Source organism: Parabacteroides sp. HGS0025, from assembly GCF_000969845.1.
GTDB lineage: Bacteria > Bacteroidota > Bacteroidia > Bacteroidales > Tannerellaceae > Parabacteroides > Parabacteroides gordonii.
Map to the genome: position 1 here is coordinate 209164 of NZ_KQ033903.1, position 57671 is coordinate 266834.

Annotated in this window: 40 protein-coding genes and 1 pseudogene (2 of these 41 only partly in view); 22 read left to right on the forward strand and 19 right to left on the reverse strand. The window is 47.8% G+C overall.

Features of this window, described 5'->3' with window-relative positions:
- A protein-coding gene (locus HMPREF1212_RS18035; protein WP_046150569.1) for a M81 family metallopeptidase crosses the window boundary here: on the forward strand, positions 1–1546 show its 3' portion. 11 nt of this gene lie to the left of the window's left edge; only the last 1546 of its 1557 coding nucleotides appear in the window; the start codon falls outside the window, past its left edge; the stop codon is at positions 1544–1546.
- Between the two features lie 107 nt (positions 1547–1653).
- Here the strand turns inward: HMPREF1212_RS18035 and HMPREF1212_RS18040 are convergent, their stop codons facing one another.
- The 3 genes from HMPREF1212_RS18040 to alaS all read right to left on the reverse strand — a co-directional run bounded on the left by HMPREF1212_RS18040 (position 1654) and on the right by alaS (position 8940).
- Positions 1654–2217, reverse strand: coding sequence for an ORF6N domain-containing protein (locus HMPREF1212_RS18040; protein WP_028727695.1), 564 nt, complete (start codon positions 2215–2217; stop codon positions 1654–1656).
- Positions 2218–2421: 204 nt separating this feature from the next.
- On the reverse strand, positions 2422–6051 hold the full coding sequence (locus HMPREF1212_RS18045; protein ID WP_046150570.1) for a glycosyl hydrolase 2 galactose-binding domain-containing protein: 3630 nt from the start codon (positions 6049–6051) through the stop codon (positions 2422–2424).
- 261 nt (positions 6052–6312) lie between these two features.
- Positions 6313–8940 (reverse strand): alanine--tRNA ligase, encoded by a 2628-nt coding sequence (gene alaS / locus HMPREF1212_RS18050; protein ID WP_046150571.1) that lies wholly within the window; start codon positions 8938–8940, stop codon positions 6313–6315.
- A gap of 96 nt (positions 8941–9036) precedes the next feature.
- Between alaS and HMPREF1212_RS18055 the strand changes: the two genes are divergently transcribed.
- From HMPREF1212_RS18055 to HMPREF1212_RS18070, 4 genes are all read left to right on the forward strand, one after another.
- Entirely contained in the window at positions 9037–10020 is a 984-nt protein-coding gene (locus HMPREF1212_RS18055; RefSeq protein ID WP_046150572.1) for a M23 family metallopeptidase, read from the forward strand.
- 14 nt (positions 10021–10034) lie between these two features.
- On the forward strand, positions 10035–10412 hold the full coding sequence (locus tag HMPREF1212_RS18060; RefSeq protein ID WP_028727691.1) for a MerR family transcriptional regulator: 378 nt from the start codon (positions 10035–10037) through the stop codon (positions 10410–10412).
- 65 nt (positions 10413–10477) lie between these two features.
- Positions 10478–10879 carry a DUF3127 domain-containing protein gene (locus tag HMPREF1212_RS18065; RefSeq protein ID WP_046150573.1) on the forward strand — a complete coding sequence of 134 codons (402 nt, stop codon included), beginning with the start codon at positions 10478–10480 and terminating at the stop codon, positions 10877–10879.
- Positions 10879–11826, forward strand: a complete 948-nt coding sequence (locus tag HMPREF1212_RS18070) for a calcium/sodium antiporter (protein ID WP_046150574.1) — start codon at positions 10879–10881, stop codon at positions 11824–11826. The genes HMPREF1212_RS18065 and HMPREF1212_RS18070 overlap by 1 nt, the downstream gene beginning before the upstream one ends.
- Before the next feature lie 31 nt (positions 11827–11857).
- Here HMPREF1212_RS18070 and HMPREF1212_RS18075 read toward each other — a convergent pair whose 3' ends face one another.
- A complete protein-coding gene (locus HMPREF1212_RS18075) occupies positions 11858–13030 on the reverse strand; it encodes a hypothetical protein (protein WP_232430156.1) in 1173 nt (390 codons plus the stop codon).
- A 219-nt stretch (positions 13031–13249) separates the two neighbouring features.
- On the opposite strand from HMPREF1212_RS18075, the gene HMPREF1212_RS18080 reads away from it, so the two are divergent.
- Together HMPREF1212_RS18080 and HMPREF1212_RS18085 are read left to right on the forward strand one after the other, a co-directional pair.
- Positions 13250–15811, forward strand: a complete 2562-nt coding sequence (locus tag HMPREF1212_RS18080; RefSeq protein WP_052725046.1) for a hypothetical protein — start codon at positions 13250–13252, stop codon at positions 15809–15811.
- A 221-nt stretch (positions 15812–16032) separates the two neighbouring features.
- A complete protein-coding gene (locus HMPREF1212_RS18085; protein WP_046151227.1) occupies positions 16033–16761 on the forward strand; it encodes a nitroreductase family protein in 729 nt (242 codons plus the stop codon).
- 136 nt (positions 16762–16897) lie between these two features.
- Here the strand turns inward: HMPREF1212_RS18085 and HMPREF1212_RS18090 are convergent, their stop codons facing one another.
- The 6 genes from HMPREF1212_RS18090 to HMPREF1212_RS27510 form a co-directional block, all read right to left on the reverse strand.
- A complete protein-coding gene (locus HMPREF1212_RS18090; RefSeq protein ID WP_046150575.1) occupies positions 16898–17368 on the reverse strand; it encodes a glucosaminidase domain-containing protein in 471 nt (156 codons plus the stop codon).
- Between the two features lie 25 nt (positions 17369–17393).
- Entirely contained in the window at positions 17394–17855 is a 462-nt protein-coding gene (locus HMPREF1212_RS18095; RefSeq protein ID WP_046150576.1) for an HU family DNA-binding protein, read from the reverse strand.
- A gap of 278 nt (positions 17856–18133) precedes the next feature.
- Positions 18134–18562 (reverse strand): transposase, encoded by a 429-nt coding sequence (locus HMPREF1212_RS18100; protein ID WP_046150577.1) that lies wholly within the window; start codon positions 18560–18562, stop codon positions 18134–18136.
- Between the two features lie 45 nt (positions 18563–18607).
- Entirely contained in the window at positions 18608–20392 is a 1785-nt protein-coding gene (locus HMPREF1212_RS18105; protein WP_232430157.1) for a VapE domain-containing protein, read from the reverse strand.
- Positions 20393–20506: 114 nt separating this feature from the next.
- Positions 20507–20893 carry a hypothetical protein gene (locus tag HMPREF1212_RS18110; RefSeq protein ID WP_225607976.1) on the reverse strand — a complete coding sequence of 129 codons (387 nt, stop codon included), beginning with the start codon at positions 20891–20893 and terminating at the stop codon, positions 20507–20509.
- Positions 20894–21166: 273 nt separating this feature from the next.
- Entirely contained in the window at positions 21167–24256 is a 3090-nt protein-coding gene (locus HMPREF1212_RS27510; RefSeq protein WP_157317060.1) for a DUF6383 domain-containing protein, read from the reverse strand.
- Between the two features lie 655 nt (positions 24257–24911).
- On the opposite strand from HMPREF1212_RS27510, the gene HMPREF1212_RS18120 reads away from it, so the two are divergent.
- The 6 genes from HMPREF1212_RS18120 to HMPREF1212_RS18145 are packed head-to-tail and all read left to right on the forward strand — an operon-like array spanning position 24912 to position 33432.
- Positions 24912–27266, forward strand: coding sequence for a TonB-dependent receptor (locus tag HMPREF1212_RS18120; protein ID WP_046150579.1), 2355 nt, complete (start codon positions 24912–24914; stop codon positions 27264–27266).
- A 48-nt stretch (positions 27267–27314) separates the two neighbouring features.
- Positions 27315–28730: a DUF4374 domain-containing protein gene (locus HMPREF1212_RS18125; protein ID WP_028727244.1), complete on the forward strand. Its 1416-nt coding sequence runs from the start codon at positions 27315–27317 to the stop codon at positions 28728–28730.
- Positions 28731–28748: 18 nt separating this feature from the next.
- Positions 28749–29579 carry an alpha/beta hydrolase gene (locus HMPREF1212_RS18130; protein WP_046150580.1) on the forward strand — a complete coding sequence of 277 codons (831 nt, stop codon included), beginning with the start codon at positions 28749–28751 and terminating at the stop codon, positions 29577–29579.
- Positions 29576–30772, forward strand: coding sequence for a PepSY-associated TM helix domain-containing protein (locus HMPREF1212_RS18135; RefSeq protein WP_046150581.1), 1197 nt, complete (start codon positions 29576–29578; stop codon positions 30770–30772). The genes HMPREF1212_RS18130 and HMPREF1212_RS18135 overlap by 4 nt, the downstream gene beginning before the upstream one ends.
- A 51-nt stretch (positions 30773–30823) precedes the next feature.
- Entirely contained in the window at positions 30824–31216 is a 393-nt protein-coding gene (locus tag HMPREF1212_RS18140) for a carboxypeptidase-like regulatory domain-containing protein (RefSeq protein ID WP_046150582.1), read from the forward strand.
- Positions 31217–31233: 17 nt separating this feature from the next.
- Entirely contained in the window at positions 31234–33432 is a 2199-nt protein-coding gene (locus HMPREF1212_RS18145) for a DUF5686 family protein (RefSeq protein WP_046150583.1), read from the forward strand.
- 5 nt (positions 33433–33437) lie between these two features.
- On the opposite strand, the gene HMPREF1212_RS18150 is transcribed toward HMPREF1212_RS18145, so the two are convergent.
- Positions 33438–34442 carry a helix-turn-helix transcriptional regulator gene (locus tag HMPREF1212_RS18150; RefSeq protein WP_046150584.1) on the reverse strand — a complete coding sequence of 335 codons (1005 nt, stop codon included), beginning with the start codon at positions 34440–34442 and terminating at the stop codon, positions 33438–33440.
- Between the two features lie 102 nt (positions 34443–34544).
- Between HMPREF1212_RS18150 and HMPREF1212_RS18155 the strand changes: the two genes are divergently transcribed.
- Genes HMPREF1212_RS18155 through HMPREF1212_RS18165 form a run of 3 tightly spaced genes read left to right on the forward strand, consistent with a single transcriptional unit; the run spans position 34545 to position 38919 of the window.
- Positions 34545–35366 carry a class I SAM-dependent methyltransferase gene (locus HMPREF1212_RS18155; protein ID WP_046150585.1) on the forward strand — a complete coding sequence of 274 codons (822 nt, stop codon included), beginning with the start codon at positions 34545–34547 and terminating at the stop codon, positions 35364–35366.
- 12 nt (positions 35367–35378) lie between these two features.
- Positions 35379–37175 (forward strand): ABC transporter ATP-binding protein, encoded by a 1797-nt coding sequence (locus tag HMPREF1212_RS18160; protein ID WP_046150586.1) that lies wholly within the window; start codon positions 35379–35381, stop codon positions 37173–37175.
- A gap of 13 nt (positions 37176–37188) precedes the next feature.
- Positions 37189–38919, forward strand: a complete 1731-nt coding sequence (locus HMPREF1212_RS18165; RefSeq protein WP_046150587.1) for an ABC transporter ATP-binding protein — start codon at positions 37189–37191, stop codon at positions 38917–38919.
- 105 nt (positions 38920–39024) lie between these two features.
- Here HMPREF1212_RS18165 and HMPREF1212_RS18170 read toward each other — a convergent pair.
- Together HMPREF1212_RS18170 and HMPREF1212_RS18175 are read right to left on the reverse strand one after the other, a co-directional pair.
- Positions 39025–40008, reverse strand: a pseudogene (locus tag HMPREF1212_RS18170) (IS4 family transposase); the annotation flags it as partial.
- Between the two features lie 15 nt (positions 40009–40023).
- Entirely contained in the window at positions 40024–40296 is a 273-nt protein-coding gene (locus HMPREF1212_RS18175) for a hypothetical protein (RefSeq protein WP_198293289.1), read from the reverse strand.
- Positions 40297–41748: 1452 nt separating this feature from the next.
- Between HMPREF1212_RS18175 and HMPREF1212_RS18180 the strand changes: the two genes are divergently transcribed.
- The gene (locus HMPREF1212_RS18180) at positions 41749–45786 is read left to right on the forward strand and encodes a DUF6383 domain-containing protein (RefSeq protein WP_046150590.1); all 4038 of its coding nucleotides are present in this window, start codon (positions 41749–41751) and stop codon (positions 45784–45786) included.
- Between the two features lie 231 nt (positions 45787–46017).
- Here HMPREF1212_RS18180 and HMPREF1212_RS18185 read toward each other — a convergent pair whose 3' ends face one another.
- Together HMPREF1212_RS18185 and HMPREF1212_RS18190 are read right to left on the reverse strand one after the other, a co-directional pair.
- On the reverse strand, positions 46018–46782 hold the full coding sequence (locus HMPREF1212_RS18185; RefSeq protein WP_046150591.1) for a DUF6599 family protein: 765 nt from the start codon (positions 46780–46782) through the stop codon (positions 46018–46020).
- Positions 46779–47933, reverse strand: coding sequence for a DUF362 domain-containing protein (locus HMPREF1212_RS18190; RefSeq protein WP_028727249.1), 1155 nt, complete (start codon positions 47931–47933; stop codon positions 46779–46781). The genes HMPREF1212_RS18185 and HMPREF1212_RS18190 overlap by 4 nt, the downstream gene beginning before the upstream one ends.
- A gap of 95 nt (positions 47934–48028) precedes the next feature.
- Here HMPREF1212_RS18190 and HMPREF1212_RS18195 point away from each other — a divergent pair, with 95 nt between their 5' ends.
- The 5 genes from HMPREF1212_RS18195 to HMPREF1212_RS18215 all read left to right on the forward strand — a co-directional run bounded on the left by HMPREF1212_RS18195 (position 48029) and on the right by HMPREF1212_RS18215 (position 53217).
- The gene (locus HMPREF1212_RS18195) at positions 48029–48406 is read left to right on the forward strand and encodes a thioesterase family protein (protein ID WP_028727250.1); all 378 of its coding nucleotides are present in this window, start codon (positions 48029–48031) and stop codon (positions 48404–48406) included.
- A 123-nt stretch (positions 48407–48529) separates the two neighbouring features.
- Positions 48530–49810, forward strand: coding sequence for a phosphopyruvate hydratase (gene eno / locus HMPREF1212_RS18200; RefSeq protein WP_028727251.1), 1281 nt, complete (start codon positions 48530–48532; stop codon positions 49808–49810).
- A 193-nt stretch (positions 49811–50003) separates the two neighbouring features.
- Positions 50004–50333 carry a DUF6686 family protein gene (locus tag HMPREF1212_RS18205; protein WP_044191867.1) on the forward strand — a complete coding sequence of 110 codons (330 nt, stop codon included), beginning with the start codon at positions 50004–50006 and terminating at the stop codon, positions 50331–50333.
- A gap of 62 nt (positions 50334–50395) precedes the next feature.
- The gene (locus HMPREF1212_RS18210; protein WP_028727253.1) at positions 50396–50746 is read left to right on the forward strand and encodes a hypothetical protein; all 351 of its coding nucleotides are present in this window, start codon (positions 50396–50398) and stop codon (positions 50744–50746) included.
- A gap of 161 nt (positions 50747–50907) precedes the next feature.
- Positions 50908–53217: a TonB-dependent receptor gene (locus tag HMPREF1212_RS18215; protein ID WP_046150592.1), complete on the forward strand. Its 2310-nt coding sequence runs from the start codon at positions 50908–50910 to the stop codon at positions 53215–53217.
- Between the two features lie 91 nt (positions 53218–53308).
- Here HMPREF1212_RS18215 and HMPREF1212_RS18220 read toward each other — a convergent pair whose 3' ends face one another.
- From HMPREF1212_RS18220 to HMPREF1212_RS18235, 4 genes are all read right to left on the reverse strand, one after another.
- Positions 53309–53674 (reverse strand): DUF2023 family protein, encoded by a 366-nt coding sequence (locus HMPREF1212_RS18220; RefSeq protein ID WP_028727255.1) that lies wholly within the window; start codon positions 53672–53674, stop codon positions 53309–53311.
- Between the two features lie 43 nt (positions 53675–53717).
- Positions 53718–54227, reverse strand: a complete 510-nt coding sequence (gene fldA, locus HMPREF1212_RS18225; RefSeq protein WP_028727256.1) for a flavodoxin FldA — start codon at positions 54225–54227, stop codon at positions 53718–53720.
- A 100-nt stretch (positions 54228–54327) separates the two neighbouring features.
- Positions 54328–56607, reverse strand: coding sequence for a RelA/SpoT family protein (locus tag HMPREF1212_RS18230; RefSeq protein ID WP_046150593.1), 2280 nt, complete (start codon positions 56605–56607; stop codon positions 54328–54330).
- Positions 56608–56699: 92 nt separating this feature from the next.
- Positions 56700–57671, reverse strand: the 3' portion of a protein-coding gene (locus HMPREF1212_RS18235) for a lytic transglycosylase domain-containing protein (RefSeq protein ID WP_046150594.1). The gene runs 555 nt beyond the window's last position; the window shows 972 of its 1527 coding nt (coding positions 556–1527); its start codon lies beyond the right edge, outside the window — the gene reads right to left on this strand; the stop codon is at positions 56700–56702.

A 57671-nucleotide genomic window follows, 5' to 3' on the forward strand; every position in this document is an offset into this window, starting at 1 on the left:
TCTATTATTGCTCGGAATCTGTCTTCTGGCCGTATCGTTCGTCGGAGAGGCCTTTGGACAGAAGAAAAAACCGCGTATCGGTATTGCCGGTATACAGATAGAAAACAGCGTGTTCGTCCCGAATAGGCAACCGCTCGTAGGACACCCCGTAAGAATGCCGGACTATATCAGCCCTGACTCGGCTATGGGGCAGGCAGCTACTTGGCTTCCCGCCCAGATTGGCTATGGCGGTGGAAGAGGCCCCGTGACAAAAGAGTCGTACGATGCGTTTGTAGAAAAATCATTGGAGATGATCAAGGCTAATATGCCATACGATGCTTTCTGGTTTTATAACCACGGAGCTTGTAGCGTGGAAGGCGTAGCCGATCCTGAAGGTGAATTTATGGAAAAGGTGCGTAGCTTGATCGGAAACGATGTTTTGGTTACTACCACGATGGATCTTCACGGAAATCCTTCTTGGTTGGTGGCTCTCAACTCTGATTTGATTACGACATATCGCCAGGCACCACATGCCGATTCCCGCGAATCGCACAGACGAGGGGTCGTTAATTTGTTGGAACGTCTTGAATCAGGGAAAGGACGTCCGGCCTACAAGGCATGGGTGGCTGTTCCTGTCTTGGTATCCGGCGAATGGTCGAGTACCCGCGTCGAACCTGCAAAATCGCTATACGCATTGGTTCCCGAAGTTGAAGCCATGCCAGGAGTGATAGATGCGGGCATATGGATCGGTTATGTTTGGGGAGACAACCCGAGGAACCAAGGAGTCGTGATGGTTTACGGTGACGATGAAGAACAGGTGAAAGCCGGGGCGAAGAAACTCGCCCAAAAATTCTGGGATGTCCGTAAGCAATTCTCACTGGAAGCTCCGGGATATTCACTCGAAGAATGTATCGATTTGGCAGTAGCAAGTAAAAAGAAGCCTTTCTTTATCAGTGACATGGGAGATAACCCTGGCGGAGGAGGCTCAGGTGAAGTCACTTGGACTTTGGCGAGACTCTTGAAGCGTCCGGAATTCCAGAGCGATAAAGGAAAGAGCGTTCTTTATTGTTCCATCCCCGGAGAAGAGGTAGTTAAGCAGGCACGTAAGGTCGGCGTAGGCGGACACGTAGAAGGCATGGTAGGTGCTATGGTAGATAATTCCTACGAAGGCCCCGTGAAATTGTCGGGTACCGTGGTTTATGTCAGCCCGGAAGATGACAAGAATGCGGAATCCTGGAGACGCAAAAGGGATATCGCTATCGTAAAAACCGGAAGTATTTATGTGGTAGTAGGTACATCGTCTCCCACTCCGAACCTGGAAGGTTCAGGAATCGATCCGAAAGAAATGGATATCGTAATGGTAAAACAAGGTTACCTTGTAAACCAATGGTACAATATACAAGCGGATTGGGTGATGGCATTTACACGAGGCGGAGTGGATCAGGACTTCAAGAAGCTTCCATATAAAAATATCGTGAGACCGATGTTCCCGATCGATCCAGACATGGCTGATCCGGAATTGAACGTGATCATGGTTCCTTCTGCACAACACTTGTACGGTAGATAAAAATTACCGTTACTAAACATGGATCGCGGAATATCACGGATAAAGATAAAAATACAACTTCTAATCCGCATATTCCGCGTTGTCCGTGTTTCAATAAATAGATATTATTACTTTGATTTCACAAATCCGACCGGGTTGCGCGGCTTATCTGACAGCTTCTTTTGCACCTGCAACTCAGCCAGTGTTTTATTAATCAATTCCAGCTGTATCCGAGTATCCTCGTTGATGTCATTGTAGTCTGTGAACGTTTCTTCTATATATTCTTTCAAATCTTTTATTTCCTGCTTAAGTTCTATAACCATATCTGCCGGGGGATTCAATATCAACTGTCTAACCGTTATGAAAGCACGGATTATTTGTATATTTATCTCTATTGCTATGTCACTATTCAATACAGAAGAAAGTTGAGCAACGCCATGTTCAGTAAATGCAAAGGGCATATAACGGGTTCCACCTCTTTTTGAGGTGCTAAAATTGCACCTCAAACTCTCTAACTCCTCTTTTGTTAGTTCAAACATAAAATCAGAAGGAAATCTTTTGATGTTATTTTTAACAGCACGCTTCAAATACTTTGTTTCAGTTCCGTACATTTCAGCTAAATCAAAATCCAGCATCACCTTTTGACCTCTTATTTCATAGATCTTGCTTTGGATTAATTGTAATTCATTCATAGTTTTAATATTATATGATTAATCTTAATGCAGTAAAGATAACGATTATTTGTTTTCAGCATATTTAAACCCTTATTTTTTATTACCTGACGGGATTTTCCCAGATAGTCGTACTTCATAACAGAAAAAGGTGAACGGCTATGGTAGCCGCTCACCTTTTTCATATGAGTTATTCACCTGCTATAACAACAGGTTTACTTTGTTTTACTCTACATTATATCCTGAAACCACTACCCTCGGTGTATTTCCTCTGGTATCTTCGTCTTTCCAATGGAAACGAACCTCTTTCTTTTCTCCGGGGAGAAGGGCGAAGTAGTTGTCGGAGTAGAACATCGGCAGGAACTGCAATCCATCCGTACCACCCACTACATTGAGGCGAACCATCAGGGCCGGAGTAGACGTTGGGTTCTCAATCACAGCCGTTGCAGTCCAGTTACCGTCTGTTTCCTTGTTGATCGTGACATCCGACTTCAGAGCCACCTTCGGAAGGTTACGCAGCTCCTGATAGTTGTTTTCTTCCAAGCTTCTGTGATAGAAGTTTTCAGAAACAACCTCGCCGTTCTCCGTCAATACCATCTTGATGAAATGAACCTTCGACAGGTTTTCCGGGAATTCCAGCTTGATGCACTTGTTAGTTGTATCTTCATTGCTGTCGATAGCCACTTCCTTTTCCCAGGCCACGGAAGCATCCATATTCAGCACCTGCGCTTTTGCAGTCAGGCCCTTACGGTTGCCACCGCTGTAATTCACCACTTCCACCTCGTCGGTTACCGGGTTCCACTGGATATGCAGCGGTTCGGACGCCTTCTTGATAGCGAAGTAAGCAGCCGTCGGCTCGAAATAATAATCGTACGTCTGCCATACCATAGAAGGCCAGCAAGAATGACTCATCCACATCAGCAAGCCTTTACGGTTCTGGCTACGGGATTCGAACAAACTGCGGTGACCATCATAATTCACCCACTGCGCCAGTTCGGAGAACTCTTTGGCACTGCGCGGCTCGCCATATCCTTTTGCAATGATCTCGTTGAAAGAAGTAGCCCCCTGAGCCCCTTCACGGGTATAGTCGTGCATCCCCCACTGGTTGCCCTGCGGCCAGAGTCCTTCCGGCGAGAAGGTACGGAGCATACTTTCATAAGTCAGCACATTCGGCATACCGCGTTCGCTATGGAACTTATCGTTACCGGTCTTCAGCGTGAAATATTCCTTTGCCGGAAGCATACGGTACGGGCCATGTCCGCTCACTACGTCGTCCGCCGAGCTGGATATATAATGAATACCGGAATGCTCGTCTTTCACGATCCGGCGAAGCTCCTTGTCGATCTGTTCGGGCGGGAAACCTTCGTTACGTCCGCAATAGATACCGATAGATGCATGGCTGCGGATACGTCTCACGTAATCTTCCGCATTGGCGATAAACATTTCGGGATAGTAAGGATCGGGGCCGTCGGACGGATTAGCCAGCCAGAAGTCCTGCCAAACCATAATACCATGACGGTCGCAGGCTTCGTAGAGTTCCTCATCGCCAATCATACCTACCCAGTTACGGATGATCGTAAAGTTCATATCGGCATGATAAGCCACGGCGATATCATATTCGCGGGCACGATAATTCAAGTTCGATTCGCTGAAGCCCCAGTTACCGCCACGACCGATAAAACGGCGGCCGTTAACGAACAGGCTCAGGATCTGGTTATCTTCATTGAAGGTCATCTGACGGATACCCACTTTAAAGTCTTTGGTATCTGACACCTTATCGTCTATCTTGAAAGTAAAGTTGGCATCATACAAGTTAGGTTCGCCATACCCTTTAGGCCACCACAGACGCGGGTTCTGTACATTCAGCTGCGGAAAGTCCTTAGCGTCGAAAACAACCGCTTTCTCCTCACCTGCCGCCAGTTCCACCGGCTGCTGGAAAGTGATATCACCGATCTTACCTTCGAGGGTACCTTTTACCGCACTCGCGTCATGGTTCTTCACGATCACTTCCGCCGTCAGTTTAGCCGAAGTCGTATCGGGCAACGGCAATACAGACTGTACCAGCGGATCGGCCACCGTTACTTTACCGGTAGTCGTCAGGAACACATCGTTCCAGATTCCTATATTACGTCCGCGCATCGTCGGGATCCAGTCCCAGCCGATCGTGGCATGGAAAGTCGGGTTATCAGCCCCCAGGATGCCCCCGTTGAAGTCCGTGCTCTGTACATTCTTCTCTTTGATGGCACCGATATGCTGGTTCTTGATGATCTCCACGGCAACCACATTCTTACCTGGCACGATCAAGTCCGTCACATCGAACTTACCACGGATAAAGGCACCTTCGATACGGCCTGCCTGCTTACCGTTCACATATACATTCGCTTTCCAGTTGATACCGTCGAAATTCAGGAATACACGATCCTGTGTAAAGTCGGACGGCACATCGAACTCGTCGCGATACCAGAAATCGGAATTGAAGAACGACTCGGAGATCTGCAACTGGTTATCCGCATAATTCGGATCGGCAATAGCCCCGATATTCTTGTAGCTGCTCAATACGGTACCCGGAACGGTAGCCATAATCCAGTTCTCCGGCTTGAAGTCCGGGGTAGAGATCTGTTCGCCTGTGGCATTCACTTCCGAAGCCCGTTGAAGCCGCCAGTTTCCTCCCGACAAATAAATCTCACCATCCGAAACAGCAGGTGCAGCGGCACATTGAGGAACCAGTCCCCCTTTACCCATCACCTCCAGTTCGCTCAGGATATAACGGCTGTCGTTAGCCGGCTCCTGCATCAGGATACGCACGTAGCGGGCTTTCTTGCCGCCACCCAGCGTAATTTCATCCGTCAGGCCGTCACCGCCCGGCAGGTCGGCAACATCCGTCCACTGTGTGGCATCGTCAGACACCTGCACCTTACCTTTTACGGCTTTGTTGATCCAGTGAAGGATCACTTTATCGAATTCAGACCGGCTTCCCAGATCCACGTACAACCATTCTTCACCCGTAGTGGCACTCATCCAGGCACTCGTAAAGAATTGCGACGGTTTCATTTCCACCAGTCCGTCTTTATTATAGAAGTTGACATCCGTAAATACCCAGCTGTGGGCACCGGTCATTTTCAACAATACGCGGTAATTGGAGAAAGCCTCTTCCGTATTGAAAGTGATCGTTTCGTCCAGTTTGCGAACCGGCATGGAAATCTGTTCGGTCTGCTTGTTCGGGTCGGTCACGGGAACACGGCGGCGCATCGCTTCGCCCGGCATTCCGTTACCGCTCAGCTTGCCTATTTCCGTCCAGTTCTGTCCGTCGTTCGAACCCTGGCAAACGATCTCGAAACCGCCTTTTGCCAACTGGTCATTATAAATCAGATTACCTATCAGATGTACTTTTTCGACAGATTTACTATACTCATTCAAAGTGAACTGAAACCAGGTATCCTCCCCTTCGATCGTATTCCTCGAATAAGGTCCCTCGTCGATCATCCATTCGCGTTCGCGTCGGGGAGCATCTCCGGCAGGAGTTGAAAGGTTCAGATACTGCGGTTGCTTATCCGTCACGATACCGTCGGTAGCCAACTGCGCCGTCAGGTTATAATCGTGGCTGGACGAATTGAAAGCGGAACGCAACAAAGCTATATTCCGATAATTCGCCTGATCCGGAACCAGGGAAGGAGAGAAATCCTCCTTCGGACTACCGGGATACTGCCCGATACCACGGGTATAATAATCCGATCGTTCGAATGATTTGTCCGTTGCACCTGCTCCGCTACATCCCCAGAGAAACAATGAGGCTACCATTGCGCCACAAAGAGTAAGGGTACGGGAAACTGCTTGCTGTTCATTACATTTTCTCATTTGATGAAAGTCTACTTGATTTGTATTTTTTGCATGATTATTCCTTTCTAAAAGAAAGCCAGGCAAATATACAGCAAAAACTCCAAATCTTTTACCTCTATGTTATTAAGTTAAGTGAATAGAGGACGTTTAGAAAATAATAAGTTACTAAAAGTAGTCTCTAAACAAAGTAAAGCCTGTAGTATAGAGAATACCGAAAAAAAGGGTGATTCCCTTCAGAAAGGAACCACCCCGAGTCGGATATTTTCTATATATATCTTCTTACTGTAAGTCAGCCGCTGCAAGGATCTGGTCGACAGCCTGGATCAGGCCATCCGGATTCTTACCACCGGCAGTTGCGAAGTGAGCCTGGCCACCGCCACCGCCCTGGATCAGCTTGGCTGCGTCTTTAACCAACTTACTGGCATCCATACCGTCGGCAACCAACGGTTCGCTCAACATCACCATAAGAGCACATTTGGCACCGTCTTTTATTCCGGCAACGAAGAACACTTTCTCATCCGTACAGCTTTCACCCTTGATCTGGAATGCCAGGTCTTTGATGGCATCCACACTGGCTTCACCCCGGAAGACAACCACTTTAACACCGTGGCGTACCACCGCCTTAGCGATCAGGTCTTTCTTCATCGACGCCACTTTTTCCTTGATATAATCGCCTACCTGCTTTTTCAATTCGGCATTCTCCTCTATGGATTTGCGGATGGTCTGAGCCAGGTTCGGCACATTATTGAACATGGCACGCAGTTCGCGGAAAGAGTCCTGCAAATGGTAGGTATATTCTTCAGCACTTTCGGCCGTCACCGCTTCGATACGGCGCACACCGGCTGCAATAGAGCTTTCGGCCACCACACGCAGCGAACCGATCATACCGGTTGCCGGGATATGCGTACCACCGCACAGCTCGATGGAAGAACCGTATTTAACCACGCGTACTTCATCGCCATACTTTTCACCGAACAGCGCCATAGCACCCAGGGCCTGTGCCTGTGCGATCGGCATATTGCGGTGTTCTTCCAGCGGGAAGTTGGCACGGATCTTTTCGCTTACCAGCTTTTCTACCCGGCGGATCTCCTCGTCGGTCACTTTCTGGAAGTGGGAGAAGTCGAAACGAAGGGCTTCCGGAGAGACGAAAGAACCTTTCTGCTCAACGTGTGTTCCCAATACTTCGCGCAACGCTTCGTGCAGCAAGTGGGTAGCCGAGTGGTTGCATTCGCACTGGATACGTTTCTTTTCGTTGATCTTGGCTGTGAAAGTAGCCGTTACGTCTTTCGGCAAACGGGCCACGAAATGAACCGGCAGGTTGTTTTCGCGCTTTGTATCTATCACATCCAGTTTTTCATCGTCGGCAATCAACCATCCGGTATCACCAACCTGTCCACCCATTTCTGCGTAGAACGGAGTCTGGTCGAGCACCACCTGGAACAGTTCTTTATTCTTCTGTTTGATCTTACGGTAACGCAGGATTTCGGCTTCGCATTCGAAAAGGTCGTAACCTACGAATTTGGCTTCGCCCTCTTTCAGGACTACCCAGTCGCCTGTTTCGATAGCGGCGGCGTTGCGGGCACGTTCCTTCTGTTTCTGCATTTCAGCGTTGAACTCCTCGATATTCACTTCCATGCCGTTTTCACGCAGGATCAGTTCGGTCAAGTCCAACGGGAATCCGTATGTATCATATAAGGTAAAGGCATCTACCCCGCTGATAACGGTTTTGCCTGCTCCTTTTGTTTCTTCAATCTTCTTATCCAGCAAACGGATACCAGTTTCCAGCGTGCGCAGGAAAGACTCTTCTTCTTCCTTGATCACCTTTTCGATCAATGTCTTCTGGGCAACCAGTTCGGGATAAGCATCCCCCATCGTTTCGATCAGCACGGGAAGCAAGCCGTACATGAATGCTTCGCGGCGTCCGAGGAAGGTATAGCCGTAACGAACGGCACGGCGCAGGATACGGCGGATCACATAACCGGCTTTGGCATTCGACGGCAGCTGACCGTCTGTGATAGAGAATGCAATCGTACGGATATGGTCGGCAATCACACGCATGGCGATGTCCTGCTGTTTGTTTTCGCCGTATTTGGTTCCAGTAGTGGAAGCGATCACCTGGATGATCGGCTGGAATACGTCGGTATCGTAGTTGGAAGTCTTACCCTGCAAGGACATACAAAGACGTTCGAAGCCCATACCTGTATCGATCACCTTGGCGGGCAGCGGTTCGAGCGAACCGTCAGCCTTCCGGTTGAACTGCATGAACACCAGGTTCCAGATCTCGATCACCTGCGGATGGTCTTTGTTCACCATTTCGGCACCGCTTACAGCAGCGCGTTCTTCGTCGGGGCGAAGGTCGATATGGATTTCCGAACAAGGGCCGCAAGGGCCTGTATCGCCCATTTCCCAGAAGTTATCATGTTTATTACCGTTGATGATATGGTCTTTCGGAAGATACTGTTCCCAGTAGCCGGCCGCTTCGTCGTCGCGCGACAAACCTTCGGCAGGGCTTCCTTCGAATACGGTAGCGTATAAACGTTTCGGGTCTAGCTTCAGGACATCTACCAGATATTCCCATGCCCAATTGATGGCTTCTTTCTTGAAATAATCACCGAACGACCAGTTACCCAACATCTCGAACATGGTGTGGTGGTAGGTATCATGTCCTACTTCTTCCAGGTCGTTATGCTTGCCGCTTACACGGAGACATTTCTGTGAGTCCGCGACACGTGAATATTTAATAGGTACATTTCCCAGGATAATGTCTTTAAACTGGTTCATACCCGCATTGGTAAACATCAATGTAGGGTCTCCCTTCACTACCATCGGAGCAGACGGCACTATCTGGTGCTGCTTGGAAGCGAAGAACTCTTTAAACGATTCACGGATTTCTTTTGCTGTCAACATAATCTACTATATAGTTCTCGTTAATATTCTGAAAAACAATTTGCAAAAGTACAGCAAATTATTATTTTTGCACGTATCCAAGCTATAAAATATTCAATGAAACTGTTTAAAACAAGAAAAACATATTACTTATATAACCCAAACACACTCAATTACGAGCGTGTTTACCCTTCCGCCAAAGATCGTTTCTTTATTGTACTCCGTCATTTGAGTATCGGAGTGGCCATAGGGATCGGTGCCTTTTTCATTATGATGTATACGATAGATTCGCCGGTAGAGTCGCTGATGAAGAAGGAAAACAAGCTGTTGCAGACTCAGTATGAAGTACTTTCGCTCCGCCTGAGCAATGCGCTCGAAGTGTTGGACGACATCCAGCAAAGGGACGAAAACCTGTACCGTGCCATTTTCCAGGCAGAGTCTATCCCCGAGTCGGTACGTAAATCGGGTTTCGGAGGAACCAACCGCTACGAGCACCTCCTGAACCTGCCTAACCCGGAGCTGGTCGTTTCGACCACCCAAAAGATGGATATGCTTGCCAAGCAACTTTATATACAAAGCAACTCATTGGAGGAACTGATCAAACTGGGTAAGAACCAGGAAGAACGGAGCCGTTGCATCCCGGCTATCCAGCCTATTTCCAATAAAGACCTGCGGCGTACGGCATCCGGCTACGGGGTACGTATCGACCCGATCTACCGAACTCCCCGCTTCCACTCCGGCATGGACTTCTCCGCCAAGGTTGGAACGGAGATCTATGCAACCGGCGATGGTGTAGTGACCTTTGCCGCCTGGAAACAGGGATACGGGAATTGCCTGATGATCGATCACGGCTACGGATTCCAGACTTTATACGGCCACATGAGCAAATTCAAAAAGCGCGTAGGACAGAAAGTGACACGCGGCGAAGTCATTGGCGAAGTGGGTAATACGGGTAAATCTACCGGGCCTCACCTGCATTACGAAGTGATCGTCCGGGGTAAACACGACAATCCGTCCAGATACTATTACATGGATCTCACACCTGAAGAATACGACCGTATGATCCAGATCGCAGAGAACCACGGACAGGTAATGGATTAAGCTTCTTTAAGACGATGGCATTAAATAAAGATAAAAACCTGAAGTTATATTTCTCCATCAGCGAGGTGGCGCAGATGTTCGACGTCAATGAATCGACCTTGCGCTTCTGGGAGAAGGAATTCGATATTATCCGCCCGCGTAAAACGGCCAAAGGTACCCGTTTCTACAAGCAGGAGGATATCGATGCCGTGCGCCTGATCTTCCATCTGGTGAAGGAACGGGGCATGACGCTGGCCGGCGCCCGCCAGAAACTAAAAGACAACAGGGAGACTACTATCCGGCAGGAAGAGATCGTGAACAAACTGAAACAAATCAAGGAAGAACTGCTTTCCATGAAAGCGGCTTTCGATGCGCTCGACCCTTCCGAATTACCCCAGGAAGACAAAATCTAAGTCAAACAATTAGCAGGTTACGCGAGAAAAACGTATCTTCGCCGACAATTTAAGAAAACATAAATATGGAAATTACGGGAAAGATTATTGCCGTACTACCTGAACAGGGCGGCACAAGTAAAAGCGGAAACGAGTGGAAAAAACAGGAGTACGTATTAGAGATGAACGATCAATCACAATATCCTAAAAAAGTATGCTTCCAGATCTTCGGTGCCGACCGCATCGCACAGGCAGCTATTCAACCCGGAGAAACTTTGACCGTATCGATCGATATAGACAGCCGCGAATATCAGGGACGTTGGTTCACTAACATCAGTGCCTGGAAGGTAGAACGTCCGATGGCCGGCGCACCGTTATCTGCACCGGGAGCCATGACTCCGGATAATTTTGCACCGGCATCTGCCCCGACAGCACCCGCCGCTCCCGATTTCGGCCCGGCTAACCCGATTGACGACCTGCCATTCTAATGGATATCGTTGCCCTGATCGGCGGACTACTCCTCATCCTGGTCGGCGCCAATGCACTGACCGATGGGGCTGCTTCGGTAGCCAAACGCTTTAACATCTCCAGCCTTGTTATCGGATTAACGATCGTCGCTTTCGGTACATCCGCCCCGGAACTGACCGTCAGCATTATATCGGCACTGAAAGGTAGTGCGGATATGGCTATCGGGAATGTTGTCGGAAGTAATATATTCAATACCCTTATGATCGTAGGCTGTACGGCGGCCATTGTCCCTATCGGGATGAACAAAGGGACGCTCAGCAAAGAGATTCCGTTGTGCATCCTCGCTTCGGTCGTGCTGTTCATCTGCGGAAACGATGTGCTGATAAACGGTGCTGCACAAAACACCATCAGCAGCAGCGACGGTATGCTGTTGCTATGTTTCTTCGCGATTTTCCTCGGTTACACGTTTGCCATTGCCCGCGATGGGAACAGCGAAGGCGAAGCAGAGATAAAGCTGATGCCTGTCTGGAAATCGAGCCTGTTCATTCTGGGCGGACTGGTCGGGCTGATCTATGGCGGCCAGTTCTTCGTGAACGGTGCGTCGGGCATCGCACGCAGCCTGGGTGTCAGCGAGTCGATCATCGGCCTGACGCTGGTAGCCGGTGGTACTTCCCTGCCGGAGCTGGCCACCTCGGTAGTCGCCGCACTGAAGAAGAACCCGGAGATGGCGATAGGGAATGTGATCGGTTCCAACCTCTTCAATATCTTCTTCGTACTGGGATGCAGCGCAACGATCAGTCCGCTGAACATGCAAGGAATCACGAACATCGACCTCGGCGTCCTGATCGGTTCCTGTGTGTTACTGTACCTGTTCGGCCTGTTTATCAGGAAACGGACGATCACCCGTATCGAAGGAATCGTCATGGTGCTTTGCTATATCGCCTATACGGCCTACCTGATTGCGTAAGGTGTAATACCGATCGCCTGCCGGCAACTACTTAAAAATAATATCCCAGGCTGATATTGAACCGTGCATGCCAGGAGTTACTGCCCGTCCCTGCCCCGAAAGCATTCCAGTCGGGGCCGAGCCAGGGCTGATGCAATCCTTGTGCATAATCGATGTAGGCCAGAACCGGCCCGGCAGTGACCAGACAGCCGGTGACATTCTGGAAACTGTCGTTAAACTGCTTATCCCGTTTCTGCATCCACCCGAAATCATTATAGAACTTAATACTGTCGACGATCCCTTTCTTAAAAGGTATTGTGTAACCGGCACTGACAGAATAGATATTCGCTTTTGCAGCCATTTCATAAGGCGCATTAAAGGCCGTCATGGTCACAATATTCCGGTCTTCACCCGGAGCATTCTTCGGATGCATGGCGAAGGTGGATATCTGCGTCATCAGGCTCAGACCCTGCCAGTAAAGTTCGTGATGCAGGGCAAAGGCATAGTGCGTGCCATTCTTCTCGGTGTCGAGGTTATAGAGCATTCCGAATTCGGCGGAAGCACCCAGTTTCTGTTTGACTTCATTCCCCCATTTATAGAAAACCTGGCCATTGAACTGGTTCACTTCTTTGTTGCGGCCGGCCACATCATAGCTGTAACGGTCGCCTGCCGTTTCCGTATCGGAGCCGAACAGTTCTTCTTCCGAGTTCTTGAAAAAGGCCAGGGAGTAATCCCATTTGTCTCCGGTGTACATATATTTCACGCCCATATCCGAATCGTCTTCAAGGCCTAAGTAATAAGCGATCTGAAAGAAATAGTTATGTGCCCCGTAAGGCTGTATGCCGAAAGGTACGCGGGTCAGCCCCACCTGTATCTGCTGCTTCTCGTTAAACTGATAACCGATCCACCCGGATTTAAGCATGGCACCTCCCGATGCCTTGGCGTAAAAGCGGAAATCCACATCCAGCAGGATCTTTTTGTAGGAACCTTCCACCCCCAGCTTAAACAGGTCATAGCCCAGGTCGCCCCAACGCTTCCGGGAACCTTCTTTCCAATCGGAATAGTTATAGTTAAAACGCAGGAACCCATTAAACTTCAGGCGGGGTATCTCCTTTTTGACAGCTACGGGCGCAGCATCTGCCCCGGAAGTTTCTCCATGTGCGGCGGTTAACGAAAGGAACAGGCAAGCCAATAATACTAATGTCGTTTGTTTCATGTCTATCATTAAGTTTGGGAATTAATATCCGTTGTTGCATTTCACCCTTTTTTATATAACTTATCAATCTGCAAAAAGTTTACCGAAAAGGAGCCGAATCAGCCAAAGACTGCAAATTATAGCCTGCACGAATAAATATACCGGAAAACCACAAACCTTTCCGAATCCCGTTTTGTTATTATTAAATAATCGAAATAACATTGTTTAATCATTTTATCTGTGCGTACCATGGGGAGAAACACTTTCTGCAAAAAACTGACGGATGCAGTACTAACATGCGTTATGGCGGCTACTGCCCTTTTCATTATCAACTATTATCTGAACATATGGAATGTCTCCACCGCAGTAGCAGCGACTCCTGCCAGGGGAAGCGTACCGGATAAAGCCTTGCTGCCCCCCTCTACCCTCGGCGAGCCATTCCCGGCGGAGAACCAATACTGCCTGACCTGCCACCAGGGGATCGAACCCACCCGTCCGCTCCAATCGGGCATGATGGAAGGTATCATGAAGCAAGGCGCAGCCTTAGGCGATCCGAACGGTTGCGTAGTCTGCCACGGTGGTAATCCGAACGAAACGGTGAATAAGGTGAAAGCCCATTCCGGAAAGCCTGCGGGAAGCAAATTGTCCGGATTCACTCCTGTCCCCGGCGCCTTACAGGTAAATGAGAATACCTGCGGCCAGTGCCACGGCGACCATACATACAATGTGCACCTCTCCAATATGAATACCGATGCCGGCAAAATGAAAGCCATCCTCTGGAGCTGGGGGATCGGCACAGAGAACCACGACCACATCTATGCCGACCATCACACCAAAGATACGGACGGCCCGACACCTCGCTTCGGCTCCGATACCTATAAAGCTTATATGCAGGAAATGGCAAAGAATTATCCGGGACAGTTCCCCGACGAACTGAAACAGGTGCCGGAAATAACCCTGAGCAAACTGGATAGTATGCCCGAACAGGCTGCCTACACTTATCTGAGGAATTGCAACGCCTGCCACCTGAGCAACAAGGGTATGCAGGACAGGGGACATTTTCGTGGCATGGGCTGTGCCGCCTGTCATACCCTCTACGGCAATGAGGGATATTACGAAGGAAAAGACCCGTCGATCAGCAAGACAGAAAAAGGGCACCTGATGGTTCACGCTATGCAGGGTTCCAGAAAATCGGCCATTACGGTAAACGGTAAACAATTCTCCGGCATCCAGGTATCTACCTGTGCCGCCTGCCACTCGGCCGGACGGCGGATCGGACATGCCTACCAGGGATTGATGGCGCTCGACCACAGCGACAACCGGGGGCCGTTCGACGAGCAGGGACTGCCACAGGAAACCAACGGGGGGTACGTCTTCAAATATATCCGCAACGATGCGCATCATAAAATAGACAAGGACGGCAAAACCGTTACCGGATTGCTATGCCAGGACTGCCATACCACCAACTCCATGCATGGAAACGGGAATATCGGGACAACCACGCTCGCTACCGTCGAAATAGAATGTGCCGACTGCCATGGTACCCCCGACAAATTCCCCTGGGAGTTGCCGATCGGTTACGGTGACGAATTCGAGAAAACACTCGACATGGACAAGGCACGGGGGCTGGCGGACAAGCCGATGGATGTCACCCTCCGGTTTGCTACCGTTTATCCAAAAGAGGATGGTTACCTGATGTCCGCCCGCGGGAACGCACTGGGGAATGTGGTAAAGAAGGATAACAAAGTTATCGTCCATTCCGAAACCGGGCTCGACTTTGAAGTCCCCGTACTCAAACAGATGGCCGAAGACGGGAGCTGGTCGGATCCGGTAAAAGCGAAGACTGCAATGGTAGCCGTTAAATCGCATATGGATAAGCTGGAATGTTATACCTGCCATTCTACTTGGGCGGCACAGTATTACGGATACAAATACGTGATCGATTACAGCAAAAACTCGATCGACTGGCTTGGTTCCGCCGAGAAAGTAAATCCGGACGGTACATCCGCCGACCGGAACGGCGGTTATGTAATGCAACCCGGTGCCCCTACTTATGGCGATTACAGTCATATGCGCTGGGAAAATCCGCCGCTGGGCGTAAATGGCGAAGGACGTGTAACGCCGTTGGTAGGCGTTATACAAACCGTCGGTACGGTGATCGGCCCCGATGGGAAAACGATCGTCTGGAACCGTGTGGCAAAAACGCCCGAAGGATATGACGCAATGGAACTGGCTCCCTTAAATCCGCATACCACCTCCAGGACTTCGCGCGATTGTTCCGACTGCCACGGCAGCCAGGTGGCTATGGGATACGGTATGGACGGCGGCGTATACGACTCCGAACCGCAAACCACCCGCTATGCCGATGTCATAACAGCCGACCGGGAAAACGTCAGCCGCTTTACCAAAGCTCAGATCAGTGCTATCAAAGACCTGCACGGTGACTTTATGCAACTGCTGGATGCGGAAGGCAAACAGGTACAGACCATCGACACCCACTGGCCTACCTCCATGCCGCTGACCGTTGCCCAACGCGACCGTCTCGCCCGTGCCGGAACCTGCATGGCCTGCCACCAGGATATCCCCGACGGCTCCATCCCGATGGAGATGCTGGGAAAGGTAGCCAAAGTAGCCAACCTGAGCTTCGCACCGGCCGACGATCACGCCCACCTGCTCCGGGAGAACAATATCCTGATCGCCTGGATAAAGATGATCGCTATCTTTGCAGGCATACTGGCTATCCCGGTTATCGGTATCTGCTATGCAAAAAGGAAAGCGATACAGGCTTGGATACATAAGGTTACAGCATAGCAACCGGATCATGCCCCTCGGCAGCATTCAATATACGTCGATGGCTCATTCTTTTACGGCTTTTGCGGTTACTAATGTGGTTTGCGCTGCGATCAGCTTACGCATAAAGAAAGAAGCCGGATGACGTAAATCATGTTAAAAGCCCTTCCGGTAGAAAGACAATCGACTGAAAATTTTGTTTTAATTTAATACGAGTATCAAACTATATACATTTATATATGATGAATTTAGAAGATGTTTTGAATTACCGCCGTTCCGTGCGGGTATTTGACAAAGAGAAACATATAGATCCCGAAAAGGTAAAGCACTGCCTGGAATTGGCAACTCTGGCACCCAACAGTTCAAACATGCAATTGTGGGAGTTTTACCATATAACGCAGCCCGATTTACTGGCAAGCATATCAAAAGCCTGTTTCAATCAAACGGCTACTTCCACAGCGTCCGAGGTCGTTGTCTTCGTTACACGACAGGATCTGTATAAGGAGCGGGCGAAGTTCGTCCTCGATTTTGAAAAAGAGAACATTAAACGGTACAGCCCCAAAGAACGCCAGGAGAAACGCATCAAAGACAGGGAACTGTACTATGGGAAAATAATGCCGTTTATCTATGCCCGGTTTTACGGGATCTTAGGGTTTGCAAGATTTATATTATCCAGGGCTATCGGCCTTTTCCGTCCTATGATGCGTCAGGTATCCGAAAGTGATATGCGTGTCGTTGTCCATAAATCCTGTGCGCTTGCCGCCCAAACCTTTATGATCGCGATGGCAAATGAGGGGTATGATACCTGTCCGTTGGAAGGTTTCGACAGCAAACTAATCAAAAAGCTCCTGAAACTGCCTCATGGCGCTGAAATAAATATGGTCATTGCCTGCGGAACGCGGGATGGCAACAAAGGGATCTGGGGAGAACGAGGAAGAGTGGCTTTTGATAAAGTATATCACCGAATTTAATAACCTCACATACAGGAGTAACCGGGGGATATGCATCCCCCGGCACTAAATCACCCCTGTTTCTTTCTTCCTAACAGGAACCCCAACAATTCCATGATAAACTGAAGGATCGTCCTCACCTTGTTTCCTTTCTCACTCATACGCTTTCATTATTTAGATTATACACCAGGGGTACCAGCGACTGTGCAATGCTTTCCAGCATCCTGCAATACGTCTCACGGTTATCCCCGTTCACTTCACTGATATACCGGCTGTAAGCGATCTCACGGGCATACGCCCGGGGGTAATGGCTCACGGCGGCCGCCTGTTTGTAGACAGTAGAAATCAGGCGGGCGAAATCGAGAAAACTGTTTTCAGGCCGGTCGTAACGGCGGAACAACAGGCCGTCCGGATTATCCGGATCCGTCTTGCCGCCATGCCAGTAAGCATTGGTAACGCCATAGCCCGTCAGCCCGAAAAAGTTATTGTAGCGGGTAGCCAGGGTGCTCTCACCCCAGCCGGTTTCGATAGCAGACTGAGCCAGGATCACTACCGGGTTCAGTCCGTACAACTCACCCGCCAAACGTGCGGCGGGGAGGTACTTCGAGGTAAATGATTGCTTATCCATACGTTGCGACCGGTTCTATGGATAACTACTCGATCACGGGACGATCGTCTTCACCGCTGCCGCTACCGCCACCTTCCGACGGCTTCGACTCTTCGAGCTTGAAACGTTCGCTCTTGGCCGTCAGGATCAGCTCACGCAACTTCGGCCCGGGACGGAAACGAAGGCGGGCGCGGTACAACATACTGGAAGAGAATTCCTCCACAGTAACACTTCCCGAACTGGTCTGCACCAGCTGAAACGTACCCAGCTCGCCGCATTGCACCACCTCTCCGCGAGCCAGAAACAAGAGAAGGAATTTGATCAGGCGGTCTATCACCACCTTCACATCACCACTCGAAGCGGTGGAGCTATCAGCAACGATACTGCACAACTCCTCGAAGGTACATGTCCCCGTTGCCCGGGTCTGCGCATAGTGGAGTTTCTCTTTCCCCGCTTCCACATTTTTACTCAGGTTCTTTCTGAGAACCAAATGAAATTGTAATGGCATAACTTAATTGTTTTTAGTTGATTATTAATTACATATCAAAGATACGACACCCACCTCCCCACCTTGTAGACAGAGGTGACAGGGTGTGACGAAGCGACATTTTATTTCCGATAAATTTCTAATTGCCATTAGTGGTAAAAAAAGGAGACTCAATGAGGGAAAGAGAAGTCTCTTTGGACATAAACAATCTATCCATAAATAAGGCTGGCTTGGTTACAGGTTTATTTGCCGTCTGCTTCAGCTGACGGTTTAAAGTGATACCCTTGTTTTGACTTTAGTCACATTTCTTTTTGGAATTTGTATACACGCATAAACTCCTCATATTCTTCCTGAAAGCTTTTATGACGATGATGTTCTTCCTGATTCAGTATATAATTCCTAACGGCTATAAGCTGGCTTTCACCAATGGAGACTGAAAAATAATCGTCCTGCCATTCTAGCCGTTGTGCATATTGTTTATTAAACCAATGGGAAGCTTCACCTTTGATAAGTTGTAAGACTTTAGAGAGATTTTGATCTTTTCCCAGATAGAGAATAAGATGTAGATGATCGACATGACCACCTACCAAACCAACCCATATACCTTTTTCTTTAGCATTGACGCAAATATGGGCAAAAAGGGTCTCACGTTGACTACGATCTGAAAGTAAAGGTAGACGGTTTTTAGTGCTCCAGACACAGTGTAGGATAATTTTTACATAGCTCATATTATAACTTTGTTAAGGGGGATTTCCCCGGTTAAATCTGTTTTGTTACACGGGACTCGACTGCTGAAAAGGCTCGTTGTTCTCGTTTATCTCCGTTATATCCTTGTCGGCAAACCAGTAGCGGAAACCTTGCTTATAAAGCCCCAATGCCTGGGCATAGATGGCGGCATGATCTATCCCGGAAGTATAATCGATCCGGAGTGTCTCAAAACAAAGGAAACGGCGCGAACCGGTACGGTCGGTCAGTATCTGGCTGTCGTTTACCGTGGCGGCAAAGGAAGCACGGCGCACGAACGTCTCCGCATTACGGGCATACGGGCGGCGTTCGAGGATGGAGTCTTTCGTGATCAGGGCCTTCAGCTGGTTCAACTCCACACGGCTCTGTCCCGACAACTCGTCGAGGATGATCAGGAAGCAATCGCTCATCAGGAGCGACGAGTCTTTGGCCGTAGGATCGAGATTGCCGGAATAGACATAGTTTCTAAGCACGGGTGGTACGAGGTTACGCAGCCAGGTAGTCTTACCCAACCCCTGTGCCCCACTCAGCAACAAGACCGTATGATTTGCCTTCCGCTCGTTAATGGCACAGGCCACGACAGCCACCAGCCATTTCTTCAGGCATTTCACCCAATATTCGGGGCAAGTGGTATCGACGGTAGCCGCCAGCTGTCCGATAGGATCTGTCTCCCCGTCCCAGGCAGGCAGGTTTTCAAAGTAAGACAGGAAAGGGTTGTATTCGGGGCTGAAATCGGATTGGATCACCGCCCGCAGGTCAGACACACGGCAAAACACACCTGCTTTCTGCAAGGCACACCAGACGGAGTTTTCCCAATAGTCGGTCACCTGCTGGAAAGCATCATGCTTCGTCAGGCTCCGGTACTCCACTATACGCCGGACGATATTGCGGCGAAGCTTGAAGTTTGCGGCCAGAAACTCTTGTATCTGAACCACAAAACCATCCCCGCGGGACGAACGGGGCGTCCTTTTCACAGTATCATGCTCCTCTGTATGCGTATAAGCACTACCGACCGCTTGCAAGCATTCTTCAGCCGGCAAGTCGGCGAAGTTTTTGCAGGCATACTTCAGTACTTCTTCTTTCACTACCCCCAGCCGGTTGCAGTTGGCGGCAAAGAGATGTACGAAATTGTTGCGGTTACCCTCGGTATAGGCAAACTTGCGGGTAGTCCGTTTACGGGCGGAAGAGATCAGCTGCATCACATCTTTCCCGGTAATGGCTTTTATCGGCGGCAGATCGTCGGGCAAAGCGCCCTCCCCTTTCAGCCAGGGCTCGAAGCGGGGAGAGAGGTAAAGCTGCGGATCGTACGAAACAAGGCAGAGCCGCCCGACATCGCTACCCGAAGTATCGGCTTCGACCCCCAGCAGGCGCCCGTACCAGTCTTTCACCAGATTATACACAGCCAAATGGTTCTGGGGAGTCAGGTCAAGCCCGACAGCCGGATAGACAATGACTTTGAGGCCATGACCACGCGGACTGACCCAGCAGGCCACCGTATAGGCAGCCTCGCGCACCAACCCGAGCAGACGGGGCAGATCGGCCTTCTTCTGCTTGTCGAAATCGAGGATAATCAACGGATTGTAGGCCGTCATACACTCTGCCAGGCGTTTTCCGCGGTAGGTGGCAGAGATGGTTACGGCCGGCAGTCCTTTCTTCAACTGGTCGGCAGCTTCGGAATTCTCTTTGTCCATATAGACGCGGATACGGTTAACAGACGCGGCATACTTGCCATTACGGATATCGGAAAGGATGTCGATCAGATCGACGTCGCCCATACAGGTTCTAAACCGGGCAAACACAGTAACTTTTATCATAACAGATAGTTTTAAATTGAGGAAATCATTATTGCTTTCAAGGTAGATATAATAAGCAAAGGAGCCTATGCTTTTACTTTTTATTATGAGAAACATAGGCTCCGGCAAAAAAACTTATTCAGACTGGTTAGTCTTGTCGTAAATGTCGAGATAGTTTTGCACTGCATTCGTCAACGCTCCCAATGTCAGAAAGTCTTTCTCCGGATCGTAGCATATACGAAAGATCGAGTAGAGCGAACGAAGAAAAGGTTTTACTTCATGTCTATCGTTCACTTTCCATTTACGGCTCATCACCAGCGGGCCGATCAGTTCCACGAAATCGGCGGTCAGTCCGTTGAAGACGATAGTTTCTTCCACTATCATATCGTCTTCCCAGACAGCATGCTCCAGCATATGTGCCAGTTTGTTACATTGTTTTTTCACTTCCCGAAGTTCTCCTTCGAGCTGCTCGCAGTGGAGTCTCAACTCCTGTGCCGTCTCTGTCAGCAGAACGGCGTCCAATTTTTTTTCATTGGGTTCATTTTTATTGTTAATAATTGGCCGATGGCCGTTAATTTAACCTTCTCTATAAAAACGAAGCCCCGGAGAACGAATCCCCCGGGGCTTGTTTTTGTCTGTTTTTGCTCTTCACAGAGGTTGAACAGAAGAACTTTATTTCATTACTTTAGTATTAATATCGACCGCTTGTTCGCCCTCACGGGATACTTGGTTCTTCTTTAAATATTTGTAGAGAAAACAACCGCGCAGTCAAATTTATTGATTATAAATAGTTTCTTATTTTACGATTGCTTTTACAGCGGCTTCACCTTCGATAGCAACTACTACTACACCGGCAGGTGCAGAGATTGTAGCGTTATCAGAAGAAAGAACTGTGTTAGCGATTGTCTGACCAAGAACGTTGCTGATAGTAACAGTCTTGCCTTGTGCACCGTTGATGATAACTGCACCTTCTTTAGTAATTACGCTGATAGAAGAAGTTGTGATATCTTCGTTAGCAACCGGAGATTGACCTGCTGTTACGTCCATCACCAAAGCATCGTCTTTTGATGTAGTGAAACCTAACTTACCGTTCAGGTTATACAGATACTTACCGTCACCCAAGCTTCTGATTACATAACCGTTAGCAACTTCTTCATCTTTCTGAACGATCTGGTATTTGAAGTTGTTCAAACCTTTCAATACCTTACCGTCTTTTGATGCTTCCGCTGAGATAGTAACGTCTTTGCCATTAACTGTTGTAGTCATTGTGTCTACAGCAGCTAAAGTAGCCTGACGGAAAATTGCTTTTACATTATTCTGTGTTGCATCCATGTAGTATTCCTTATTTGTAACTACAGCAGCTTCGTTCGGATCGTAGTAACTTGCAGAGTCTTTCGTGTTATACAGGAACATACGAGGACTTACAGCTTTTGTTTCAGCAGGAACACCTTTTGAGATAAAGAAAGAAGGAGTCAATGCGTCTACATCGGCAGTATCCAACCAGAATGTTACATCTTCTTCTGTGAAAGAAGCAGATTTCAATACAGAGGTAAGAATAGCATCACGGTTTGAAGCCATAGCAACATAACCACCAATTGTTGATTCGAATGCTGCATGACGAGCTTCTGATTTCAAGCTAGGTGTTGCAGCATCTTTTACGATTACGACATCGGTATAAGCATCTGAACCGTAAAGTCCTTTAGTGTTTGTATCAAATGCTTCAGAACTTGCTGCGATGTTACCACATACTTTCTTAACACTTGCAGTCACTGCGCTTCTGAAACCTAAGCCCGGAGTTGAAGCTACCGGAACCATTGCATAAGTATTGTTTGCATTTTCCTTGAAGATGAAACGCTGAGCTTTGGCAGCTTCAGTTTGTTGTTTCTTTTCTAGGAAATTACCAATATTAACATTCAAATAATTATCTGTTCCATACAGATTCAAAGCATAAGCCACAACAGCAACAGTATCTTTACCGTCAGTTTTCACGACAGTCTTATCGTCTTTATCTTTTGTCAGGTAAGCATACGTATTTACTGCATACAGTGTATCAGCAACCAACTTCGTTTCCGCTTTGCTACGGTCGAATTTAACCAGGCTCCAAATAACATCTGCTGATTCTTTTGAAGGAACATATTTAGTTGCAACACTAGCACTATAATCCATATACAAATCTGTCGGATTGAAGCCTGTTGCATCTGCGTCTCTGAACTTCAACTGAACAACGTTTGTCAAATCTTCATCAGAGAAGTTTGCATAGCCGGCCATCGGGGTAGATACTGCATCGACAAAACGGATGGTTTTAGCTGCTAAAGCATCTGTATTAGGAGTAGCTAAAGTTGCAAAGGCTCCACTACCGGTACCAGTTACCGAAACAATAGTATACTCACCTGCATTTTCTGTAGGATACAAAGATATTTCAACACGAACACCTGAAGTTCCTGCTCCAGCTTCTCTATTTACGAAAGTAAATTTCTTAGTCGCTGCATCATAACCGGCTACAATCCACTGAGCATCCGGAGATGTTGTTTTTACATAATTCGGAGCTTTAGCTTCCAATCGGAAAGCAGATCCTGTAGAACCTAATACCAGGTATTTACCATATTCAGAATCTGAGCCACCCGGAGTTCCGCTAGTAAACATGATATTTACAACAGATTTTGCATCATTCTTCAATAAAGCAGCTCTTACGTCAGCACCTTCGCCAAACTTACAAGGAGCAACGGCTGTACTGGTTGAAATAACATAAGTTGCAGCAGATGTCGGAGCATAAGCATTCACATATAAGTTGCTTACAGACGACTGAGCATCAGTATCCTTATAATCAGCTTTCTTCTGAAGATAAACAGAAGCCAATTTTACCTGGAATTTACCACCGGCATTCTTTGCATCCGGTTCAGTAACGGCAAACTGTGCATTGTCTACAGAAATCTTATTACCTTTCAGAGCACTAGAAGACAATACCAGGTCAGAACCTTTCACCTTTACAAACTTGAAGCCATTACCTGTAGCTCTGTCTAAGTTCGCAGCAGTTTCTGTTGAAGACATAGCGATGAAAGTGGCATTGTTGAAACAGGCAGCAAGAATAGCCAACTTTTCTGGGGAACTGCTACTTGCCTCATCTGCTTCTGCAGCTGCCAGTTCTTTTCCACCTTCCAACACAAAATAAGTAGCAGCCGGATAAGTTTTGCCATCATGAGTACGAGCACTAGCAATCGTCACCGCCAGAATATTACCTCCAAAGATATTATCAGCCACTTCCGGCTTAGCATCCGGGAAAGTGAATGAGAAACCTGAACCTGAACGGTTGTCGTTCAAAGTTTCAGCATCCCATGTGGTGGCTCCGGGAAGGTAGATCTTAGCATCAGATCCAGAAGCGTTATAAATCAGAGCACCAGATGAAATTTGGAATCTATTAGCAGGAGTTGTTGCACCCTGTAATTTAAGAGCTGTTATATCTGCGGTTCCTTTATCTACAACGAAAGTTGTGAGATCGTTACCTCCACCAGCAGGTTCACCAGAACCAGTCGCAGGAGCAACATTAAACTTAAGTACACTTCCATCTTTATCCTTCAATTGGAAAGTAAAAGAAGCTGCAGTACCTTCATTTACTTTCTGAAAATTAAAAATAGTAAATAAGTTATCATCAGTAACAGTACTAGTCGCTTGACCAGCCCCTAAATCAAATGTTTTTACCCCATTTTTTGTTGTCACTTTAGCAAAGTTAGTACCATCACCGATATACACCTTTAACCCATTAGCAAGCTCAGTAGCAGAAGTACCTGCAACAGGGACTGCTGTTGTTGTCGCTGCATTCACATTACTAAACAACGCGCCCACCATCAGCAGACCCATTGTCATCAACGTAGAAAACTTTTTGTTCATAAATTTAAATTTTAATATTAATAATAGTGTTCCTAAAAGTTCTTTTCAATAGAATGTTTTAGTCTTGTCAATTGTTAAATGACTAGCCAAAACGTTCCTTTTTTCTAGTCATTTTTTTGAGGAGCGATTGCTTTCGTGTAAAAAAGAAGGATTTTCATACTAACTTTGCTATCCGGTTGATAAGAAAGCAGATAGATTAGACAAAATAATTCTTAAAAGGATTGCAGATTCAAAATTTAGCAATAACTTTGCATGACTAGAAAAAAGGAACGATTTATCTAGTCAGTTATTTCTTGGCATCTATCCTTTATTATTCAACAGATAATACCTATATTAAAACTATCCTTATTTATATGAATATGTACGCGCGTGCGTTTCCTAATACACTGTGTATCAACACCCGTTTTTTCAGATTTTCACGAACAATTGTTAAACGGGGATATTTTACCGGTAAATCGCGCCATTTGTGCTCCCGAAAAGGCCATCGAATTACTATTTAAACGACAATACCTATATATTGCTATTTTCCCTTTCTTTTCCTCTCTGTTTTTTACCTACAATCGGTGATTGATGCGCTTTTCTTTTCAGCCGACCTTTGCAACAATTAATAAATGGTAAAAAGATTAAGACATTGAAAGCGATATTTAACACACTTATGTTTGCATTACTCCTTGTATTTCTTCCGGTCGCGGCAAAAGCACAAAGCGGTACGATGATCTCAGGGAAAATAGTATCTACGGAAAAAGAGATCGTCGATTTTGCAACGGTCTATCTGAAAGGTACAAATTATGGGGGAACGACTAACGAAGAAGGTATCTATCATCTGAAAGCTCCTGCAGGAAATTATACACTAGTCGTATCCGCCATCGGTTACAAGACAGTAGAAAAACAGGTCAAACTGATCGACGGGCAACGTGTAAAACAAAATATCACCATCACCCCACAAGCGGAAGAACTCGACGAAGTGGTAGTTGTCTCCAACGGAGTCAGCCGCCTGAAACGCTCGGCATTCAACGCCATCGCGGTAGATACGAAGGAACTGCAAAACTCCACCAAGAACCTGAGCGATGCACTGGGGAAAGCTCCGGGGATGAAGCTCCGTGAGTCGGGTGGCGTAGGATCAGACATGCAGCTGATGCTAGACGGTTTCAGCGGAAAGCATGTGAAGGTGTTTATCGACGGGGTACCGCAGGAAGGGGTGGGAAGTTCTTTCGCACTGAACAATATCCCCGTCAACTTTGCCGACCGTATCGAAGTGTATAAAGGGGTAGTCCCCGTAGGCTTCGGGACAGATGCGATCGGCGGGGTCGTTAATATCGTGACCAACAAGAAACGCCGCAACTGGTTCCTGGATGCTTCCTATTCATACGGATCTTTCAATACACATAAATCGTATGTGAATTTCGGACAGACCTTCAACAATGGTTTTGCTTACGAGATCAATGCTTTCCAGAACTATTCGGACAACGACTATTACGTAGATGCCCCGGTGAAGGATTTCGAAACCGGTAGCCTGGATACAGAGAACAAAGAACGTGTGAAACGTTTCAACGATACTTATCACAACGAGGCCGTAGTCGGTAAACTGGGTCTGGTGGATAAGAAATGGGCAGACCGCCTGATGTTCGGCTTCACTTACTCGAATATGTATCAGGAGATACAGACAGGGGTACGCCAGAAAACCGTATACGGCCAGAAGCACCGCAAAGGCCATTCGCTGATGCCGTCGCTCGAATACAACAAACGCAACCTGTTCGATAGCGGAGTAGACGTGGCGCTGACCGTCAACTACAACAAGAACCAGACAACGAACGTGGACACTTCCGCCTACGAATATAACTGGCGCGGCGAAAAGCACCTGATGAATTCGCGCGGCGAACAATCCTACCAGCATACCCGTTCGGACAACAATAACTGGAACGGTACGCTGACGGCCAATTACCGGATCGGCAAAGCGCATATGTTCACCTTCAACCATGTGTTGAACACCTTCAGCCGCTCCAATACCTCGCTGCTGACCAACGAGGAAATGACGGATGCCATCAACAAGGAGACACGGAAGAATATCTCCGGCCTCTCCTACCGCCTGATGCCGTCGGAACACTGGAACCTCTCCGTGTTCGGTAAATACTACAACCAGTTTGTAGCAGGCCCGATGGCGACCAGTTCCACTCAGGACGAGTATGTGCGTACCACCCGCAGCGTCAACTCGATGGGATACGGGGCAGCAGGTACGTATTTCGTTCTGCCCGGCTTACAGGCCAAGCTGTCTTACGAGAAAGCATACCGCCTGCCTACGATCGAAGAAATGTTCGGTAATGAAGACCTCGAAATGGGCGACCTCAGCATCAAACCGGAGAATAGCGACAACATCAACCTGAATATCAGTTACAACCGGACATTCGGTAAACATACTATCTATACGGAAGGCGGCGTGATCTATCGCAATACACGCGACTATATCCAACGTAATATTACCGACCTGAGTGGCGGTAAAGAAGCTGCGACTTATATCAACTACGGTAAAGTACTGACGAAAGGGTATAACATCTCCGCCCGTTACGGTTTCGGCAACTGGCTAAGTATCGGCGGTAACTTTACGCAGATGAACGTACGCGACAACCAAAAGACGGCCATCGGTAGCGGAGCGAACAACATCGCCTACAAACAGCGTATGCCGAACCTGCCCTACCGCTTTGCCGACTCGGACGTAACGTTCTACTGGCGCAACCTGTTTGAGAAAGGCAATACACTGACCGTATCGTACGACAACCAGTATCTGCATGAGTTCACTTATTATTCATCCATCATCGGATCGAATAAAGGGGAATACCTCGTGCCGAGCCAGTTCTCACACAACCTGTCTCTGTCTTACACCCTGAAGAACGGACGTTACAACATCTCTTTCGAGTGCCGTAACTTCACGGATGAGAAGCTGTATGACAACTTCAGCCTGCAACGAGCAGGACGGGCTTTCTACGGAAAGGTTCGTGTCTACTTAGGAAATTAATCCCAATATAATAAATAGTAATAAATTCAATATTAAAACAAAAGCAAGATGAAGAAGAACTTCTTTTTAACCGGTCTTTTCGCTACAGCGATAGCCGCACTGACATTTACTGCCTGTGATGACGATCCTACCAACGGTGGTGGAGACGATGGTGGAGACGATGACAAGAATGCCGAATATGTAATCGCAGCTTCGGTTACTGCTTCCGGAAACACGACCAACGTACTGGTAAATGCAGAGACACTGGACGAAGGTACCATTTCGACCATCAACAACGGTGTTGTGAACGATGGTGCCAGCTATTGGGTATTCTATAAGAATCAATATCTATATGCGTTGACTTACAACCAGGGAGAAGCGGGTGGTACTCGTTCGTATATCATGGATGCAAGCGGTGAAGTTAAGAAACGCTCTAAAGAGTTTGCGGTAAAAAGATTTACCACTTATGGCATCTACGACAAATATATCATGACATCCTCTACCGGTGACGGCCCTACGGACTGGAACGACGAGAACGGTTACACACCGAAAGTGTTCCTGATCTCTTATCTCGATGTAGCAGCTGAAACATTTACCACGAATGACACGAACGATAAAGCGTATCTGTCTGAAAACTTCCTGGGTAACGGCGAATACGTAACCCTGGCCGGTTTGCTGGAACATAACAATAAGATTTACACGGCTGCCGTTCCGATGGGTCTCAGCCAGTTCGGTACGAAAGACCAGAACGGCAAATGGATTAAGGCAGGTAACGAAGACCTGGTGAAGAAAGAGTCGGGCGGTTCAAACAGTAGCGCATACAAGAAAGATGAGTTGCAATGGACACAGTACCCGAATGAATGCCATGTTGCCATCTTCGACAATGCCGATATGACCAGCAAAAAGATCATCAAGACAGATAAGATCAGCTATGCAGCCGGACGTAACAAGTCGCAGTACTACCAGATGATCTGGGCGGCCGACAACGGGGATGTATATGTATTCTCTCCGAGCTTCGCCAAGACAATGAGCGATCCGCGCCAGCAGACTACTTTACCTGCCGGTGTGGTACGTATCCCTTCGGGAAGCACCGACTTCGACGATTACTACTGCAACCTGGAAGAAAAGACCGGCGGAAAGTCTTTCGTTCGCAGCTGGCATATCACCGGCGACTATTTCATGTTGCTGATGTACGACAGACCACTCACCGAAACAGGTTATGTAGCGAACCAACTGGCTATCTTCAAAGCCGGCGACAAGTCGCTGACGTATGTAACAGGTCTTCCTTCTGCCGATCAGATCTCCGGTTTCGGTAACGAACCGTTTGTTGAAAACGGCAAGGCTTATGTAACCGTAAGCTACACGGAAGGTGGCGGCAACCCGGCAATCTACAAGATCGACCCGACAACTGCTGCTGCAACAAAAGGTCTTACAATCGAAGCGACTCAGGTTAGTGGCGTTGGTAAGCTGACTGCTGCAAACTAAGCCGCAAACGACTGAAAAATGAATTGGATCAAGATCCTTCTTATATTCCTCCTGCTCCCGCTAATCCTGCGGAGCCAGGAGGATATTTGTATAGGTAAGAAACAGTCCCTTTACTCTACCGCCTTGCAGGAGAACAGAAACTACTGGATACATCTGCCCGAGAACTACGGACAGGATACAACGCAATCCTATCCGGTGATTTATCTGCTCGACGGTGACTCGTTCTTTCATTCGTTAGTGGGTATCAGCAAGACATTCTCCACCGTGAGAGGGAAGTTCCTCCCGCAAAGTATCATCATCGGTGTGCTGAATGTAGACCGTACACGCGACCTGACGCCTACCGCCTCAGCCGCCGGACGTGACGGAAAGATCGCTCCCGGTGCCATCCCGCAAGGGGGTGGAAGCGAAACGTTCAGTCGCTTCCTGACCGGAGAGCTTCGCGCCGTTATCGACAGCACCTACCGTACCAACGGGAAGAATATGCTGATCGGACATTCCTATGCCGGATTGTTCACGCTCAACACCTTCCTACGCCATACGGAACGGTTCGATACCTATCTGGCCGTCGACCCGAGCCTGTGGTGGGATCAGGGCAAACTGGCGGAAGAAGCGGATGCATTGATCGAAGGGAAAGACTTCGCAGGGAAAAGCCTGTATATCGGTGTCGCCTCTAAAAAGCGTACCGACCGGGTGGATATCCACCTCAACAAAGTAAACCATCTCCTCACGGAGGTACTGCCGCAGGCGGAGAACCTGCGCTTCTTTAGTAAATCATTCCCCGAAGAGAACCACGGAACAGTCGCTATTCCGGGAATATACAACGGGATCAAACAATTATTCGGAAAATGAGAAAATTATTTGCTCAACTGCATTTATGGTTATCCATACCTTTCGGTATCATCATTGCGATCGTCTGCCTAACGGGAGCCATACTGGTATTTGAATCGGAGATACAGGAACTTTGCCATCCTTCCCACTACTTCGTCAAGGAAGTAAAAGGGGAACCGCTGCCCCCTGCCGCCCTGATCAAAGCGGGACGTCAGCAACTGCCCGACTCGATCAAGATAAACGGTATCCGTGTCTCCTCCGACCCGAAACGTACCTGGCAACTGGTATTGCCAGGCAAGAAAGCAGCCGCTTTCATCAACCCTTATACCGCCGAAGTAACCGGGATAGCCGACGGACAGGGCTTCTTCATGCAGATGATGCGCCTGCACCGCTGGTTGCTCGACTCTTACAAACGCGACGGTAGCTTCTCGCTGGGTAAGGCCGTTGTTGGATATGCTACACTGGCTCTCGCCATCATCCTGATAAGCGGGCTGGTGATCTGGTATCCCCGTAACAGGAAAGTACTGAAAAACCGCCTGAAGATAAAAACGAAAGCCGGCTGGTATCGTTTCTTCTATGACCTGCATGTATCAGGTGGGTTCTATGCGACATTGCTTCTGTTAGTCCTGACACTAACCGGGCTTACCTGGTCGTTCGGCTGGTACCGTGACGCTTTCTATACTGTATTCGGTGTCGAAACGACCCAAACGCAGGCACATGCACCGGCTGCCACTCCCGCTCCTTCCGCACAGGAAGCTCCCTCCCGCGAAAGAGGGTCGGGCAACCGGGAAGGAAATCGGGAAGGTAACAGGGAAAGAGGTTCCGGTGAAGGAAGGGAGCGTTCGCAAAAGCGGACGGATTACAGGCAATGGGCAGAAGTATTGTCTACCCTGCAAAGCCAGTATAAAGAATATAACTCGATCACTATCCAGGATGGCTCGGCAACCGTTTCTACCGCCAGGTACGGAAATACGAGGGGTAGCGACCGCTACACTTTCAACCCGGCAACCGGAGAGATCACAGAAGTCCAGTTATATAAAGACCTTCCGAAGTCCAGCAAGATACGGGGTTGGATCTATTCTGTACATGCCGGAACCTGGGGGGGTATGACGACCAAGATATTAAGTTGTCTGGTTTCCTTCCTCGGCGCCGTATTTGCTATCACAGGATATTATTTCTGGATCAAAAAGAAACTGAGAAAAAGAAAGAAATAACGGTAGTCTGGCTTTTAAATGATATATTTGCTTTCATAAAGCATTAATCAGATGAAAACGAGCCTGTTGATCTTTCTATATATATTATTTACGCTGCCTCTGTCCGGCCAGACCCTGACAGGACGGATCGCAGATAAATCAGGAGAACCGATACCCAATGCAACGCTCTATATCCGTGAGATTGCATTGGGTATCACTGCTGATGAGAACGGCGAATTCCGTACCACCCTCCAGAAAGGTTCCTATACCTGCGATTTCAGTTCCCTGGGATATGAAAGAAAAACAGTTCCGGTGCGCATCCCCGAAGATACCCATCTTGTCGTGGAAATGGAGAAGAAGGTATACACCCTCCAGGAAGTGATCATTTCCGCCAACCGGGAAGACCCGGCCTATGCCATCATGCGGAGAGCGATCGCAATGGCGCCTTTCTATCCCACCAGATAAAAAGCTATGAGTCGACAATGTACGTGAAAGGGACGGTCAAGATCGACAAAATACCCCGCCTGATGACATTGGGCGCGGATGGTAAGAAGCTGAAGAACCTGGCAAACAAACTATTCCTGATCGAGTCACAGAACGAGATCACTTTTACAGCCCCCAATAAGTATGAGCAGAAAGTCCTGGCCTTCTCCTCCACGGTTCCGGTCGACCTCGATGCCAGCCAGGCTATGACCGTTATGACGGCCAATATCTATGATCCGGATGCTTTCGGAAGGATCTCCCCGCTTGCTCCGGGAGCTTTCACCTACTACAAATTCTCACTCGAAGGTGTATCGATGGATGGAGACCATATGGTCAATAAGATACGGGTACGGCCGAAAAAGAAAAACCCTAAGCTGGTGACTGGCTGGCTCTATATCATCGAGAACAGCTGGAATGTACAAAGTGCCGACCTGAGCGCCACAGAGCTAGGCGTAACAGTCCGTTTCACGGCTACTTATAATGAAGTCAAGCCGTACGCTTACCTTCCTACCTCCTATGATATCGACATGGATATAGATGCGATGGGCGCAAAGGCGACCGGTAAGTATTACTCATCCATCCAGTATAAAACGGTCGAACTCAACGAAGCCCAGGGCGTTATCCGTCCGAAGGAAAAGCAGTCCCCTACCCAACCTGCCCGGCAAGCGGTCTCTCCCAAACAGGAGAAGGCCAGGAAGCAACTGGATGCATTGATCTCCAAAGAAGAACTAAGCAACCGGGAAGCCTACAAAATGGCTCGTTTAGTGAAAGAGGCAACCGAACCGGAAGAGAAAAAGAAAGAACGGGAGTCGCTGGAAATCACTCCGGGCAATGCCAATGTACGGGTAACGGTAGATACGTTGGCTACTACCCGCGACACCTCATACTGGCAGACTATCCGCAATCTGCCCTTGCAAAAAGATGAAGTTGTAAGCTACCAGATCAGAGATAGTATCAAGCATACGATCGACTCGCTGCGCAGCAAAGACTCCCTCCAGAACCGGACATCCGGCTACTGGATCGGGAAATTGATCAGCGGCGAAGAGATCGCCTTAAGCAAAAAGATCAAGGTAGGTTACAGTGGATTACTCAGGGCCTGCCCGCAATACGACTTTGTAAACGGTTTCTGGCTGGGGCAACAATTCTCGTTCCGCACCGACTTTACCCAAACGAGGTCGTTGCTTATCTCGCCTTCCGTTTATTACACAACAGCGCGTAAAGCAATAAACTGGCAGGTCGACGGCAGTTACAGTTATGCACCGGAGAAAAACGGGAAACTGTCTCTCGCCGGGGGAGAAACGACTGTTGACTATAACAACGAAACAGGCACGATGTTACTGATTAACTCCCTGTCGTCCTTATTCTTCGGCAAGAACCCGGTAAAGTTCTATCAAAGGAAATTCATCGATCTTTCCCATTCGATCGAACTGGCCAACGGGCTGCCTTTAAAGACCGGTCTCAGCTATGAAAAGCGCCATGCGCTGGAAAACAGCCAGTCGTACAACTTCGCCGGAAATACCCCGTCTTCCAACCTGCCGCATGGAAGGGCGGGATATATGCCTGACAACACAGCCTTAAAAGCGGGTATACAGATTTCGTACACACCCCGGTATCATTACTGGAAACATCGTGGAAAGAAGATATACGCCTACTCCCATTACCCGACCTTCTCGCTGGAATATGAAGCCGGGATACCGACAGGCTCTTCCACCTCCGCCTCATTCAGCCGGCTGGAAGGGAGCATTCATCAAACGATAAAGATAAACGAGTTCGACAAGATCGGTTACTATATCAACGGCGGTAAGTTTCTATCTTCCCGGCGTGTGTTTTTCCCGGACTTCAAGCATTTCGAGACAAACGAATTATTCCTGACGGGAAGTTCGCTGAATAACAGCTTCAGCCTGATAGACAACTATGCCTGTTCGACTGACAGGCAATGGTTGCAGATTCACCTCAACTATACATCCGACTATCTTCTGTTCAAACGGCTGCCGTTCCTGCAAAGTACGCTCTTTAATGAGGCGCTTCATGCCCGTAACGTATGGATACCCGGCAGGAACTATGCCGAGTTCGGGTACTCCGCCGGCTTCAGCGACATTGCAAGGGTAGGTGTTTTCGTCGGCCTGTCCGGGGGACGATATGATGCGGTAGGCTTCACGATCAGCCTGCCGGTGCTTAAATCGATGAGGTTCAAATAAAAGACTCAGGCTTTCAATCGGTATTCCGAAGGGGATAGATTGAACTTTCGCTTGAAAGCCGTACAGAAATGCCCCTGGTAATCGTAGCCAACCAAACCGGCTACCTCGGCGATGGTCTTATCGGTATCCAGCAGGTAATGAACCGCCATATTCATCCGGTAGTCGTACAGGTAATTGAATATCGTTGTACGAAACGCCCGCTTAAACCCGGCTTTCAACGTACATTCGTTCGTTCCGACCCGCCGCGCCAGCGTATGCAATGAAGGGGGATCCAGGTACTCGGCACAAATAATATCCCGCGCCTGATAGATCTTATCGCGGTCGGAGACGGAAAGAGCCCGTTCCCGTTTCACGTCCTGGTCGGTAGCTTCACGGATAAAGACGGAAAGGCATTCCACCACCTTCGCTTCCAGATACATCCGGGAAGCATTCCCCATATTCCGGCAATGTTGTATATCGCCTAAGGCAGTAGTCAGCAACGTAGACACCGGTATGTTTTCGGGTGCCAGGAAGAAGGTATCTCCCTGTGCCAAACGCTCATACGGTTTCTCGAAAAACTCCGGGTAACGTTCCGTCAGGTAACGAAAGAACTCCGGCGAGATCAATACGCTTGTCATTCCGAATGTCTCCCCGGCACGGAAATGGTTTAGTTCTTCCTTGTATCCGGAACAGACCATGATATTCGAATATCCTTCCGACCATATCCTCCTGTCGCGCCCCGAGGAAAGAAAGCATTCCGCCCTCCCCTGCTGAACCGAAGAAAGCCCCAGGAAAGCGCAATCCATATTCTGCGACCGCAGGCAGCAATCCTGTTCGCAACAGATACTGTTCCGTATAATATTGAAGTCTTTGCATTTGAACTCGGAGTAGTCGCACTGAAAGAAGTCCTGCCGTACCGACCAGGACAGCTCTTCCAGTTGCCCGGTAGCCGATAGCGGGAAATAGGTGATCTCCGGCACTTCCAGTCTGATGTTTCGCCTGCCGGACGACGAGAGTTCCATGTTCATCATCTTTTCCGTTAGATTAAAATGGTATTCCTTTTCGCGTAAATGATTCGTAGACAAAGGTTGCACATTTGCACCGGAAAAACAATCCCCAAAAATAGGTATATTATGAACAAAATTAAACCAGGGATTAAGGACAACGTGGCAGAAACCTTATTCATTCCCCTACTTTCACGCGCATACGAGAGCCGCCGTAAAGATGCTATATTAAAAGACCCGATGGCCTGCGAGCTGGTCGGGAAAATAGATTACGACTTCGCCAAATTCGGCAAGATTTCCATGAGCACAGCCGGCACGGCTATCCGTCTCCGCCGTTACGACCGGTTGGTAAGCTGGTTCATCGACCGTACAGACGCCGAAGATCCGGTGATCGTACTGATCGGCTGCGGACTGGACACCCGCTACCAACGTGTCCCCAACCGCGAAAAGGCAACTTTCTACGAGCTCGACCTTCCCGAAGTGATCGAGCTACGCGAAAAGCTGTTCCCCATCTCCAAAAACGATATTAACATCAAAGGCTCCATGCTCGAAACAGACTGGATGGAAATGCTGAAGCAGAAGCACCCGCACAGCCGTTTCCTCTTCCTGGCAGAAGGCGTGATGATGTACTTCACCGAAGAACAGGTCAGATCGGTTGTCGGGAACCTGGCTACCCATTTCCCCGGTTGCGAGATCTATTTCGATTTCGTCAGCAAATGGGCGGCACGTAACTCCGACAAACATGAGTCGGTGAAAAAGACGAAAGCCCGTTTCAAGTTCGGACTGAACGACCCGCATACGGTCGAGCAATGGGTACCGGGACTGAAACTGATCGAACGTTTTTATTTCGTCTCCGAAGAGAAAAAACGCTGGGGTTTGCCCGGCCTGATCATGTGGTTGATCCCCGCTTTGCATAAATCATTCGGGATCGTAGGCTATAAAGCCCAATAAAAAACAAACAAGATGAAAGAACAAAAGAAAAAAGGGTTATCGCGCCTGTTCGAAATTGCAGGCGAAAAGAAAGGATTGCTTATAGTGGCCGGCTTGCTGTCGGCATTGAGTGCCTGCTGTATGCTGATCCCCTATCTGTCGGTGTACCAGGTGTTGAATGAGTTGTTGCGGAATGCAGGGAATATCCCTGCGGCCGACAGTGCCTATATGGTGCACTGGGGATGGATCGCCTTTATTGGACTGGCAGCCGCTTTGCTGTTACTCTATGGCGGACTGATGGCGTCGCACATGGCAGCTTTCCGCATCCTCTACGGTTTGCGTGTCAGGCTGTCGGAACATATCGGACGGCTACCGCTGGGCTACCTGAACGGGACATCGACCGGCGCCATCAAAAAAGCACTGGAACAGAACGTGGAAAAGATCGAGAACTTTGTGGCGCACACCATCCCCGACCTGGTGAATGCGGCCATCACCGTGATCGTGATGTTCGTTATCTTCTTCAGCCTGAACGGTTGGATGGCGGCGGTCTGCCTGCTGACGATCCTTGTCGGCATCTCCGTACAGTTCTCCATGATGTTCGGCAAGAAAGCGCAGGAGTTCTTCAAGATGTATTTCGACACGTCGGAGCAGATGAGCGCATCGGCCGTGCAATACGTAAGAGGAATGCCGGTCGTAAAGATCTTCGGGCAGACGGTGCAATCCTTCCGCCAATTTAGTCAATCGATCTACCGGTTCAAGGAATACGCGCTGAATGTCTGCGATGCCTATGAGCCGGGAATGGTCGTCTTTATCGTGCTGCTCAACTCGCTCGTCACCTTCATTATCCCGGTCGGCCTGCTGTTGCTGGACGGGCAACCGGGGAATATCGCACTGGCAGCCGTCTACCTTTTCTTTATCATATTGGGGCCGGGTGTCGCTTCGCCTTTCTACCGGCTCACTTTCCTGGCATCGAACACGCGGGAGATCGACGAAGGGGTCAGCCGTATCGATGCGATCTTCGCAGAGAAGCAAGTGCCCGAACCTACCGTTCCCCAGCAACCGCAAGGACACGACATCTGCTTCGAGAACGTCAGTTTCTTTTATGAGAACACGAAAGAAAAGACACGTACCGAAGCCCTGAAACAAATCAGCTTCATCGCCCGGGCAGGCGAGATAACCGCCCTGGTCGGCCCTTCGGGTTCCGGCAAATCGACCATCGCCAACCTGATTCCCCGCTTCTGGGATGTGAACGAAGGTACGATCCGGATCGGGGGTGCGGATATCCGCAATATTCCTTCCGAAACCCTGATGGATCAGGTGTCCTTTGTCTTCCAGGACACTTTCCTTTTCTTCGATACGCTATACGAAAACATCCGTGTCGGCAAAGCGGATGCTACCGAAGAACAGGTAATAGCAGCCGCCCGGGCCGCCCAATGCGACGATTTCATCCGCCGCCTGCCGCAAGGATACCAGACGTTGATCGGGGAAGGCGGCGTCTACCTCTCCGGCGGGGAAGCGCAACGGGTAGCCGTGGCACGCGCCATCCTGAAGAATTCACCGATCCTGGTACTGGATGAAGCGACGGCTTTCGCCGATCCCGAGAATGAATACAAGATGCAGCTGGCCATCCAGGAACTGATCAAAGAAAAGACCGTTATCATCATCGCCCACCGCCTTTCTTCGATCATTTCCGCCAACCAGATCATCGTACTGAAAGAGGGAGAGATCGCCCAGCAGGGCGTCCACCCCGAATTATCCACCACCGAAGGACTATACAAGCACATGTGGGATGCCTACACCGATGCTTTCCAATGGACATTAAAGAAATAAGGAGACAACAAGAATGAATGCACTTCAAAACATAACGATCGGCCACACGGAACGACTCAGGAAACCGGTCGGCTTCACCATCCTCGCCAACCTGGTCAATATCGTACCTTTCATGCTTTCGATAGAAGCAGTGAACATCATCTTCAAAGCCTTCGACGGCAGCGGCAGCGGACTCGACACGACCCGCCTTTGGGTCATCTTCGGCATCCTGGTAGCCTATATGCTCGTGATGGCCGTTGCCGAACGGCTATCGTACCGGCACAACTTTCGCGGCGCTTACGAAATGAGTGCCGACGGCCGGATACGCCTTGCCGAACATCTGCGCCGCCTGCCCCTGGGCTCCCTTTTCCGGCACGATCCGGGCGACCTTGCCAGTATGATGATCAGCGACTTTACGCTGGCTGAAACGGGTATCTCCCACCACCTTCCGCAGCTGATGGGCGCATTGGCGATGCCCGTGCTTGCTTTCTTCGGCCTGCTGTGGATCGACTGGCGCATGTCGGTAGCCATGTTCATCGCACTTCCGCTGGCTATCCTGGTGCTGACGGGTAGTACCCGGATACAGTACAGCCTGAGCCGGAAGCAGATCGAAGCCAAAGTAAATGCGGGCAGCCGCCTGGAAGAATACCTGCAAGGGATCCGCGTTATCAAAGCCTATAACCTGCTGGGCGGTAAGTTCGAGCGTCTGCGGAAAGCCTTTGCCGACCTTCGCCGGGCAAGCATGCGGCTGGAAGCACTGATGGGGCCGTTCATCCTGCTGTCTATCACGCTGGTACGTGCCGGGCTGACGCTGATGATCCTTTGCGGCGCGTATCTGTTGGTCGGCGGGGAGCTGACGTTGCTGACCTTCGTCATGTTCCTGATCGTCGGTTCCCGTGTGTTCGATCCGCTGACATCGGCACTGACTAATTTCGCGGAATTCCGCTACTTTTCCATTGCCGGGGGGCGTATCCTCAGCCTGATGAAAGAGCCGGAAATGACAGGCCGGAAAACGAGTCCCACGCATGGGGATATCACGTTCGAAGAGGTCTCGTTCGGGTACGGAAAGAAGGAGATATTGCATAGCGTGTCCCTCACGATGAAGAGAGGATCGCTGACTGCGTTGGTCGGCCCTTCCGGGAGCGGGAAAAGTACGTTGATGAAGCTGTGCGCCCGTTTCTATGATCCGCAGCACGGGAAAGTGATGCTGAACGGGCAGGATATGAAAGAGTTGGAACCGGAGTCGCTGATGCGCTATATCTCGATGGTATTCCAGGATGTGTATTTGTTTCAGGACACGATAAAGAACAATATCCGCTTCGGCAAATCGGATGCGACGGATGAGGAGATAGAAGCAGCCGCCCGCAAAGCGTGTTGCCACGATTTCATCACGCGCCTGCCGAACGGGTACGACACGATGGTGGGTGAAGGTGGTTGCACCTTGTCCGGTGGCGAGAAGCAGCGTATCTCGATTGCCCGTGCCATCCTGAAAGAAGCCCCGATCGTATTGCTCGATGAAGCGACTGCTTCGCTCGATCCGGAAAATGAGGTGGAAGTGCAGAAAGCCATCAACACCCTGATAGCCGGACGAACGGTCATCGTTATAGCCCACCGTTTAAAAACAATCAAAAACGCAGACAACATCATCGTCATGGAAGACGGAAACATCGCAGAACAGGGCACCCACGATGAACTGCTAGCCAAAAATGGATTGTACCATAAGTTATGGAGCATCCAGGAAAAAACGGTGGGGTGGAAAGTATAGAAAGATTTGAGTCAATCTGTCCATAGGCTATCTGTTATCAATAAGGCAAGCCTAGTTACAGTTTTTTTTGCCGTCTGCTTCAGCTCAATGTCATTAAGTTAAGCCCTAGACCGCTCTTTTATAATTAGTAAGGGTCACGTACTTGCCTAGAAGTTTAATTGATTTCCTTGTTCGTAGATATTTTCTGCCTGGCCTGACAGGTTCCAAATACCTTTCGAACAAGGAAGTCAATTCCTCCAACAAGCGACAAGCTTGTTCAGCATGGAGAAATAAATCGATGACCCTCCCTTTCATCAGGGCCCAGCATACGTTTTTGTTGATCTTATACTTAATTGTTCTTTGCCGGTTAACGGCTTGCAGATATTCCTCACAACCCTTTTCTATAACCGCTTGAAGGTTGAACACAAATATATTAGCATAGAAATCCTGCTCTATGCTAATAGGGTTGATCCCGCTGAAACACTCTATCTGTAGCTCATTTTTGAGATAGCCATAGGTGGTCTCCACTGGCCAACGCAAGAAATAGAGCTCCTTCAGTATCGGAAGTGTATATGCTTTTGTCTCATAGAGATTCGTTATCAATATCTCGTCCTGGCCATCATCCAGCCGTATCCTGACCAGGCGAACCTTGATCTCTGTCTCCGGTGGAATTTCCACGCCTTGATTCCTTAAACCCTTGATCGCCTTATAAGTGGCTCGGAGGGTGACTATTTCATCTTTCTTACCAGAGGAGCGGAACTCGTCAACTACTTTGCTGAAGTTTGCCTGGGCACGCATCACGAAGTGACAGTCCTGCTTGTTTATCAGCAAATAGAACAACATGAAGGATGGATATCCGCGGTCCAGTAGTAACAAGTCTTCCTTATCCAAGAAAGAGATCAGGTCGCACGCAGTGGTACGCTCGGCCTCTTTGAGTGGGCATAACTTACTTTTAACCACCAGCTTGTTCAATACGTCATAGAGAACTGAGGCACGGGCCGTGGCCGATTTTGTCCCATATTGGTTGGTGCTGTATCCAAAATGCTGCCTCAAGGCCGGCGTATTTGGTAATGACAGTTTTGTTCCATCAATGGCGAATACCCTAAACCCTCGCCACCTCCTCTCTTACCCCTGGGCATTCCGATAATAGGAGGATGTCAGTGCGTCATTCCAGCCACAGAAAAAGACAGGCTTCAACTTCCTTCGCTGTTGGCAAAAGGCTGACTTGGTCACGGTCGAGGAGCCGATATGGGAGAAGAAGCTCTCTAGTTCTACGCTTAAACTCCTTTTTAATAGATTGATATGCAACGTGACCATATTCGAAAAAGATAAACTACGTTTACGCGTGAAATCGGTCACCTTGTTTACGTATTGCATTTTTGTCTCTTTATCACTCATTGTCTTTTGAAAAAACTCATTCAAATCGTTTATTATTTCTATATTTGCGGAAACCATTGGCTTGTTTTTTGATTCAACTATAAAAAAACGGTTTTTCCGTTTTCAATCCAATGGTTTTTCCGTTTTTTTCTTCCCGAAAAAAATTATTATCCATTCAACTTTATTGAACTTCCACTTCCTTATAAAGCTTATCATCATTATCATGAAACACAAGGCTATAAGGGACTTATCGTTTAACTTAATGACATTGAGCTGAAGCAGACGGCAAATAAACCTGTAATAGCCAAGTCACTTTGATATGGGATAGTTCAAAACTGGCAAATAGTGAAGCAAAATGCAATATCCAAACAGCTCTTTGCGTTTTTACAAAAAGATTTATAATAGCGCAATAATGCTTCAAAATGATGCATGAATAAGCTTTTATGCAACGTGTATATCCTGCAAAAGTTGTCTTCCGGAGGAATACATATTACAATAATTAACAATATTCTTTCTTCCAATGCCATTCTCAGTTCAGCTACAAGCAAATTTCATCTCGTTTTAAACGAGTTTATTATTCGTTTAAAACGAGATGGTGGTTTGTTTTAACTGAAATTAGTGTAAATATAAGTTAATGCAGTATTTCCAGGCGGCTCTTTTTACTCAGAATCTTATGTTTTTTAGCAGTTTATTTTTCCAGAACAATCCCAAAACAACACATAATTGAAATATCATTATTTTCAACCATTCTCTTTTATTTCAGAAAAAAACTTCCAATATATCATTCGATCCCTCTATTATGACATAATATTATGGCTATTGAGATTAATCTGATATTACCGAACCCTTCGACGTTTGTATAAAAAGCGACCGCTCTGTCATAATATCATACAGCACCTTCTACGACCACTTGATATATCATTTTGATATTCTGTCTCATCCTGATTTTGGTTTGACTGTAAGTAGGTGGTGTTTATTCGCCAAACCGGGTAATACGTTGCATAAATCGTGTTGTTTCGTCCGATAATACTCCTATTTCGGAAAATTATGGGTGTTTTCCCTTGTTGATTCGGAAAACCTCTTTACCTTTGCAACGATTCCGTAGCGGGCAGCGGCTCGCGATACACGGTTTCAATTACATATTATTGTAAGTATTTTACGAAGATTATTCCTATCATAAAAATCTGGAAAATTTTTAGCACAACGGAATAATGGACAGTAAATGCTTGCGCTGATTACGTATAAGTTCATCTACCATTTTTATGGGAGGATTGTTATTATATCGTATAGGCGCGGGCTGTTGTTCTATTATTGTTGTGCGGGCTTTTCCAGATGCCTTATGATAAATAATAGACAACATGCTCGCGTTTTTTTATGCCCGTTCATAATCATTCGCGGGGGTGTTCTCACCCTTCGTAAAATTAGTTGTTGGATTTTTAATCCCTATTTATAAACAATTAATTTTTTAAGATTATGAACAAAAAGTTTTCTACACTTGTGGCTGTCTTTCTGGCAGCCGGTGCTTGGACGACACTGGATGCAAAGGTGGTTGAGGTAACCAAGCCTGTAATCGGAGGGTCGTATGTTATTGGAAGTGCTTTGGGAGATGGAAGTGCTATTTTATTGTTAGCCGGTAATGCAAATATGGCTAATAATCAGACTGTGGAATCTTCTACTGCCACTTGGGTTATGGAGAGCGCAGATGCTGAATATTCAGGTAAAAGTGCTTTTTATTTGAAAGGGGCAAGTGAAAAGTATATCACAGCGGCCGCTTCTGGGGCAACATTGACATTTGAGACTGCAGAGACTGCGACTTCTAACACTCGCACAAAAGTTCCATTTATTATTAATGTAGATGGTGATATTGCTGTTTTAGGAGATTATGCGAATACTGATCTGCAAAACAAAGAGTTAAAGCTTGATGCAACATCAGCGCTTGTTACTGCTGTTGACAATGGTTCCTATGCTGCTAAATTCGCCGTTTACAGTGAAGATGCTTACCAGGGCCTTCCCGGTTTGGATAACGTAGCTTTTGATGAAAACGGTGCTGTTACTTCTATCACAGCAACAACAGTTGGTGCTCCTTTCTACTTTAATGATGGAACCAACTATCTTTCAGTAACAACTAATGATGATGGTGATTATGTATTGGTTACAAAGGCTGAAGATCAGATTTCATCAGTTCCTAATGCATCACAATCATTAAGTGCTTCTTGGAAGTTGGTTAATGGTAAATTGATTTCTGTAGCCTCAGAGCTGGCTGGTAAAACAGTTGCATTGACAGAAAGTAGTTTTAGAGCTTCAACTCCGAGTTATACGGTAGCTCCGGTAGCTAATGCTGCCACTTTTACTCTTACTGGTGGTGTTGCTACATTGACAAAAGGTACTTCTGTTGTATTAACCGGTGCATCACTGTCTGTGTCTTCTACAGTAACTTCTCTTGCAGAGAATGTAACAATTGGAACAAAAAATGTAGCTGATGGCGTTATCATTGGCGGTACTTATGATTTGCTTACATCAATTCCTTCTGATTATTGTCTGATCAGAGTTGCTCAAAGTGATGGTTCTGTTAAGTTCCTGAAAGCTGGTTCTGCTAGTGGAGCTGCTTCTGTAGCCGCTTTTTCTGCTGCTGATTATGAAAGTTTCTTGTGGAAAGTAAGCGAACAGAACGATAATGATAGAATTTATCGTTATACATTTACTAGCCTGGCAACTGATGCAAGTCAAAAAGCTATTAAATGGTTAGGTGTTGCTAACGGTACAGCTCAGTTTGTTGCCGATGCCAAATATGCAGGTGCATTCACATTGACTCACGAAGGTACAGCTGTTAGTGCAAATGGAACAGTTACCGGTTCTGCAAAAGCAGCTATCTCTTTCTACAAAGCTCCTGTAGCTGCTCAGACTAAAAAGCAGTTGAACGATATTCTTAATCCTGGCTTCGAAGTAACTTTAAAGAAGACCAAAGATGGTAAAGAAACTATCGAAGGTGCAGATATGTTCAATGGACATAAGATGTATGCGGTAGCTACTAATGCAACCGATGTAACAGTTCAGTTGTGGGATAAAGCAACTCCGGATGATAAATCTAATATCTTGGTATTGGATACAAAAGCTGTTGTGGGTGAAAACGATAAATCCGGTGTAAACGGTACTTTCAAATGGGTTACAAAGAAAGCATTTGAAAAAGATCAAGCTGGTGATAAGGACTATAAATCATATTTCCAATTCACTTATAGCCTGAACGATCCGTCAACTGATATGGTTGGAGAACTGAAGGTTATGAATAATGGTTCTTCTGTTTATGGTTCAGTTTATGTTTTGCGTGTAGACGATGAATATATCCTGACTACTATATCAACAGTAACATCTGATACAAAGTTGCCATACATCAAACTTGCTGCAAGCAACGTATATCCTGTAAAAGAATTGGTAGGTCAGTTCCTGAGCTTCACTTATGCAGATACAAAAGCGAATGCAAAAGATAACAATGAAGAATATAAATTTGGTGGTATCCTGGCTGTAGTTCGTAATAGTGCAACAGCTGCACCTGTAGGAGAAGCCGATTACACAACTGTAACAAGCACAGAATTACCTGAAGCACAGTGGGCTATTGTAGATGCTGATTTAGATCAAAACACATTTACATTAAAGAACCGTGAAAATGGCATTCAGCTCGCCAATGTTCAATTGCGTCAGATTGCAGGTGATAAGTTTGAAATGACTGCAGCTGCTAGTACAAATATCAACAGAACGAATGATCCTTCTGATATTGTTATCCTGACTAAGACTGCATTGAAAGATGTCGATATGTTCGACGGTTATATGCAGACAACAGAAAACGCTCTGAGAAATGAGAAGTTCTATCTGGGTCAGTATCATGGTGTAGCCGGAAACAGTACTGCTTACTATGTAGAAAATCATACTGACAAGGCAAGTCACCAGATCGGTATGACTGCTGAAAAAGAAAGCGCCCAGAAATGGAACCTGCGTTTCGCAATGAAAGAAGATGACAATAGCAAGTACACTGAAGTCGATACAGTATTTGTAGAAACAGTATTCTTGACATTGGATTCTGACGGTAAGAAAGTAACGGATGCTAAGAAAAAGACAAAATCTAAATTAGCAATCCTTCCGTACACATTCCAGAATGCCTCAAACAGCGAATTCGTTTATTTCAACGATGGAACTAAGTTGGAATTCTATGCTTGCGATCCGGAAAACAAGGATAATAGCGAAAATGACTATGCAGATGCTACTCGTTTTGCCTTGAAGATGAAACCGAACAATACTTACAATTTCGTAACTATTGCGATGGAAGATGCAACAGACCCGGATAATGTTGTTCCTACTAAGTTGGAAGACAACAAACTTTATGTAGCAAACAGTGCAGATAAGGGTTCTTTGAAGAAAATGAAAGCTTATGCAGAGGACAACAACTCTCTGATGGTAGTTGAAAAAGCTGAATCTCCTGAATACCACAAGATCGCCGTAGAATGGGGTGATACAATCAGCCTGTATCGTGAAGAAAACAATGCTCAGGTATTGCATGAAAAACGTGATGCTAAGTCTATTGTAGATAAAGATACTTTGAGTTTCCTAAACATCGATAATATCAATCAGTTCAGTGTAAACCCGGCTATCTTTGCCGATACTGCTTATATCAACCGTACAATCGATGGCGAAGCAAACACTTGCTACCAGTACTTGTTGGCTGTAAACGTGGATAAAGAAAAATCTTTCTTCTGTCCTTACAATCCGGAACACAATACTGACGAATGGCGTGCAGAAAACGGTGGCCCTTGTGCTGACGCAAAAGAACACAGAGCTGTTTACGGTCGTTTCCTGATCAACCTGATCGATACTGCTAATGTTTACGGTGTAACTCACCTGCACAACAATCCGTATATCAACGAGATCGAAGCTGGTGAAGATCGTGCAAAACTGTCATTCGTAGAAGGTTTCCATGCAGACGATACATTGTATGTGACTCGTAAAGGTGGTGAAGTAGCCAAGATCGCTATGGATTCTCCTGAATTCAATGTGGCTAAGTTTGCCTTCCGTTATGTAGATAACGATGCTAAGACATTCAAGATCCAGACTCAGTACAAAGAATATCTGGGCGACTCTGACATCGATCCGAAAGATATGGCTGATTACTATGCAGATAATGCAGGTCTTGTAACTAACGAAGGTTACCTGAAATGGATCAACGGTACAGTAGTAGTAACTTCAGGTTATGAAAATGGTGATGTATTCGGTATCTCAGAAAATGTACATCGTGATCCGGTTGCTAACGAAGATATCACAACTTCTTCTATCAGCGTAATTGCTCAGGAAGGAAAAGTTATCATCAATGGTGCTCAAGGTAAGAAAGTTACTATCAGCAACGTTCTTGGCCAGACAGTTGCCAGCACAGTAATCTCTTCTGATAAGGCTGAAATTACTGTACCTGCCGGTGTAGTTGTAGTAGCCGTAGAAGGCGAAGCTGCTGTAAAGGCAATCGTAAAATAATAGAAACTATTTATAATCAATAAATTTAAATTTGACTGCGCGGTGATATCGGACAAGAATCAACCAACTACCCCGTGAGGGCGAACAAGCGGTCAGTATTAATACTAAAGTAATGAAATAAAGTTCTTCTGTTCAACCTCTGTGAAGAGCAAAAACAGACAAAAACAAGCCCCGGTGGATTCGTCCGTCGGGGCTTCGTTGTAGGAAAAAGTGAACTATTTGCTATATCTGTTAAAATCCGAACCCACCATGATCGTCCTCCTCAGCTTCCTTTTCTTTCCCTGTGAGATAGACAAAATCGTCGCCACTTTGAATAATATCGGTGGCAGGAATTTTCTTTTTTAAGGCTTCCGTATCGCCCTTTTCCCGTAGACAGACCAGGGCACGGTAACTTTTCGAAGGTTTATCGGCGATGAACCAGACACCCGTATAGGAGATACCTTCCAGATAATGCATCAACGAAGTGCTCACACCGGATATACCTATCGGGCCACGCAGGAATTTCAGCTTACCGGAATAAGGGGAAAGAGCAGCCAATAGCTCCGGTATCTGCGGGTTATCGTTCCCATCCATCGGCAGATAGTGGCGGATCAGCTCGTCCACCCGGCTCCGGACGGCAGCCGAACCGGAAGGGAAGACCACCGACACATACTTATTTCCGGCCACAGCCTGCAACTGGTAGGGCGACAGGCAATCGATGCATCCCAGGGTATCCGCCCGCTGACAGCGGAACACGTGAAGGGAATAGATACCGAACGCGTCTTCGGGCGTGGGCATATCGTAGATTTCGATGGTATATTCCTGCCCTTCGTAGACGACATCGCGGGCAACCAACCGGCTGACACCGTATTCGAGGAACTGCTCCGCTCCCCCATTCATAAAACCGTAGAGGCCGGAACCGGTAAACGTGCGTTCGCGCTTTACTTCCACTTCCTGCGCCGTCAGCAGAGCCGGGACAAGGAGCAGGAAGATGAGCCATTGTGTGATGTGTTTCATGCCTGCGGGTCTATTTCGATTAGTTCGATACGGTCTTTGTCGGCGATGCCGAGTTGGAACTCCTGCGCCATATCCATGAAGGTGCGTGCGCCGGCTTTCTCTTCTTCCTGCACGCCTTCTTCGATGCGTTTGGCGATCACCATGTCATAGCCGATACGGTCGACGGCCACCGGGTCGGTACCGACAAGGAGCGTATTATAATGGCAGATGAACTGCGGGTTGGCAGCGGGGCCACCGTCGAAACAGCCGATCATGCCGTCGGTGATATTCAGTACCACCTTGTCGCGCAAGGGTGGGAAGGCGCAAACGGAAGCACAGGTGTCGTGCCACATCGGGCCGTGCAGTCGGGCGGTATTGGTGATGGAACCGAAAGCGAGGTTCTTCATGCAGGAAGTGATGGTCGTCCCGGCATTTTTCAGGATGGGGACGTTGATGATCTTGGTGACCATTTCGGTGCATATCCGGGTGAAGTAGGAATGTTTGCCGCCGTTGATCATAAAGGGCATGGTGTAGGCGTCATATTCGCCTTCGAGGTCAACGAAGAAGAATTGGTCTTTGTCGATGCGTTCTTCGCCGTAGAAGCGGCCTTCGGCGTTGATGTAGCTGCCGTTCTCGTCCTGATACTCAGTGCCGATGATCCGGATTCCGGGATAGTTTTCGGGGGTGAAGCCCGATTCTTTGAGGTCGGCTTCGCGGCGATCCCAGATGATGATATGGTCGCGTGAAATGCCGGCTTCCTCAAGCTGGTTGATGATGGATTGCGTGAGGGCGTGTGAAGTGGACAGCAGTTTACCGGCAATGGGGTTGACTTTCAGTCCGATCACATCGTCGGGGGTGACGAATTGCAGCCAGGCTTCCCGCAGGTTATCCTGTCCGGTGAGCTGCTGCATACATTTCTTCAGCATCCCGTAAGTGATTTCTTCGGATGGCTGGCCGTCGACGATGCAGCCGGGATGGGTCGCACGGGCTACTTTGCCGGGGTAACGACCGGGCATGGAGTGCTGGTTACGGGGGATGGCGAGGGCATCCTTTACGTTGGTTGCGGGCTTCTCCTTGGCGGTATGTGCCAGAGGTGCGGCCTTGACGATGGGGGAAAGAGCTGCGCTCACTCCACCGAGGGCTATCGAACGGAAAAAGTTTCTTCTTTGCATGGTATTGAGTTATTAAGTTATTTGGATGCTAAGGTATTGATTTCAATTTATAAAACCTTTACTTTTGCCCTATCATAAATATAACCCAACACAAAATGTTAGAAAAAGGATTACAATTCATCAGTCATGAAACAGTACGGACTGAAAACTATGCAAAGACAATGGGATCGGGCGATCTGGAAGTTTTTGCAACTCCGTCGATGGTTGCACTGATGGAAAATGCCGCCATGTATGCCGTTGCCAACGAGCTGCCTGCCGGATCGACTACCGTCGGTGCCCTCATCAACGTGACGCACACCAAACCATCCGCCCCGGGCGAAACAATCACCGCCTGTGCCACCCTGCAGGAAGTGGACGGTAGAAAGCTTACTTTCTCCGTTACAGCCAGTGATAGCCAGGGGGTGATCGGCGAAGGTACTCACGTCCGTTATATCGTCGACCGGGAGAAGTTCCTGGCGAAGCTGAAGCGGTAAGCTCCTCTCCCCCCGCCTGTACCCGAAAATAGGTATTTTGCCGGGTTAAAATGCCCATTTATAGTGATTTCACATGCTGTTAAATCTCTCTACATTTGCCTTCGTCTTAAAAACGAACAAACAATGAAAATAGAAAAGATTACAGGACGTGAAATCCTCGACTCAAGAGGTAACCCTACCGTAGAAGTAGACATTTTATTGGAATCAGGTGTAATGGGACGGGCTTCCGTTCCTTCCGGCGCATCGACCGGCGAACATGAAGCGCTTGAATTGCGCGACGGTGACAAGAAACGTTATTGCGGTAAAGGGGTACAGAAAGCTGTTGATAATGTTAATAAAATAATCGCTCCGGCTCTTGTCGGCATGTCGGCACTCGACCAGGTCGGTATCGACCAGGCTATGCTGAAGCTGGACGGTACAAAGACCAAATCAAACCTCGGAGCCAATGCCATCCTCGGCGTTTCGCTGGCTGTTGCTAAAGCGGCTGCCAACTATCTGGATATTCCTTTATACAGATATATCGGTGGAACAAACACGTATGTGATGCCTGTCCCGATGATGAATATCATCAATGGCGGTTCACATAGCGATGCACCGATCGCTTTCCAGGAGTTTATGATCCGTCCGGTGGGCGCTTCTTCTTTCAAGGAAGGTTTGCGCATGGGTGCCGAAGTATTCCACGCACTGAAAAAGGTATTGCACGATCGCGGCCTGAGTACGGCTGTCGGTGACGAAGGTGGTTTCGCCCCTGCACTGGAAGGTACCGAAGATGCGCTCAACTCGATCCTCGCCGCTATCAAGGCTGCCGGATACGAACCGGGCAAGGACATCATGATCGGCATGGACTGTGCTGCTTCCGAGTTCTACAAAGACGGTATCTACGACTATACTAAGTTCGAAGGGGACAAAGGCGTTAAACGTACTTCCGACGAACAGGTGGATTACCTGGAAAAACTGATCGACGCTTATCCGATCGACTCTATCGAAGACGGTATGAACGAAAACGACTGGGATGGCTGGAAGAAGCTGACCGATCGTATCGGCGACCGTTGCCAGTTGGTGGGTGACGACTTGTTCGTAACCAACGTCGACTTCCTTTCCAAAGGTATCCAGGAAGGCTGTGCCAACTCTATCCTGATCAAGGTAAACCAGATCGGTTCGCTGACAGAAACACTGAATGCTATCGAAATGGCGCACCGTCACGGCTACACTACCGTAACATCCCACCGTTCAGGTGAAACGGAAGATGCTACCATCGCCGACATCGCTGTTGCCACCAACAGCGGACAGATCAAGACAGGTTCATTGAGCCGTTCCGACCGTATGGCTAAATACAACCAGCTGCTTCGTATTGAAGAGGAACTGGGCGAACGTGCGGTATATGGTTACAACAGATTGAAATAATTAAACAAATATCATAATCGCTAATTTGCAAGCTAAAGCTAATTTTTAGATAAAAGCTTCTCCGTGAGGAGAGGCTTTTACCTTTTTATAGGTAATGGGAACAGGTGATTTTACCTTCTTATGGCGATTGTGCATTTCCCGGAGAATGAAGACCTTTGGAGATAGAATAAACAGTATATCCCAACTATTCATTATGACAATTATAAATAAGACATTCAACGGCCAGCTTACCTTCTGCAAATGTTGCAATACGTATAGCCTGGAATTCGGTAACTTCTTCTTTTGCTTCACGGAAGCGGGCTTCCACAGCTTCAGGAATTACGTGAACAGTATCGATGGCGACTTGTCCGAACAGCGTAACCAGCATTTCGCTTCCAACCGGAAGATCTGTATAAAGGTACAATCCGAAAGCATCTATTTCTGCCTTAACAAGATGGAACTGGCGGAACTGAAAGAACTTCTCTCTGCCAAACGAAACGGGAAGAAAAGCCCTTATCTGGCACAGAACTATTCCTTGAATTAATGGGTCTTAACAACCTTCCATATTGCCCCTTTCAATAATATACCTATCTTTGCAACAAGGTGATGGAGAAGTATAGGAAATATTTGCGGATTGCACTCCCGGCGTTGTTTATCGCATACCTGGGATGTTTGATAGCTTTTACCCACGTTCATATCGTCAACGGGGTAACGATTGTCCATTCGCACCCCTATCATAAAACCGACGACGGACGCCCCGACCATGAACATGGTTATGCGGAATTCCAGTTGCTTCACCAACTATCGACTATCCAAATTAGCGGAGCTGCCTTTGTAGCCTTACTACTGGCAGCTTTCCTGACAGCATTATTCAAAGTATCCTGCCATCCGGTCTATCCGGATTATCTGGTTCCCATACAAGGGAAACCGTCTCTTCGTGCTCCGCCTGTAGCCTGATAAATAAAGACTTTTATTACAAGGATGCCTATCGACTAATAGGAACATCCCTTATTTTTATATTTTTGACCTGGGTCGGAAATATAGAACATCGGGTACTTTATATTTGAAAGTACCTGACCATCAGTCATTATATTACCTATTTATCAGAACAAATCAATATGAATAAGATTATAACACTTATACTATGCCTATGCTGTGCCGTTACGACTACATGGGCCACAGAAGAAGAGAAAATGAACGCATCGGATGCTAACGTATTCGGGCATGTATTGGACAAGGAAACCGGTGAACATCTCCCCTTTATTACCGTTATGCTGAAAGGGACAACCATCGGAACGACTACCGACAACTCCGGCCATTATTTTCTGAAGAACCTGCCGGAAGGCAAGTTCACCCTCAAGTTCAAGTACCTGGGATACAAGACAGTCACCCGGGAAGTCAAACTGGAGAAAGGAAAAACGCAGGAGATCAATGTCGAGATGGAAGAAGACCGCATCGCACTGGACGGGGTGGTCGTTTCGGCCAACCGGAGTGAGACGTCGCGCCGCCTGGCTCCTACACTGGTGAATGTCATCGACTCCAAAGTATTTAATACGACCAGTTCGGTTAATCTGGCGCAGGGTCTGAACTTCCAGCCCGGTGTGCGGGTGGAGACAAACTGCCAGAATTGCGGTTTCCAGCAAGTGCGTATCAATGGGCTCGACGGGCCTTATACGCAGATACTGATCGACTCGCGCCCTATCTTCAGTGCACTGTCGGGCGTGTACGGACTGGAACAGATCCCTGCCAACATGATTGAGCGGGTGGAAGTGATGCGTGGTGGCGGTTCGGCCTTGTTCGGTTCTTCCGCCATTGCCGGGACAATCAATATTATCACAAAAGAACCACTCCGTAACTCAGGTGAACTGACACACACGCTTTCTTCGATCGGGGGAAGCGATGCTTTCGACAATAATACGACACTGAATGCTTCACTGGTTACGGAAAACGGGAAGGCCGGAATGTATATCTTCGGCCAGAACCGCCACCGCTCCGGTTACGATCATGATGGGGACGGTTATACGGAATTACCGAAACTGAAGAACCAGACAGTCGGCTTCCGTTCTTATGTCAAGACCGGCACATACAGCAAACTGACTTTCGAATATCACCACATGAACGAATACCGCCGTGGCGGAAACATGCTCGACCGTCCGCCCCATGAAGCGGATATTGCCGAACAACTGGAACACTCCATCGATGGTGGCGGCCTGAAATTCGACCTTTTCTCAACCGACTACAAACACCGCCTCAGCGTATTCACCTCCGCCCAGAATACCGACCGCGACAGCTATTATGGCACAGGTAAAGACCCGAACGCCTATGGCAAGACAACCGACCTGACCTGGATGACCGGAACCCAATATGCCTACAGCTTCGATAAGTTCCTTTTCATGCCGTCAGACCTGACCGCCGGCCTGGAATATAACTTCGACCATCTGAAAGATGAAATGGTAGGTTACAACCGTTTCACCAACCAGAAGGTACATATCGAAAGTGCTTTCCTGCAAAATGAATGGAAGAATGCCCGGTGGAGCTTCCTGATCGGCGGCCGCCTGGATAAACATAATATGATCGATCATGTGATATTCAGTCCGCGTGCCAACGTACGGTTCAACCCGACGGAGAATATCAATATACGCGCCAGTTATTCGAGCGGTTTCCGTGCCCCGCAAGCGTTCGATGAAGACATGCATATCTCCGCCGTAGGTGGTGAGGTTGCCATGATACAACGGGCGAAGGACCTTTCGGAAGAAAAGTCGCAGAGTTACAGCACATCCGTCGACTTCTATCACCGTTTCAAAAACGGCATCCAGGTAAACTTCCTGGCCGAAGGTTTCTACACTAACCTGAGCGATGTATTCGTGTTGGAAGATATAGGGAAAGACGAACAGGAAAACCTGATCAAAGAACGGCGCAACGGCTCGGGAGCCAAAGTGATGGGACTGACCTTTGAAGGGAAAGCAGTGCTCACCTCTTGGCTATCCCTGCAGGCCGGAGTCACATTGCAACGAAGCCATTATAAGGAAGCGGAGAAATGGAGCCAGGATGAAAACATCCCTGCCGAAAAGAAAATGTTCCGTACGCCTAATACCTACGGATATTTCACCTCCACAGTAACGCCGGTCAAACGTTTCACGGCCTCCCTGTCAGGAACCTATACCGGCAGTATGCTCGTACAGCATTTAGCAGGATATATTCCGGCAGACAAGGCCTTCAAAACACCCGATTTCTTTGATATGAACATAAAGCTGGCTTACGAAATCCCCCTGTACAAAGAAATGAAGCTGGAAGTAAATGCCGGCGTGCAGAATATCTTCGAAGCTTACCAGTCCGACTTCGACCAGGGGCCGAACCGTGATTCCTCTTATATCTACGGCCCGGCTACACCCAGAAGTTACTTCGCCGGGATCAAGATCAGTTACTAAATAAAAAGAGAGAGAAACCGGAAGTCCTTACAGGATCTTTAGTTTCTCTCTCAATAAACAATTTTAGGGAAAACTTAAAACAACCATATCATCAGGCAGATGTCAACCGCTGCTTTTTCCTTGTACAGAAACGTTCGCATTGCATGCAAATATCATATCCAAGTAAGGCTCCCAGAATGAAATCCTCCTCCGGGGTAAGCAAATTCAACGGACGGGTCACCAATAAGCGGATGGCTTCTATGCATTCAGGTCTTCCGAAATAAATATTGACACTTCTCTCTCCTGCGTCCTGTTTTACATAACAAATCTGTTGACTTTCCAAACGGTCGGTAACAACTTGCTCATACGATTTATTGATTGTACACAACACCATGCTCCGTATGCCTTTCTTATATTCATAGATATGATTAAGAAAAACTTTCACCTCTCCGGGTACTCTGTTTCTGGCTGTTACCATCTTGCCTGCTGATATTATCTTAAAAACTACAATTCGGGGATAATTATTCCAACCCTTCTTTCTTTAAAGAGTCGATCCACTGGTCGAGACGCGCGTTGGTCTGATCGTCTTCATTCAGTTCATCCAAAGGAAGTCCGACGAACTGGCCATCGATAACGGCTGTAGAGTCATCGTAGGTGTAGCCGTCTGTCGGCACGGATCCGATAAAGCGGCATCCTGTTCCCTGAAGGTCTGTATAGATTATACCGATCGCGTCACAGAATGTGTCGGCGAAAGAGGAAGAATCGCCGCAACCGAAAATAGCGACTGTCTTACCTGTCAGATCCAGTTTCTTGATCTTTGCCAGGAAATCGTACCAGTCGTCCTGCAAGTCGCCTGCTCCCCAGGTAGAGCTACCCAGTATCAGCACTTCATAAGAAGCCATATCCGCAGGGGAAGCCTTGGCCACATCATACAGATGAGCGTCTTCCACACCTAGTTTCTGAGCGATACGTTTTGCTACACTTTCAGTTGTGCCGGTTGAAGAACCGTAAAAGATACCTATTGTCTTCATTTCTTTTTTTATTTAAATTGATGAAGACAAAGGTCTGATATCCCGGCTACAAAGGCAATACCTATATATATGTATTTTGCAGGCTGAAAATACCTACTGACTAATCGGCTACACGTCCTACCGACTTAATATTCTTGTTTTTAGAAAGCGTCACGCACATCTTCTGAATGTCTTCCACATCATGTACTTTCATCTTGATCTTCCCTTCGAACACTCCGTCTTTGGCTTCGATAAGGAGACGCATAATGTTGACATTGAATTCGTCGGCAATCGTCTTGGTGATCGTGGTCAGTACACCGATCGAGTCGATACCTTTCACCTCGAGGGTTGCTTCGAAAGAAGCATTTTTATGGCTGCTCCATTCCGTATTCAGGATACGCTCGCCGAAGCTGCTCTTCAGACGCATGGCGATCGGGCAGGAACGTTTATGCACAACGACATTGCCGTCGTCGTTGATAAAGCCCAACGCATCGTCACCCGGAATAGGCTTGCAGCATTCGGCAATCACATAGTTACGCTCGAAAGCCTCTTCACGCAGGATATACGGTTTCGACTTATCATATTTGACTTTACCTTTTTCCTCCGGCTTTTCTTCTTCCTGCTTCTTGGAACCGACGCCCAATGCCTGTTTTACATATTTGAAAAGGACGTTATCGGTCTTTTCCTTCAGCAGCTTCTTAATGTTTTCAGGCAGAATGACATCCCCTTTCTCCACAGCATAATAGAACTCTTCCCGTTTGGAAAAGCCGAAATAGATACACAATTTATCCAGGTTGGAAGTACTAGCTTCCATATCCGACCGCTTGAAAGCAGCGATCACCTTCTCCTCTCCCAGCTTGGCCGCATCCTTACGGGCACGCTTCAACACAGCATCGATCTTGGCCCGTGCCTTTGCTGTCGTAACAAAGTTAAGCCATTCCGGTTGCGGTTCCTGCGAGCGGGAAGTCAGTATCTCAACCTGGTCGCCACTTGCCAGCGGATGACTAAGCGGTACCAGACGGTGGTTGACTTTCGCTCCGATACATTTATTTCCTATATTGGTATGCAGGGCATAGGCAAAGTCGAGTGCTGTCGCGCCCTGCGGAAGTGTCTTGATATCCCCTTTTGGTGTAAAGACGAAGATTTCCGAAGTAAACAGATTCAATTTGATCGTATCAAGGAAGTCCAGAGCATTCGGATCAGGGCTTTCGAGGATTTCCGTAATAGTCTGAAGCCATTTATCCAGTTCGGTATCTTCTTCTACGCTATGTTCCTTGTATTTCCAATGAGCGGCAAAACCTTTCTCGGCTATATCGTCCATACGGCGGCTGCGAATCTGTATTTCCACCCATTGCCCGTCAGGCCCCATGACAGTAAGATGCAATGCCTGATAACCATTGGCTTTCGGACGGCTTACCCAGTCGCGGATACGATCCGGACGGATACGGTAAATATCCGTTATGGCTGAATAGATATCCCAACACATATTCTTCTCATCCACACCCGGCAGCGGGTCGAAGATGATACGGACAGCATATAGGTCATAGATGTCTTCGAAAGTAATCCCTTTACTTTCCATCTTGTTCCAGATAGAGTAAGCAGACTTTACACGGGCCTTCATTTCATAATGCAAGCCCATTTCCTTCAGCTTCTTATCAACGGGGACAGCAAAATGGTCGAACAACTTGTTGCGGTTTTCTTCCGTTGCCTGCAACTTTTGCTCGATAAATTCGTATTCATGGGGATGTTCATATTTGAAGCTCAGGTCTTCCAGTTCCGTCTTGATCGTGAAAAGACCCAGACGATGTGCCAGCGGGGCATAAAGATAGAGAGTTTCACCGGCAATCTTGAACTGCTTGGCTGGAAGCATGGAGCCTAAAGTACGCATATTATGCAGACGGTCGGCAATCTTGATCAGGATCACCCGGATATCATCACTCATGGTGAGCAATAACTTACGGAAGTTTTCTGCCTGTGCAGAAGCCTGTTCCCCGAATATTCCTCCGGAAATCTTGGTAAGCCCGTCTACGATCTGAGCGATCTTCGGGCCGAACATATCGCTGATATCCTGTACGGTATATTCGGTATCTTCCACTACGTCATGAAGGAGTGCGGAACAGATAGAGGTCGACCCCAGTCCCATTTCACGGCAAACGATCCGTGCCACTGCAATAGGATGCATGATATAGGGTTCGCCGGAACGGCGTTTTACTCCCGCATGAGCCTGGTTGGCGAAGTTGAACGCTTTGGTGATACGCTCGATCTTTCGTCGATGGTTTGAATTCAGGTAATCCTGCAACAGTTCATTAAACCCATCCTGGATCATCTTCTCGTCTGCCGACATGGCCGGTAACATGTCACCGGCTTCCTTTGTGTCTTTTGTGTCTATCGTATCGTTCATGGTTACAACCTCTTCTTTTTATACAACGTCTGTAACCACAAATATACAAATATTCGTCAAAAATCAACAAGGAAGCCAGGAAAATAGCAAGTTTATCCTACAGGAATCTTTAAAACCTGTCCGGGACGGATATTTGCGTTAGGCAATCCATTCGCCTTCTGGATCAATGTGGCCGTCACTCCCGGATACTTTTTGGATATGGTATACAGGGAATCTCCCGACTTCACGCGATAAGAGATAAAGCCATTGCTCTGCTTTTCAACGATTTCGGATGAAGAAGTTGTCTTTGCAACCGTTTTCGATTTTGTAGCGGAAGCAAAAGTAACCCCGCCGTTATCCACATACAGGGTCAACCGTCGTCCACTGGCCAGTTTATTTGATCTCAGACCGTTCCAGGAACGAACTTCTTTCGGTGTCACTCCATAGCGGTCGGAAATGGTATAGATATTCTCACCCGAAGCTACACGATGCGTAATCTTTTCACGGTTGGAAGAACTTCCTTTATCCGTATCAGTCGTATTATACGCCAGACAACCGGCCAGAAGGTCTTCAGCACGATGGGTATATATCGTATCTTCCTTGTCTATGAAAGCATACGTCTGATTAACCGGAAGTTTTAATACGGAAGGTTCCGCATTTCCGGGAATGATATCGCGTTTGTATTGCGGGTTCAGGGCGCGTACCTGTTCAATATCCATTTGAAGCACTTCAGCCACTTGCTCCAGATGCAATGCTTTTGTTACCACCACCGTATCCGTAGCCAACGGCATGCTGGTTTGCATCGGGCAGATATTATGATCGCAATAATAATTCATAATGTAATTGGCTGCGATAAAAAGAGGCACATACGAACGGGTTTCCTTCGGGAGATAAGGGAAGATATCCCAGAAATCGGTTTTTCCACCCGAACGGCGTATCGCTTTATTCACATTACCCGGGCCACAATTGTAGGAAGCCAGCACCAGGTTCCAGTCGCCATAAATGGCATACATATCTTTAAAGTAACGGCAGGCGGCATGGGTCGCCTTCACCGGATCACGGCGTTCGTCGACCAGGCTGTTGAT

What these genes read in the sequence shown, in the direction of transcription:
- HMPREF1212_RS18065 (WP_046150573.1), top strand. Translation starts at nt 10,478, where the DNA reads ATGGAAATTACGGGAAAGATTATTGCCGTACTACCTGAACAGGGCGGC.
- HMPREF1212_RS18075 (WP_232430156.1), bottom strand. Translation starts at nt 13,030, where the DNA reads ATGATAGACATGAAACAAACGACATTAGTATTATTGGCTTGCCTGTTC.
- HMPREF1212_RS18185 (WP_046150591.1), bottom strand. Translation starts at nt 46,782, where the DNA reads ATGAAACACATCACACAATGGCTCATCTTCCTGCTCCTTGTCCCGGCT.
- HMPREF1212_RS18175 (WP_198293289.1), bottom strand. Translation starts at nt 40,296, where the DNA reads ATGAGTGATAAAGAGACAAAAATGCAATACGTAAACAAGGTGACCGAT.
- HMPREF1212_RS18040 (WP_028727695.1), bottom strand. Translation starts at nt 2,217, where the DNA reads ATGAATGAATTACAATTAATCCAAAGCAAGATCTATGAAATAAGAGGT.
- HMPREF1212_RS18055 (WP_046150572.1), top strand. Translation starts at nt 9,037, where the DNA reads ATGAAACTGTTTAAAACAAGAAAAACATATTACTTATATAACCCAAAC.
- HMPREF1212_RS18125 (WP_028727244.1), top strand. Translation starts at nt 27,315, where the DNA reads ATGAAGAAGAACTTCTTTTTAACCGGTCTTTTCGCTACAGCGATAGCC.
- HMPREF1212_RS18215 (WP_046150592.1), top strand. Translation starts at nt 50,908, where the DNA reads ATGAATAAGATTATAACACTTATACTATGCCTATGCTGTGCCGTTACG.
- HMPREF1212_RS18135 (WP_046150581.1), top strand. Translation starts at nt 29,576, where the DNA reads ATGAGAAAATTATTTGCTCAACTGCATTTATGGTTATCCATACCTTTC.
- HMPREF1212_RS18080 (WP_052725046.1), top strand. Translation starts at nt 13,250, where the DNA reads ATGGGGAGAAACACTTTCTGCAAAAAACTGACGGATGCAGTACTAACA.
- HMPREF1212_RS18105 (WP_232430157.1), bottom strand. Translation starts at nt 20,392, where the DNA reads ATGATAAAAGTTACTGTGTTTGCCCGGTTTAGAACCTGTATGGGCGAC.
- HMPREF1212_RS27510 (WP_157317060.1), bottom strand. Translation starts at nt 24,256, where the DNA reads ATGAACAAAAAGTTTTCTACGTTGATGACAATGGGTCTGCTGATGGTG.
- HMPREF1212_RS18130 (WP_046150580.1), top strand. Translation starts at nt 28,749, where the DNA reads ATGAATTGGATCAAGATCCTTCTTATATTCCTCCTGCTCCCGCTAATC.
- HMPREF1212_RS18190 (WP_028727249.1), bottom strand. Translation starts at nt 47,933, where the DNA reads ATGCAAAGAAGAAACTTTTTCCGTTCGATAGCCCTCGGTGGAGTGAGC.
- HMPREF1212_RS18045 (WP_046150570.1), bottom strand. Translation starts at nt 6,051, where the DNA reads ATGAGAAAATGTAATGAACAGCAAGCAGTTTCCCGTACCCTTACTCTT.
- HMPREF1212_RS18210 (WP_028727253.1), top strand. Translation starts at nt 50,396, where the DNA reads ATGGAGAAGTATAGGAAATATTTGCGGATTGCACTCCCGGCGTTGTTT.
- HMPREF1212_RS18060 (WP_028727691.1), top strand. Translation starts at nt 10,035, where the DNA reads ATGGCATTAAATAAAGATAAAAACCTGAAGTTATATTTCTCCATCAGC.
- HMPREF1212_RS18220 (WP_028727255.1), bottom strand. Translation starts at nt 53,674, where the DNA reads ATGGTAACAGCCAGAAACAGAGTACCCGGAGAGGTGAAAGTTTTTCTT.
- HMPREF1212_RS18150 (WP_046150584.1), bottom strand. Translation starts at nt 34,442, where the DNA reads ATGATGAACATGGAACTCTCGTCGTCCGGCAGGCGAAACATCAGACTG.
- HMPREF1212_RS18090 (WP_046150575.1), bottom strand. Translation starts at nt 17,368, where the DNA reads ATGGATAAGCAATCATTTACCTCGAAGTACCTCCCCGCCGCACGTTTG.
- fldA (WP_028727256.1), bottom strand. Translation starts at nt 54,227, where the DNA reads ATGAAGACAATAGGTATCTTTTACGGTTCTTCAACCGGCACAACTGAA.
- HMPREF1212_RS18085 (WP_046151227.1), top strand. Translation starts at nt 16,033, where the DNA reads ATGAATTTAGAAGATGTTTTGAATTACCGCCGTTCCGTGCGGGTATTT.
- HMPREF1212_RS18145 (WP_046150583.1), top strand. Translation starts at nt 31,234, where the DNA reads ATGTACGTGAAAGGGACGGTCAAGATCGACAAAATACCCCGCCTGATG.
- HMPREF1212_RS18195 (WP_028727250.1), top strand. Translation starts at nt 48,029, where the DNA reads ATGTTAGAAAAAGGATTACAATTCATCAGTCATGAAACAGTACGGACT.
- HMPREF1212_RS18095 (WP_046150576.1), bottom strand. Translation starts at nt 17,855, where the DNA reads ATGCCATTACAATTTCATTTGGTTCTCAGAAAGAACCTGAGTAAAAAT.
- HMPREF1212_RS18165 (WP_046150587.1), top strand. Translation starts at nt 37,189, where the DNA reads ATGAATGCACTTCAAAACATAACGATCGGCCACACGGAACGACTCAGG.
- HMPREF1212_RS18205 (WP_044191867.1), top strand. Translation starts at nt 50,004, where the DNA reads ATGACAATTATAAATAAGACATTCAACGGCCAGCTTACCTTCTGCAAA.
- HMPREF1212_RS18160 (WP_046150586.1), top strand. Translation starts at nt 35,379, where the DNA reads ATGAAAGAACAAAAGAAAAAAGGGTTATCGCGCCTGTTCGAAATTGCA.
- HMPREF1212_RS18070 (WP_046150574.1), top strand. Translation starts at nt 10,879, where the DNA reads ATGGATATCGTTGCCCTGATCGGCGGACTACTCCTCATCCTGGTCGGC.
- HMPREF1212_RS18140 (WP_046150582.1), top strand. Translation starts at nt 30,824, where the DNA reads ATGAAAACGAGCCTGTTGATCTTTCTATATATATTATTTACGCTGCCT.
- alaS (WP_046150571.1), bottom strand. Translation starts at nt 8,940, where the DNA reads ATGTTGACAGCAAAAGAAATCCGTGAATCGTTTAAAGAGTTCTTCGCT.
- HMPREF1212_RS18120 (WP_046150579.1), top strand. Translation starts at nt 24,912, where the DNA reads ATGTTTGCATTACTCCTTGTATTTCTTCCGGTCGCGGCAAAAGCACAA.
- HMPREF1212_RS18180 (WP_046150590.1), top strand. Translation starts at nt 41,749, where the DNA reads ATGAACAAAAAGTTTTCTACACTTGTGGCTGTCTTTCTGGCAGCCGGT.
- HMPREF1212_RS18100 (WP_046150577.1), bottom strand. Translation starts at nt 18,562, where the DNA reads ATGAGCTATGTAAAAATTATCCTACACTGTGTCTGGAGCACTAAAAAC.
- eno (WP_028727251.1), top strand. Translation starts at nt 48,530, where the DNA reads ATGAAAATAGAAAAGATTACAGGACGTGAAATCCTCGACTCAAGAGGT.
- HMPREF1212_RS18230 (WP_046150593.1), bottom strand. Translation starts at nt 56,607, where the DNA reads ATGAACGATACGATAGACACAAAAGACACAAAGGAAGCCGGTGACATG.
- HMPREF1212_RS18155 (WP_046150585.1), top strand. Translation starts at nt 34,545, where the DNA reads ATGAACAAAATTAAACCAGGGATTAAGGACAACGTGGCAGAAACCTTA.